The organism is Mycobacterium sp. 1164985.4, from assembly GCF_001668575.1.
Taxonomy (GTDB): Bacteria; Actinomycetota; Actinomycetes; order Mycobacteriales; family Mycobacteriaceae; genus Mycobacterium.
The window spans coordinates 1-45,210 of record NZ_LZMD01000027.1; the positions used below are offsets into that span (position 1 = coordinate 1).

The following is a 45,210-nucleotide window of genomic DNA, read 5'->3' on the forward strand; positions in this document are numbered from 1 at the left end:
AGGCGGGCGGGCAGGCTCGGCGACGGCTTCCAGCCGCTCGGCGTCGGCGGGGCCCAACTGGCCGAACTGGTCGCCGTGATGCGCGAGGAGGCCGAGCGGTGTGGGCGCGATCCCGACGCGCTGGAGCTCTCGCTCGGACACCTCGTCACCAAGGTCGACGGCGACCGGGCGGCCAAGCTCGAGGCGCTCGGCGCCGACCGGCTGATCCTGGCCATGCCTCCGACGACCGCTCTCGACGAAGCCCGCGACGCGCTGTCGGCGTGCGCGCAGCGGCTGGGGCTGGCGTCGTGATGCTGCGCACCGCCGACCGGCTGGCCTTGGCCGACCTCGTGCACATCTACGCCTCCGCGGTCGATGACCGCCGGTTCGACGACGTCGCCGAGCTGTTCACCGAGAACGCCGAACTGCGGCTACCCGAGCCTCCGCGATCGTTGGAGCCCGTGCGCAACCACCACGGCCGCGACGGTGTCCGTGCGGCGATGGCCTCGCTGGCCGCCGTGACCAGGACCGAACATGCGATCGTCGGCGAGGTGTACGCCGCGGCCGACGAACGCGATTATGCGCTCGGCCGGATCACCTGCATCGCCCATCACTGGACGATCAGCGACGGTCAACCCTCGGATCTCGTATGGCACCTGCGCTACGACGACGAATATCTGCGCACGCGGGCGGGCTGGCGCATCCACGGCCGCGCGCTGACCATCAATGCGATCGAGACTCGGCCAGTTCGTCGTCTGCGATTACCTCCATCAGACGGTCCACCAGGATCCGCTGACCCTTCAACAGCTTGGACCGAGCCTGTGCCGCGGAAAACCAACCGGCCCGGTCGATTTCGGGAAACTCCTTGATCGTGCCGGAATGCTTCGGCCACTCCAGGGTGAACGTGTTGGAGAACGTGCCGTCGAGGTCGAGGTCGCCGCGCACCGCGAACGCGGTGATGATCTTGCCGCTGGGCTGCTTGACGGGCGCGAACTCGATGCGCGGACCGCTCGGCGGCGGCTTACCCAGCTCCTCTTCGAATTCTCGGCACGCGACGGTCCACGGGTCTTCGCCCTCGTCGTACTCGCCCTTGGGGATCGACCACGCTCCCTCGTCCTTGTGCGCCCAGAACGGCCCGCCGGGGTGGCCGATGAGAACCTCGACCACCCCGCCGGTCACCCGGTAGACCAACAGCCCCGCGCTGAGCTTCGGCACTCCCCCATCCTCTCCATCCGCGGGCGGTCACCCGCGGAACGAGAAAACATCAGTACTTGCGGTCACCCTCGCTGCTGTCGAAGAAGTCCCAGTCCCCGTCGTCGTTCTTGACCTCCATGCGCCACCCGAGTTCGGGCTCGGCTTTCTGGTCGACGAACCAGGCGTGGGCGTCGTCAGCGCTCTCGATGTCCTTGGAGTCGACGACCTCGCCTTTGGGATTCAACACGCGATACGTAGCCATGCCGCTACAGTTCCCCGGATCACCGGGTTTGAATCAGCCCGGTTTAGGCATCGGAATGCCCTCGCTCGCCGAGAACTGGGCGTCTTCCTGCGACGACAGGCCGAACGAGACCACCGACCGGTCGAAGGCCAGATCGGTCAGGTACGCCAGGGCCACCGCCCAGCGGTTGACGAAGCGCGGGATCGCGTACACGTGGTAGGCGCGGGTCACGACCTTGGCGGGGAAGCCCGACAGCTGGATGTTGAGCGGATTCGCCACGGCCTTGCGCGGGCCGAGATCGACCACCAACCCCATGTTGCGGTGCTTGTACCGCTTCGGCTTGCCGATGCCGAGGCTCGCCGCGACGTTGCGCGCCAACACCTTTCCCTGCCGGGTGGCGTGCTGTGCGGTCGGCGGGGTGATCTTGCCTGGCTGGGTGACGTCGGGCACCGCGGCGGCGTCACCGGCGGCGAAGACACCGGGATGCCCCGGTACCTCGAGCTCGGTGTTCACCTTCAGCCGGCCCCGCTCGGTCGGCAGGCCCAACTTCTCGATCAGCGGCGCACCCGTCACCCCGGCCACCCATGCCACGGTGTGGGTTCGGACCAGCGAATCATCGCTGAGCACAACGTGTTCGGGGTGCACCTCCTTGAGCGTGACCCCGAGCCGCACATCGATGCCGCGGGCCTTGAGCACGCGCTGGGCGGCGGCACCCAGCTTCTCCCCGACCTCGGGCATCACCTGCTCGGCGAGGTCGAGCAGTAGGAACTTCACCTCGCTCGGGTCGAAGCCCATCTGCTTGGCGGCCGAATCGGCCAGCGCCCGCAGCTGCACCGCGAGCTCCGTCCCCGAGTAGGACGCGCCGACCACGACGATCGTGCGCCGCGCCTGGCGCCGCCCAGGGTCGTCGTCGACATCGGCCAGTTCGAGCTGCTCGAGTAGGTGGTCGCGCAGGTACAGCGCCTCGGCCGTCGACTTGAGGCCTCGGGCGTGCTCGGCGAGGCCGGGCACATCGAACAGCCGGGTGACCGAACCCGGCGTCAGCACCAGCCGGTCCCACGGCAGCGCTCGCGACCGTTCCTCGGGGTCGGTGTAGGTGACGGTGCGCTGGGCGAAGTCGACCTCGTCGACGCGGCCGCGGATCGCCTGCACCCCGCGCAACGCGTTGGCCAGCGGAATCGCGACGAAACGGGCATCGACCAGACCGCCCGCGACGTCCGGCAGCAGCGGGGTGTACAGCATGTAGTCGACGGGCGAGATGATCGAGATCTCGACGTCGGAGCCTTGTCTGCGGAACTTTCGGGCCAGTGTGCGCGCGCATTCGAATCCGGTGAACCCGCTGCCGACGATTACCACGGAGGTCATGAGCCCGACTGTACGGAACCGGCCCGGACGGGAATGCTGGAGGCATGTCGCGCCCGGAACCCCTGCGCCGATTCGATCCCTTCAGGCCCATCGACATGCTGACGGCGTTGTGGTCGTCGGCGGCGGTGACGCCGGTCAGCACCGGGGCGGCCGCGGCGTACCGCACGCTGTTCATGACGGTCCGCCGCCTCGTGGTCGGCAGGCGCCTCAGCGTCAGGCTCGACGAGGGCGACCTGCGGCTGACGGTCACCGAGTTCGACTCGCGCCTCGACGTCCGGGGGTTGTCGGTCGGCCAACTCAACGACGTGCGGCTGGCGGCCCGCGACATCCGGTGGAACGGTGCGCAGTTCGACCACGCGACCGCGGTGCTGCACAACGTCCACATCCGGCCCACCGCTCCCCCGGTCCTGGTCGCCGCGCCGGTCGAGCTGACGCTGGAGGTGCCGGCGCCTGTGCTCGACGACGTGTTCCGCTGGGCGGCGCCCAGACTCTCGGGCGCGATCGGCGCCGATGGTGTCGCACGACTGAGGCTGGCGCGCCGCCCCGGCGCCGGCCATGTCGAGGTCGACGCCCGCTTGGACGGGTCGACGCTCTGGCTGAAGCCGCGCTGCCTCACCTTCGGTCGCACGCGGTGCCCGCTGCCGGCCCGTACTCCCGCCTATCCGGTCCGCCTGCCCGAACTACCGCACGGCGTGCGACTCACCGAAATCAGTTTCGCGCCAGGGGTTGTCAGGCTGTCGGCGTCGGTGGCGGAGTGGCGGATGGACCTTCCCCTCACGCGGCTCGAGGACATCCTCGGTCAGTTGAGTGCGGTGGGCCGCCCGCTACAGTTGAACCGGTTGGGCCGCTTGCTCTGACGTTCCGCTGCGAGCGAACAACTCTGTGCCGCTTGAAAACTGCCAACCATGAGCAACTTCCTGCCAGGGAATTAAAACGGTAGGTCGGCCGTTGCCCGTGATGAGCCGACGCGAATGCGTTCGAAGCTGAAATGGCCTCTCGGAAAACGCATTAAACGGCTCGAGGACAGCAGAAAGAGGCACGGATATGAGAAGGACACCTATCGCGGCCGTCGCGAGCGGACTGGCCGCCGCCCTGATCGGGCTGGCCGCACCTGTTGCCGCCGCACCGACGGGGCCGTCGAACGCGCAGGACACCATCAACCAGCTGAGGTCCGAGGGTTACACCGTCATTGTGACCCAGGTCGGCACCGCCCCGCTCAGCGAGGCCCAGGTGGTCGCGGTCCGCAAGGGCCCCAGCCATACCAAAATCGACGCGGGCTCGCCGGTGATCGGCAGCAGCCACAACTACACCACCTATGAGGAACGCACGGTCTACGTAGACGTCAAGTAGCCGGTCCTGCGACAGGCACGAGAGGGGCACCCGCGCCGGGTGCCCCTCTTCGCGTATGGGCACAATCCTCGCTGTGGCCGAACTCGCCCGCTATCAGGACGGGCCCGCGTGCGTCGTCATCTCGTCGGACGGCGCCGATCTGGTGTTTCGCACCGACTATCACCAGGGCGGTCGGTCGAACGTCACCGAATCGCGCATGCGGGTCGCGGATTTCGTCACCCGCGGCGAAGGTCCATGGCCCTGGTACGACCTGGGCCCGCGACGCACCGGCGCACTGCAGGTGCTGGCCGCACTGGGCGTCGAACCTCCCGCATGGACCGAGGCGTTGCGCCCGGACGTCCTGGACCTGTTCCGCCGGGCCCAGCGCGGCGACTCGGCGGTGATCGAACTGCTCGCGATGGGCGCGGACCCCGATCCGGTGGACGCGTGCGGCGCGTCTCCGCTGTGGTATGCGGTGCGCTCGCCGGGTTCGGGTATCGCGGTGGCGCTGATCGATGCGGGCGCGGACGCGGGCCGCCGCATCGACCTGTCGGCGCGTGGCGAGCGCTACACCACGATCCTGCACGAGATCGTGCGGGAGGGCCGCACCGTGGCGCTGAACCACGCCTTGGTCAACGGCGCGCCTCCGATGCTGATCGACTCCGACGGTGCGACGCCGATGCACGTCGTCGGCGGCGACGGCGACAACGTCAACCCGGAGATCGTGCGCGCCCTGGCGCGGGCCGGTGCGGCGGTCGACGCCGCGATGCCTGACGGCACCCAACCCGTCGACCGGGCCACGCGCCTCCTGCTGCCACGCACCGTCGCGGCGCTCGTCGAGCTCGGCGCCGACCCCGCGCGCGGCCTGGACACCCTGCTGACGTGGTGGGTCACGGCGGCGGTGAGGTTCGACGCACACAAGGCCGGCGCCGCCGCCGAGGTCGCCGAGGTGTTGCGCGCCGGCGGCGCCCGGGTGACCGAACGACACCGGGAACTCGCGGCGAGCGCCGGCGCCGAACAGGTGATCGCGGCCCTGCGTCATTAGAGTGCGGAAGCGTGGTTCGCTACACCCGCTACGTCGCGATCGGCGACAGCCAGACCGAGGGGCTCTGGGACGTCGACGATTCCGGTGAACTCGTCGGATTCGCCGACCGCCTCGCCGCGATGCTCGACACCCACCACCCTGGCCTGGCGTACGCCAACCTCGCGGTGCGGGGACGGCGGATTCGCGACGTGCTCGACGACCAGTTGCCGCAGGCGTTGGCCATGCGGCCGGACCTCGTCACCGTGTGCATCGGGATGAACGACGTCACCCGTCCGGGGCGGCACTTCCCGCAGGCGCTCGCGGAATTGGAGGAGCTGTACGACAGGCTCGCCGACTCGGGCGCCACCGTCGTGACGACCACCTTTCCGGACCTGGCCCGGATCCTGCCGATCGGGCGGGTGATCGCCGGCCGGGTGGAGCGGATCAACGCCGCGATCCGGGCGGCGACCGACCGGCACGGATTCCGGCTGGTCGACCTGTTCGCGGCGCCGTCGATGACCGATGTGGACACCTGGAGCGACGACCGCGTGCACGGTTCGCCCAAGGGACATGTTCTGTTCGCGGCCGCCGCGGCCGAGGCGCTGGGATTTCCCGGAAGCAACCGCGACTGGACGCTGTCGTCGGATTCTGCGCGTCGGCCCCCGCTGCGGTCGCAGGCCTACGCCCAGCTGCTGTGGACGCAGAACATGCTGCTGCCGTGGCTCTGGCGGCATCTTCGGGGCCGCTCGACCGGAGACGGCCTCGGACCGAAACGCCCGCGGTTGCAGAGTGTGGCGGCCTAGATACCGAGGAACGGCAGCGGGATCGGTGACCGTCCGTCGGCGATCGAGGACACCATCGCGGGGCAGAACATCGAGATCGCGATGCCGGTGAACATGGTCGCCGGTCCCAGGGACATACCGCCCATGTCGGCGACCTTGGCGGCGACGTCGGCGGCGTTCTGGCCCGGGTCGGCCAACATCGGGCACACCTGCTGACCGACGGCGGCCGCGCTGCTCGGATCGCTCATGACGACCCCGGCCTCGGTCACCGCGTTGAGGAACGCGTCGTCGACGGGGTCTGCCTGGGCGGGCGCGGCGACGACGGCCGCCGCGGCGAGGAGTCCGGTGGTCAGCGCGAGCGCCGACACGGGTTTGCTAAGCACCCGGGAATCCTACGCTGCGGGCCCCTCAGACGCCCGTCCAGGCGGTGTCGATGGTGGACCCGACGTCGATGACCTTGGCCTTCTGCGAGGCCGGACTGTCGATCTCCCCCGCAACGTGCGCGGCGATGAACCGCCGGATCTCGGCGTCGATGCCGCCGAGGATGCGGACCAACTCGCCGCGCAGCGATTTCGACGTCACATGGATGGAGATATCGGAGGCCCGCGGCTTCTCGACGTCGAGAATCAGCAGCAGCGGTTCGGCGGCCCGTGCGGTGGCGCGCAGGGCGATCTCGCCGAACACCATGAACTTCGGCTTGTCGATGCGCAGATCGACCATCATGTCGATCTCCAGCGGGATGCGGATGGCGAAAGTGATCATCGGCCCGACGTGGCGGGTCAGGCGCGGTTTCTGGATCCGAACCCTGGCGGTGACCTTCGCGATCTTGCCCGGGCCCTGAGCGATGGGCCCCATCTCGAACTCGTCACCCGCGATGTCGGCGATGGCATCACCGACGCGGTCCTCGGTCACGGCGACCTCGAAGAATCTGCGACCGAATTCCTCGTAGGTGATCTCGGTGATCTCGTCGTCGGCAGGCATGGTGCTCATACCGTCTCACGTGCCCTCTGCGCGCCGCACGCGACGCGACTGCCGCGACCGAATCGAGACACCTCGTGTAAGCCTCTCGCGATGTTTCCGCGACCGTTCCGCGATCCCGTGTGCGGCCGATCAGCGACCGTCGTTGCTGCGCGCCTCGGCCCCGCTCTCCTCCGCGTCGATCGCGTCGTCGGAGGACGTCTCGCCCACGTAGGTGCCGTCGTCGCCGCCGCCGTCCTTGCCGGCCCGGGAGGCCGCGACGTGGTCGTCGTCGGTGACGCCCTCTTCGCTGTCGTCGTCATCACGCGGAGTCATGCGGCCGGATTACCCGCGGCGGGTGTGGCCAAACGGGTGCTCGACGGTCGACGGGCCGGGACCACCTTGAGCGCCAGCAGCCCGAGCAGCGCGACGACCAGGGCGGGCACCCCGTACAGCACCACCCCCATGGCCAGCGTCGAGGCCGAGCCGCTCATCGCGGCGGCCACCACAAAGACCGAGAACACCCAGCTGACGATCATGGCGATGCCCATGACCACGACCGCGACGGCCACGCTGCGGGCTGGCCCGTAGTGCCGGTAGCCGGTGACGATCAGCACCGCGACGGTCGGTACCCCCATGATCGCGGCGGCCGTCCATGTCCCGTCGAGTGTCGCGAGGTGGCCCATGGCGGGCAGGATCAGGCAGGACGCCAGGACCGCGGCCACCACTACACCCGCGGTCGCGATCTCGCGTGAATCAGTGTGTCGCATAGTTGCCGGGTTGCCCCCGCTCGTTGGGGCGAAACGTTTCGGTGGTTCAGCCCCCGGTCGCGGCGTAGTAGCGGATTCGCCTGATCGCGAACGGCTTCGCCGCAACATCGGCGATGAGTACATCGCGCGCGCCTGCGGCTTCGACGCCGCAGACCAGGCTGTGGCCGGCGGCGATCAGTTTGCGCGAACGGGCGCCGGTCAGCCGGGACAGCAGTTCGGTGCTGGCCATCGGGGCATGGTCACCGGCGGTGATCCTCGTGCCGCCACTCAACCAGCGACGCACCCCGACCTCGTCACCGGTGTGGGCGGCGGCGAGGAACTCGTCGAAGCGTCGCTTGCCGGCCGGGCCGACCCCGCGAAAGCCGCCGAGGAAGCCGAGCGCACCGACCACCCCCTGGTTGATCAGCAGTCCCCGAGACAGCTGGAGCCCGGCGGGTACCGCGCGGACTCCACCCTTGAGAAACTGCCCGACCATGGTCGGAAGCTCCCAATAAGCCGACAGCTCAGCGATTTTCAGCTCTCCCGCATCATCCTCGAGGTGGTAGCGCAGATAGGTCGGGATCCGCAGGGTCAGCCCCGCCGCCATCTGCACTTCGAGTTCCAGATCGCGGATCACGGTGGCGCCGACGACGATGTCGACGTCACGATGGAAGGCGATGTCGCGCGGGCCGACGAACGTGTCGTAGAAGCGCATGAGCGCGGTGGTGCCGCGGTGCGGTTGCGAACCGACCGGGTCTTCGACGACGCCGTCGAAGGTGAAGGCACCCACCCAGGCGTCGCGGTCGTGCACCGCGACGGCGGCCGGGGACCGCTCGACCGCGGCCAGCGCGTCCGCCGGTGAGATGGCCATACAGGTTGCCTACCACCTCGCGATCGCTTCAGTCGACTACTTCCCCACCGGCGGGCACACTGGATTTATTGCCCCGCAGAGGTGTGCCGGGCGCCGAGGAGGAACAGCATGAGCAGCAATGGCCCGTTCGGGTTCGACCCGGAGGAATTCGACCGCGTCGTCCGCGAGGCGGGTGAGGGGTTGCGCGATGCGCTCGACGGCCTCGGCAGGTTCTTCAGCACCTCGGGAGAGCGCGCCGGGTGGGCCAACCTGGTCGACGAGTTCACCCGCTCGTCGCGGCCGCGGCGCGAACCGGAGACCACGGGGGAGACCGGTGACGGGGTGTGGGCGATCTACACGGTGGACGCCGACGGCGGTGCCCACATCGAGCAGGTCTATCCGACGGAGCTGGACGCGCTGCGGGCGAACAAGAACAACACCGACCCTTCGCGCAAGGTGCGGTTCCTGCCGTACGGCATCGCGGTCAGCGTGCTCGACGCAAACCACACGGATCCGGCCCCGGACCCCCCGGCGTCCGACGAGGGTTAGTTCTCGAAGCGGCGTCGGATACCCGCGAGCATCTCGCGATGCGCGCTCGTCGCCTCGCGGACGGTGAATGCCGCCAAGGGGCGAGGGGCGTCGACCGTGATGTGTTCGGTCACTCGAGTGCCGGCGTCGGTCGCAACGAACTCGACTCTCGTGCGCAGGCGCACGCCGGGGAATTGCCGCGCCTCCGCCGTCACGTCTCCGGCCGGAGGAACGCTCAAGCGCGCCCGGTACGCCGTGCGCATCGTGAACGGCCCCATCCGGATTCGGTCGACGATTCGGTAATCCTGTTGATAGCCCTGCACGTACGGCGTGCGGCCCGCTGACCGCACCGATACGACGAGCGGGTGTATCGCGGAGAGGTTGTCGAAGTCGACGTAGAAGGCGCGGACGTCTGCGGGCGGTGCGGGTATGTCCTCGGACAGGCTCCGGTGCGTGGAGGACATCAGCCAGGTGGGCCGATCACGTTGCACCGCTTCACCGTTCGTTGGCAGGCTGGGCCTCCAGGACTCGCTGGACATCGGGTTTCATCTGTAGTAGCTGCTGGCCCGCGTAACCCCAGCTGTGGATGCCTTCGGGGAAGTTGAAGACACCGTTGCTTCCGCCGGCGGCGATGTAGGCGTCGACGAAGGCCCGGTTGGAGTCGATCGCGAAACCCTCGAGAAAGCCCAGCCCGGCGATGGGTGCGTCGGGGCTGGCGAGCGCGGGGTTGGTGAGTGTGCCGTTGCCGCAGTAGATCCAGACGCGGGTGCCGTTGGCGGCGAGCCGGCCTGCCTGCACGGTGGGGTCGTTGCGGGCCCATGCCGGATCGCCGGGCGGTCCCCACATCGCGGTGGGGTCGAAGCCGCCGTTCCACATCTGAGCCACCCTGACCTGGCCCGGTCCGTTCGGCGCCGACAGGTTCAGGAAGCCCGAAAGCGATCCGGCGTAGCTGAACAGCTGTGGGTGGTAGGCCGCCAATATCAACGCCGCCGAACCGCCCATCGAGAAGCCCACCACCGCGTTTCGCGTCGGCCGTACCCCCTTGTTGGCGGCCAGCCATGCCGGCAGCTCCTGGCCCAGGAAGGTCTCCCACTTGTAGGTGTAGGTCCCGCCGTTGCCGACCGCCGGTGCATACCAGTCGGAGTAGAAGCTCGACTTGCCGCCGACGGGCATCACCACGGAGATGCCCGAGCCGTTGTACCAGTCGAAGGCCTGGGTGTTGATGTCCCACCCGTTGAGATCGTCGCCGGCCTCCATGCTGTCGAGCAGATAAAGCGCGGGTGAGTCGGTACCGGCGGAGAGGAATTCGACGCGCACGGTGCGGTTCATCGCCGCCGACGGCACTTCCAGCTGTTCAATGGGCAGGTTCGGGCTCGAAAAGGCCTGTGCGACAGGGCTTGACCCTCCCCCGACCAGCGCGGGCAGCAGCGCGGCGGCCGCGGTGGCGGCGCCCCATCGCGTCATCCGTTTCCACGACGGCCATTTGATACGCGACATCGGCGACCTCCCTCGTCCCTGACCGGACGATACGCCCCGAAACCGCCTCACCAGCGGTTTTCGCAACAATGCACCCAGCGGAGGTCGAGGGGCGGAGGTCCTGCGGACCACATCGAGTCTGCGGGCGTTCGATCGCGCGCCCATTTCAGAGGTCTTCTTTGTTATGTTTGCACTAATAGCGACCTTAGCGGGCACGCGGTGTGGCCATGACGTGGCTCGCGGGCCGAATTGGTTCGTCGACGAGGAGGCACCGTCGTGAGATCGCTGACGTACGAACGGCTTTTCATCGGTGGTCAATGGGAGTCGCCGGCCACCGAGGAACGTATCGCGGTCATATCGCCGCATACCGAAGAGCAGATCGGCGTGACTCCGGGGGCCGCACCCGAGGACGTCGACCGTGCCGTTGCGGCCGCGCGAAAGGCGTTCGACGAGGGCCCGTGGCCGCGAATGAGCGTCGAAGAGCGCATGGACAAGATCGACAAGCTCGCGGCGGTCTACGCCGCCGAGACCGACGAGATGGCCGACCTCATCACCGCCGAGATGGGCTCGCCGCGCAGCTTCAGCAGGTTGGGGCAGGCGACCGGTGCGCTCGCCCAGATGCATCTGATCTCGGCCACCGCGCGGGACTTTCCCTGGATCGAGCGGCGGCCCGGCCTGTTCGGTGACGTCCAGATCCGGCGTGCCCCGGTCGGTGTCGTCGGCGCGATCGTGCCGTGGAACGTCCCCCAGTTCCTGATCATGCCCAAGATGATTCCCGCGCTCATCGCGGGCTGCACCGTCGTGGTGAAGCCAGCGCCCGAGACACCCATCGACGCGATGTGGCTGGCGGAGATGATCGAAGAGGTCGATCTGCCCGAGGGCGTCGTCTCCATCCTCCCGGGCGGCCGCGACACCGGTGAGCGACTTGTACGCCACCCGGGTGTGGACAAGATCTCCTTCACCGGCTCGTCGGCCACCGGACGGCACATCGCCGCCGTGTGCGGGGAGCAGCTCAAACGCGTCAGCCTCGAGTTGGGCGGTAAGTCGGCGGCCATCATCCTCGACGACGCCGACATCGAGCGCACCGTAGGGCATCTGAAGACCGCCAGCCTGATGAACAACGGACAGGCGTGCGTCGCGCAGACGCGGATCCTGGTGAGCGACCGCCGCCACGACGAGGTGGTGGATGCTCTGGCCGCGATGATGTCGGGCCTTCAGGTCGGCGATCCGGCCGACGAGGCCACCGACATCGGCCCACTGGTGGCGCAGCGCCAGCAACAGCGGGTGCAGGGCTACATCGAGGCCGGACTGGCCGACGGGGCGCGAAAGGTGCTGGGCGGCACGGACAAACCGTTCGACCGCGGATGGTATGTCCAGCCGACGCTGTTCGCCGACGCGACCAACGACATGCGCATCGCCCGTGAGGAGATCTTCGGGCCCGTGCTGACCGTGCTCAAATACTCCGACGAGCGCGACGCGATCCGCATCGCCAACGACAGCGAGTACGGATTGGCGGGCTCGGTCTGGACGGCCGACGTGGCGCACGGTCTGGAGGTGGCCGCCGAGATCCGCACCGGCACCTACGGAATCAACATGTACACCCTCGACACGACGATGCCGTTCGGCGGGTTCAAGCAGTCCGGCATCGGTCGCGAGTTCGGCACCGAGGGACTCTCCGAGTACGTCGAGTTGCAGACGACCGTCAGCGCGGACAGGCTGCCGGACTTAACCTGACAGATCGAGCGTGACCTCGGCGGGGCAGCACAGCTCACCGCGCTGATTCGACACCGCGACCGTCAGATCCACCAGGCGGCCGTCGCGCTTGGCCACGACGCGGCCGCGGCCCACCATCGAATCGCCGGCGTAGATCGATCCGAGAAGGGTGATCTTGCGCCGCACCACGCGTGCGCACGGGCCGGCCCAGTCCGTGGCGACGCGGTCGACGAATCCGGCCACGTGCATGGTGTTGACGAAGATCGTCGGATGCCCGTGTTGGCGGGCGTAACGCGGATCGTAATGTGCGGGAAAGTAATCCCACGTAGCGCCTGCATTCATCACGACGCGTTCATAGTCGATGTCGTCCACCACCTCGGGCAGGTCCGTCGGCACCGTGACCTGCTCCCAACGCAGGCGCGGGGCCGCCCTCACCCCTGCTCCCCGGGAGTGAACCGGAACAAGGTGTTGCGGTTGACCGCGACCAGGGTTCCGTCGTCGCGGCGGAATTCGTCGCACGTCTCGACGAAGTGTCCGACCCCGAGGCGGGTGCGTTTCTGCGGGGAGACCGAAGCGACTTCCTCAACGACGTTCAATCGGTCACCTTCGACGATGGTGCAGGGGAATTCGGCCTCATTGGCGGCGTTGATGAACGTCGTTCCGGGCAGCGGCACGCGCAACGCAATCGCGGCGACGGGCGGTTGACCGTTCGGCTGCCACGGTGGTGGGATCAGCCAACCCATCAGCAGTCCCGGTGGCGCGAGCAAACCACCCCACTGGTGTCGGGCGAAGTCCTCGTCCCAGTAGGACGGATTCGAGTCGTGGACCACGGCGGCAAAGTGCCGGATGCGGGAGGCGCTCACCGCGGTGCCCGCGTATCTCGGCTCCGTGCGTGTGCCCACCATCTGCAGCGCGTCGGCGTATGTGCCGTACGCGACCTCGAAGCGGACGGGTCCGGTCACCCCGGTAGCGCGCTCTCACGAGGAACCGCATCCCAGGCCAGTCGGCGGGAGGCGAAGTACCAACCCCCACGCTCGTAGACAAGACGGTCCGTGTAGCTGCCCGCGGCCTCGAGTTGGTTGTCGCGTAACAGCAGCGCGACGCAGTGCTGCGTCGCGTCGACGCCGTCGACGGCGATGTCGTGATCGACGGTCACCAACCGGCGCCCGTCGCCGCCGTGAAAGGCGTCGGCGAGATTGGTGAACGACGTCTCGCCCTCGGTGTATGTCGCTCCGGAATGCCGGAACGTGGCGAGCCAACCGGCCAGGTCGCCACTCGTGAACAACCGGTTGTGCCTGGCGCCGAGGTTGAGGATCGCCGCCCGCCCGGCCAGTCCGTCGAGCACATACTGCTCTTGGTAGCTCAAAGGCATCGTGACTCCTTCACCGATTCAGCAGGTAGCCGTTGGCTTCTCGATCCCACGACGCGGAGCTCAGGCCGCGCTGGCGCAGGAGGTCTTTGCGAATCCGCCCGATGACGGTCTTCGGGATCTCGTCGAGCACCTCGAGATACCGCGGCACACAGAAGTACGGCATGCGTGCGGCGCAGAAGTCGAGCAGCTCGCAGAAGTCGATCGTCGCACCGGGGCGCAGGGTCACCACGACGAGGATGTCGTCCTCACCCAGCTCGCTGGGCACCGCGACCGCGGCGGCCTCGGCGACCGCCGGGTGTTGTGCGACGGTCTGCTCGACCTCCACCGACGACACGTTCTCTCCGCGCCTGCGCAACGAGTCCTTGGCGCGGTCGACAAAGGTCAGGTTCTGGTCGTGGTCGAGGAAACCCAGGTCTCCGGTCCGGAACCACTCCGGGTGGGGGTCGATCGGCAGCCCGCGGTGCCCAGGCGCGGACGACACATACCCCTCGCTCATGACATGCGCAGTCCGCGGCCGGCACGCGATCTCACCTGTCACACCAGCGGCCACGGGACGACCGTCCCCGTCGACGATGCGCACCTCGAAGGCCGGGTTGACTTGTCCTGACGTACCCGGCACGCCGTCGTCCGAAACCGCCTTGTAGGCGATCGGGAACGCCTCGGTCAGTCCGTACATCGTCACCACGCGGCAGCGGTACCGCTCCTCGATCGCGCGGTACAGCTCGGCCGGAATGGGTGCGGCGGAGACGAATCGGATACCGAGCCGGCCGTCGCGGTGTGTCGGAGGCAGGTTCCACAACATCGACACCATCGCGCCAGCGCCGACGAACCCCGCTGCGCCACAAGCACTTAACTCGTTCCACACGTCTGCGGGGTGGAATGCGCTCGCCAGCACGCTGGTCCCGCCGACGAGCATCGGCGCCAGGACCGTCGGCGCCGCGCTGAGGTGGAACAACGGCATCGCCGTCCAGATCACGTCGCCCAGGCCGTACGCCCACGCCGACGCCGCGGTGGCCGCCGCGACGAACAGGTAGTGCCACGTCGTCGCGACCGCCTTCGAAGGACCGGTGGTGCCGGAGGTGAAGAACAGCGCGCCGACCTCGTCGGCGTCGGTGTCCACCGACGGGACAGTGCGGGGCTGCGCGGCGCTCAGATCCGCGGCAACCGAATCATCGAGCAGGAGGGTCGCCGCCGGAGAGTCGAGCCGCTCGGCGACCTCGGTCAGCCGCTCGCGCCTCTCATCGTCGGTCACCACGAGCTTCGCCCGCGACACGTTGAGCGCGCCGGCCAGAAAGTCGCCCTTGTTGGCCGCGTTGACCGCCGCGCTCACCGCGCCGAGGCGGGCTGCGCCGAGCCAGAAATACACCCATTGGGCGCACGTGCCCGCGAACAGCACCACCGTGTCGCCCCGGCCGATGCCGCGGTCGGCCAGCATCGCCGCGGCTGCGCAGGACCGGTCGCGCATCTCGGCGAAGGTGATCGGCGTGCCGTCGATCACCAGCATGGTGCGGTCGCCGAACTGTCCAGCACGTCGATCGAGAACCGATGCGACCGTGAAGCGCTCGACGCCGAACGTGGCCGGCTCGACGCGCCACGGTCGATCCTGCGGCATCAAGCGTCCGCGGCGGAGGGATCGGGCTCGCCGGCGGCGGTGTAGCCGAAGTTGGTCGGCGCCGGTTCGGCGCCGGGATAGAAGCGGTGTGCCCAGCGTCGCAGCGCGGCGTAGTCACGGGCCTCCTCCGGCGCGAGGTTGGGCTTCTCCAGGTATTTCATGTTCTCCCAGGTGAAGAAGTCCTGCTTGATGACCTCCTGCTGCAACTGCAAGAACTTCGCGGCCCGGCCGGTCGGCTTGTCACCGCGGTCGCCGGGTTCGCGGATCGACGCCTGGGTGTAGAAGTAGTCGGTGTAGTCCTCGTCGACCGGCGTCTGGCCCGTCACCTGAACGGTGGCGACCAACTCCGAGGGGAAGCGCACCACGCCGAGGCCCAGCGAGTAATTGTCGTAGATGATCTTCGCGTCGACGGGCCCGTTGGGGGTGAGCCACGTCTTCGCCCGTCCGCCACCGAAATTCGCGTTCACCGTCGCGTGCAGGTGGTAACCCGACACTTCGAACGACGCCGTGTTGGCCGGGTTCGCGGCCTTGTGCACATACTGCACGTGGTACGGGTCCGCCGCGTTCTCGATGATCATCTGAGCGTGCACCTTGACCCGGTTGACCATCCGGGTGTGCGGGTGCAGCGGGTAGTACTCGTCTGTCTCGAGTTCGGGCAGCACCGGCGGCTGCCAGTACGGGGCGCGCCCGTGCCGCTCATGCCAGACCAGGATGAAGCCGTACCACTCGGTGCTGGGGTACCGCTTGATCCGCACGTTCTGTTTGCAGCCGATCTTGCTGTACGGGATCAGGGCGTTGGTGCCCTCGCCGGTCCAGTGCCAACCGTGCCACGGGCAGACGATGTGCTCACCCTCGACAGTGCCGCCGACGCCCATGTTCGCGCCCAGGTGTTGACAATAGGCGTCGAGCACGTTGACCCGGCCCGACCGGGTCCGGAAGATCACCAATTCCTCGCCGAAGTAGTGGGCCCGCTTGACCTGACCCGCGTCCAGTTCGGAGGAGAACCCGACGATGAACCAACCCGTCGGGAAGCGGTACTTCGACAGGCTGATACCGCCGGGCCCGAACTCGCGCTCCGACGGATCGAGGCCGGGATCGTCGACCATGTCCGTCATCGCAACTCCGTTCGCGCACGCACCAGCCGACGTCAGCGGCGCTGTCCGTTGCCTATTTTTACTATTTTAGGCATTCTGGGTCAAGAACGGCGAAAGGGAACCACATGCCGACGACGACTCCGGTCGACCTCTCGGATCCGGCGTTGTGGCAGAACGGCTTTCCCGACGAACTGTTCGCCCAGCTGCGCCGGGAGCGTCCGATCTTCCGGCACGGCCTCACCGACCGGGTCGCGGCGACGCTCAAACACGACTTCTGGGTGACCACCAAGGTCCCCCACGCGCACTGGATACACCGCGACACCGAATCGTTCACCGCCGCCGAGGGTCCCCTGATCCAAGGCGTGGGCGCGGTGGGTTCGTTCCCGACGATCATCAACATGGACCCGCCCGATCTCCTTAAGCGGCGCCGGGTGATGTCGCATGCGTTCACTCCGAAGGCGATCGCGAAGCTCGAACACGACATTCGCCGGCGCGCCGCGGCGATGATCGACCACCTCCTCGAGTCCGGCGGGGGCGACTGGATCGAAGACGTCGCCGACGCGTTGCCCATGTCGGTGATCGGGGACATCGTCGGGATACCCGAACAGGACAGGCCGGAGATCTTCGACACCTTCGATCTCATCCTGCAGGCGAACTCGGCGGGGTCGGGCGGGGAAGCCGAACACAGACATCTCGAACTGTTCGGCAAGATCTTCACCTATGCCGCAGAGCTGACCGCCGAGAAACGCCTGCATCCCGCCGACGACATCTGGAGCACGCTGGCCACCGCGGTCGTCACCGACGAGAACGGTGAGCAACTGTCGATTCCCGCCGCCGAACTCGACATCTTCTTCTTCGTCATCGCCTTCGCGGGTAGCGACACGACGAAGAACGCTCTGGCGTACGGGATTCGGGCGTTCGTCGACAATCCGGCGCAGATCGAGCGCTATCGCACCGATCCGTCCGTGCGTCAGACGGCGGTCGAGGAGGTGCTGCGGTGGTCGACGCCGGTGGCGTTCTGGAGCCGGGTCACCAAGGCCGACGTCGAGATCGACGGCGTCACGATCCCGCGCGGTGAGCGCGTGGTGTCGATGCTGCGGTCGGCCAACCGCGACGAGGACGTGTTCACCGACCCGTTCACGTTCGACATCGGCCGCACGGACAACCCTCACGTGGCGTTCGGCGGTGGCGGACCACACCACTGTCTCGGGGCGATGCTCGCGCGCGCGGAGATCCGCGCCGTGCTCGACGAGGTGTTGTGCCGCGCGCAAGACATCGAGCTCGGTCCCGTCGAGGTCGCCTACCCGAACCTGACGAACAACATGACGATCTTCCACGCGATGCCGATCTCGTTGCGCGGCCGCTGAGTTCTAGAGCCCCTTCGGTCGGGATCCGATGACGCCCTGGTTTTCGAGCCGGTCCAGGTCACTCTCGGTCAGCCCGCACATTGTGGTGAGAACCTCGGCATTGTGCTCACCCAGCGTCGGGGGCGGGCGTCTCAGCCAGCGCGGGCTGCCGGGCAGCCGGGCGAACGGCGGGCACGGATAGAGGTTCTGCCCCGTGCTCGAATGGTCCAGACGTTCGAAGAACCCGCGGTGTCGTAGTTGCGGGTTCGAGGTGACGAGCGAGGGCGACACCACCACCGCGGCGGGCACACCGGCTCGTGTCAGCTCGTCGGCGGCGGCCCGGGCGTCGCGAGTGGCGAGCCAACCCTCGATGGAGGCACCGCCGGTGACATCGGCCAGTGCCGCACGCTCGGCCTCGGTGTGCGCGGCCACCGCAACCCAATCGTCCTCCCCCGCACAGCGATAGACGTCCTGCAAGACGTCCCCGCGCCCCCGGTTCCCGCGGCGCTCCATCACCCGCCCGAACACCTCGTATTCGATGGTCTGGACGGCCGTGACGTTCAACACCGCCTCGATCATCGGGACCTCGACGAGTTGCCCTCGACCCGTGCGGTCGGTGCACTCGAGTGCCGCGAGCGTCGCGAAGGCGGCATGCGCGCCGGCGAGGGGATCGCAGGCACCGCGCGGGGTGATAGGCGGGCCGTCGGGTAACCCGGTCACCCAGGCCAGCCCGGCAATCTGCTCCATGGTCGGAGCGAAACCGACGCGGTCGCGCCAGGGGCCGGTCAATCCGAACGCCGGCATCCGGACCACGACCAGGCGCGGGTTGAGATCGAGCAGAGCCCGCGCACCCAGGCCGAATTGCTCCATCACCCGCGGGGAGAAGTTCTCCACTACGACGTCGGCCTTTTCGATCAGGCGGCGCACCAGCCGAAGTCCTTCGTCGGATTGCAGGTCGAGAGTCACCGAGCGCTTGTTGGTGTTCATCGCGTGGAACACCCAGCCGTACTCCCACCAGTCCTCGACGTCCTTTCGCATCCCGCCCGAGTACCGGATGCCGTCGGGACGCTGGATCGATTCGACCTTGATGACGTCGGCGCCGAACGCGGCCAGCGAATGGGTGGCCGCGGGGCCCGCCCAGAACGCGGTGAAGTCGACGACGCGGACGCCCGCGAGCGGCATGTCCCCGGTCGTATCCCGATTCGAGGTGAATGGCCGTGGCGCCCAGAGCGACTCGCCGTCGGCCTCGCCGACCGCGGGCGCGGTGCGCACCGGGGCAGGACGCGCCTGCGACATCAGCCATGGAGGCCGCGGCTGGCGGAAGTCGGCCGGATTGTCGACGTAGACGCCGCGCTCGCGAAGGTGATCCATCGACGGGATCGTCGCGCCGTTGCCCAGCGGCGCCAGCGGCAGCCGAAACAGTTGTCCGAGTTCGACGATCTCGGCGACGCTCCGCTCCCGCATCCACGGGTCGATGCGTTCGCGAATCCAGTCCCGGTAGTCCCACCGGCCGATCTGGAACTGCAACTGCGGAACGTCGGTCAACTCCTGGCAGTCGACCATCGCGGCGAAGTCCAGCCACTGCTGCCCCGTCACCATGCTGATACCGACGTAACCGTCCTTGGCCGGTTCGATCGACGGCACCTCCACCGATCGCCGCACCGGCGGGACTCGCAGCAGCGCCGAATGCAGCCACTCCCCGCTCTGCATCAGCGTGATCGCCTCGAGCATCGACATGTCGAGATGGCCGCCGGAACCGCCGTTGAGCACGCGCCGCCGCAGGGCCAGTGCACCGTAGGCGGCCCACACCCCGCCCATGTACTCCCCCAGCTCCCCGCCGATGGATATGGGCGGGCCCGCGGGATCGCCGCGGAAACCGGTCAGCCCCGAGTCGGCCTGCAGCGTGAATTCGGTGGCGGGCCGCTGCGACCATGGCCCGCTCCAACCGAAGTCCGAGATCGAGACGACGATGCACCCGGGCGCGGCCGCCAGCAGGCCGGAAGGGTCGACGCCGTGCCGCCGGGCGGTGGACTGGTCGGCCGTCACGACGACGATGTCGGCAGCTCGCAATAGATCATCGGAAATGCTTGTGACACTGCGTTTTCCCGCATTGAGATAGCTGAACAGGGGCGCGTCGGCGCCCGCGTCGAGTTCACCCCCGGTGGCCGTGAACTCGCGCAGGATGTCACCGTCGGGGGGTTCCACCTTGATCACTTGGGCGCCCGCGTCGGTCAGCAGCTTGCCGCAGTAGGCTCCGGCGATACGGTCGCTGATCTCGACGACTCGCACATCGTGCAACGGGGTGGGCACCGAACCACTCGCACCGTCGCCCACGCACACCTCCCGCTTTCGCTGCCATCTTAGTAATTATTGGCAGAAACGAGGCCGCTGGTGGCGGTGCTATCACTGTTAATATTGCTAAGACATGACAACACTGGGAATCGGCCCCGAGGCACGTCGCCGGCTGGGGGCGCGCCGCACGGCCGAGATCGTGGCCGACGAACTGCGCCGCCAGATCATCGAAGGTGAACTCAACGACGGTGATTTGCTGCCCCGCCAGGAAGTGCTCGTCGAGCAGTTCAACGTCAGCCTGGTGTCGTTACGAGAAGCGTTGCGAATCCTCGAAACCGAGGGGTTGGTCTCGGTGCGGCGGGGTAACCGCGGCGGCGCCGTCGTCCATGCGCCCGCGAAGGCCAACGCCGCCTACATGCTCGGTCTGTTGCTGCAGAGCGACTATGTCCCGCTGGCCGACCTGGGAACCGCACTGCAGGAACTCGATCCGATGTGCGCGGCACTGGCCGCGCGCCGACCGGATCGCGCGAAGACGCTCGTTCCCAAGCTGCGAGAGTTCAACGCCGCGATGGAGAAACACATCGAGGATGGCGCGCGGTTCACCGAGATCGGTGGGCAGTTTCATGATGAGATCGTCCGCGGCTGCGGCAACCACACCATGGTCGCGGTGGTGGGCGCCCTGGAAACGCTGTGGACCGGCCACCTGAACTGGTGGGCCAACGAAACCGCAGCCAAAGGCGAGTACCCGTCGACCAAGCGGCGCCGGATCGCGCTGAGCGTGCACACGAAGATCACCGACGCCATCGAGGCCGGGGACAGCGAACGCGCTCGCAAACTGGCCGCCCGCCACGTCGCCGACACACAGACTTACTTGTTGGCAGGTGAGCCCGAACAGCGGATCGTCGCCCTGTCGCCACAGGCGCTGGCGCAGCGCAAGCGTTGAGAGGCGCGATGTGCGAACGGCTTTGATCACCGGCGGCAGCGGCGGCATCGGCATGGCGTGCGGCCGCAAGCTCGCCGGGCTCGGCTACGACGTGGTGTTGACGGCACGCCGGGAGGCGCCGCTGCGGGCGGCCGCCGAAGAGATGGGTGCGCGCTACGTCGTCGCCGACGCGAGCGTCCCGTCGGGCTTCGAACCCGCCGTCGAGGCCGCGGGCAGCGTCGACCTGCTCGTGCACGCCTCGGGCATCCTCGGTGGAACCTACGCCCGCAAGCAGACTTTCGAGCAGTGGCGCGCGACCATGTCGGCGAATCTGGACTCCTGCTTCGTGGTGACGTCGGCCGCCCTGCCGCGGATGCGGGCCGGTTCCCGATTCGTGTTCATCTCCTCGTCGGCCGCGCACGAGCCGATGCGGGCCCGCACCGCCTATTCGGCGGCGAAGGCGGGGATGAACGCGTTCGCCGGCGCACTGGCGCAGGAGGTCGACCGCGACGGGATCAACGTACACGTCGTCACACCCGGGCCGGTCGAGACCGAGATGCTGCAAGACGTTCCGTTCGAGATGTACACGATCCGCGCTGCCGATGTCGCCGACGCGGTGGCATGGCTCGACACCGTCGACCCGTCCGTCGATCTGCCGGAGATCCGGTTGCACGCGATCACCAGGGGGCCGTCCGCACGTCCGCCGATCGTGCCGCTCGAAGCCCAACGTCGCGCGAAAGCGCCTAGAGCGCTTTGACCGTCGACGGCAGGCCGTACAGAGCGGTGGCGTTGCCCCGCATGATCCGCTCGCGCTGATCCGCGGGAAACCGGCGGATCGCCCACTGCGGCGAGTCATAACTCCAGTGTGGATAGTCGGTCGAGAACATCAGGTTGTCGCCGAGGTCCATCATCTCGAGGTACTCGCGGTAGACACCGACATGGACCTCCTCCACCGGCTGCGTGGTGAAGCGCACGTGTTCGCGAACGTAGTCCGACGGTCGGCGCTTCACGTGCGGCAGGTCAAATCGGCGTTGTTCCCAAATGCGGTCCATTCGCCACATCACCGGCATCGCCCATGTGAAGCCGCCTTCGACGAAAACCACGCGAAGGTCCGGATGGCGGTCGAACGCTCCGTCGAAGACCATGCTCATCAGATGCGATACGTACAGCAACGGCCACGACGCGAAGAAGTCGTGCCAGTGTGCCGGGTTGCCGACCGGATAGATCGGGATCAGCTCGAATGGCGTCTGCCCCATCAAGTGCGTGGCGACCGGCAACCCGTGGCGCGCCGCTGTCTCGTAGAGCGGGTCGAAATGCGGGCTGCCGAACGGAATTCCGCGGGTCTGCGGCGTGATCAACACCTCGGCCAGGTAAGGATGCCCGGCCCAGCGTTCGATCTCGGTGGCGGCCGCGTACGGGTCCTGCGCGGTGACGCTGATGGCCCCGCGCCAACGGCCGTGCCAGTTGGCCTGGCCCAGCCACACATCTGCCAGCCAGTCGTTGTAGGTGGCCTTCAGGATGTGTTCGGCCTGCGGTAGTTGCGCGTCGCACATCGGTTCCAGCACAGCGATACTCACGCCCGCGTCTACCAACAGCTGCTTGGCGGCGAACTCGGGGTCACTGCCCGGCACCCCTCCGCCGGGTGGTTTGGCGTCGACGCGTAGCGAGTTGGTCTTGAACGAATCGGGAGTGTCGTAGAAGTGCGGCACCGGTGACACGGCGTTGCCCGTCGGCCAGACCGTGTCTCGCCACGCCACCGGGGCGTAGTTTTTGAGCTCGTCGACCGAGACGGGCATCGGGTGCACGTCGGTGTCGACGATCGTGACCGCGATGTCCGCGGCGGAATCCTGTCGGGCCGACTCGACGGTTGTCACGAAGCGCTCACCTCCATCGGAGCATCCAGCGCGTACAGTTCGCTGGCGTTGCGCCACAACACCTTCTCGGACTGTCGGTCGTTCAACCCGCGCACCGCGTCCGCCGGTGTCGTCGTGGACCAGTGCGGATAGCCCGACCCGTACATCACCAGATCCGCCTTGTCGGTGAAGTCCATCCACCGCTCGGCGTGGCCCGCGTCGGTCGGACCGTCGAGTGCCGACGTGCAGAACCGCACATGGTCGCGCAGGTACTCGCTGGGATAGCGGTCCACCCACGGTGTCTGGTCGCGCATCGACATCCAGAATGTGTCGAGCCGCCACATCAGCGGCGTCAGGATGTCGTAACCACCATCGGCGAACACGAACCTCAGCCCGGCGTGCCTGCCGAATGTGCCCTCGATGATCAGCGTGGCAAGATGCACGAAACCGTTGAGCGGCATGAACGATGCGTAACCGGGATAGGTGTGGGCGTGCCCCGCGAACGTCGGCGCGTGGTCGACGCCGTTGCCGCCGTTGACATGTACCGCGACCGGAAGTCCGTGCGCTGCGGCGGACTCCCAGATCGGCTCGAACATCGGCTTGCCATAGGGCTCGCGCGATTGCAGCGGCACACCGACCTGAACCATCTTCGGATGGTTCGCCAACCGTTCGATTTCGGCGACCGCGCCCCTGACGTCCTCGGGGTTGACCCGGATGGTGCCACGGAACCGGTCGGTGCTGTCGGGTTCGAGCCAGCGGTCGAGCAGCCAGTCGTTGACAGCGGCGCAGATACGGCTGTTGAGCAGGTAGTCGGCGATGTTGCCTCTGGTCAACGGATTGAGGACGGCGTAGTCCGCCCCGCCCTCGTCGAACAGGTGACGCGCCACGATATCGGGATCGGACCCCGGGTAGCCGTCGCTGTACAGGTCCGCCCGGTAATCGCCTCCCGGCGCCTGATACCACTGCTGCTCGACGTCGGGGACGGCGCGGAGCTTGTGCGGGTCGGCCAGGTAGCGCCGGATCTCGGCGTTGTTCCGGAAGTGGGGCTGCACGGATGCGTCGATGACGGTCATGCGGTCAGGTACACCTGTCCGTCGGCGATCTCGACCTCATAGGTGCGTACCCGCTTGCTGGGATCGGCGAGGTTGACACCGGTCGGGATGTCGAATTCCCATTGATGCCAGGGGCATCGGACGATGCGACCGGTACGCACATGACGAACCCGATCCGGAAGTTCGGGTGCGTACTCGGTGGTGCCCCGAACGTACCCCGCGCACAGCGGGGCGCCCTCGTGTGCGCAGTAGTTGGCGATCGCGTACACGGACCCGTCGATGTTGTACACGCCCACGCCGAACTTGCCCGCCTGCACCAATTTCATGCTGCCCGGCGGCAGGTCCTCGATGGCACACACCGGTCGGCGCCGCATCACGTCACGTCCCCTCGGTTGCCTTGACCTAGATTACCTAAAATAGTAAAGATAGGCGGGAAGAGCGCGAACCCCGCTGCCGGGAGGCAAGGTGACGATCAGCACCGGTTCGAAGAGCCAGACGGCTCCTGACGTCTCGTCCGATCCGTACGGCTTCTTCGCCCACATGCGCAGCACCGACCCCGTGTGGCGCGGCACCATCATGGACACTTCGCAGATGCCGCCGGAGTTGCTTCCGCCGGAGGAATGGACGCTGTTCGACTACGACAGCGTGTTCGCCGCGTTCCGGGACTGCGACGTCTACGGCTCGCAGGTCTACCACCGCACGATCGAGATGGTGTTCGGGCCGACGATCCTCGGCATGCACGGCAAGCAGCACCACGACCACCGCGGCCTGATCTCCAACGCGTTCCGCCAGAGCGCGTTGGCGCATTGGGAACCGGAGGTGATCGTTCCGATCTGCGATCGGCTGGTCGACGAGTTCCTCGACGACGGTGAGGTCGATCTGGTCAAGGCCATGACGTTCGAGTTCCCCACCCGCGTCACGGCGGCGCTGTTGGGGCTCCCGCAGGAGGACCTCGATCTGTTCCGCCGCTTGTCGTTCGAACTGATATCCATCACCGACGACATCGAGGCGGGCCTGACCGCCTCGGTCGGACTCGGCGAGTATTTCCAGGCCCAGATCGACCAGCGGCGCCGCCGGATGACCGACGACATCATCGGCGACCTGGTCGACGCCGAGATCGACGGTGAGAAGCTGACCGACGAGGCGATCATCTCGTTTCTGCGACTGCTGCTTCCGGCCGGGTTGGAGACCACGTACCGGTCGTCGGGCAACCTGCTGTACCTGCTGTTGACCCACCCCGAGCAGCTCGCCGCGGTCGAGCGCGACCGCGAACTCATACCCGCCGCGATCGAGGAGGGCCTGCGGTTCGAGACACCGTTGGTGGCGGTCCCGCGGTGCACGACCCGCGACGTGGAGGTTCACGGCATCGGAATCCCGGAGGGCGCGCAGGTCAACCTATGCATCGGCTCGGCTAACCGTGACGAAAAGCGTTGGGAGAATGCCGATGTCTTCGACATCCATCGACCGAGGCGTGCGCACACCTCGTTCGCGGGCGGCCTGCACAGTTGCCTGGGCATGCACCTGGCCCGCGTGGAGACCCGGGTGATGTTGACCAGTTTGTTCGATCGCGCAACCGATTTCGAGTTACAGGTCGACGACGACACCCGGCTCGCCGGTCTGCCGTTCCGCTCCCCCATCCATCTGCCGGTCACCTTCTGCCCGACGCGATGAGGAGTCGCGCGGCAATCCTGCACGACGTCGGCGGCCCCTGGTCGGTCGAGGAGTTCGAGCTCGATTGGCCGCGCGCCGGCGAGGTGCTCGTCGAGATGGCCGCTGCCGGGCTGTGCCACTCCGACGATCACATCCTCAAGGGCGACATGTCCGTCTCCAACGACGTCGCCCGCCAGTACGGTCTGACGCCGATGTTCCCCACGATCGGTGGGCATGAGGGTTCCGGCATCGTCATCGAGATTGGCGCCGGGGTGGGCGAATTCGCGGTCGGCGATCACGTCGTGCTCTCGTTCGTGGCGGTGTGCGGACGGTGCCGGTGGTGTGCCTCAGGCGTGGAGTACCTGTGCGACGAGGGGGCCGGGACGATGGTGCCCGGCATGCCGACCGACGGCACGTTCCGCCACCACACGCTCGACGGTCGTCCGCTCGGTCATCTGTCGAAAGTGGGCGCCTTCGCCCGGCACACCGTGGTGTCGGCGCATTCGCTGGTCAAGATCGACCCGCACCTGCCGCTGGTCCCCAGCGCGCTGCTCTCGTGCGCCGTCCCGACCGGCTACGGGTCGGCGGCGAACCGCGCCAACGTGCGCGGTGGGGACACCGTCGTGGTGGTCGGGGCGGGCGGCATCGGAACCGCGGCGATCCAGGGCGCGCGCATCAACGGCGCGGCACAGATCGTGGCCGTCGACCCGGTCGAGTTCAAACAGAAGGCCGCGCTGCGGTTCGGCGCCACACACAGCGTCTCGACGCTCACCGAAGCGCTGGACCTCGTTCGGGACCTCACCGCCGGCGTGATGGCGGACAGCGTGGTCGCGGCGCCGTCTTTGATCGCGGGTGAGGACGTCAACGCCTACCTGAAGCTGACGCGTAAGGGCGGCACCTGCGTGCTGACCGGGATGACGGCTCAGACAACGCGATCGGTGAAGATCGCGCTACAGGACTTCGTCCTCTGGAACAAGAACCTCGTCGGCACCGTGTTCGGTTCGTGCAACCCGCGTGCCGACATCGAACGGCTGGCAACCCTCTACACGTCCGGCCGCCTCCAACTCGACGAGATGATCACCCGTAGATATCGTCTCGACGAGATCAACGCCGCATACGAGGATCTGCTGAACGGCCAGATCATCCGGGGCGTCATCGATTACGCGCTCGGCTGACGCGCCGCCTTCACCGCGGCGCGGCCGCTAGTACTGACCGAGCGGTCGGCACACGTTGGTGATCGGATTCCAGTACTCGCCGGGCGCGCACGCCAACGGCGCGGTCGCCACGGGCCCCCGGCACACGTTGTCGACCGGATCCCACCACTGTCCGTTCGGACAGTTGATGGGTTGGGCGGCACCGGATGCCGCAGCGGCGATCGAGAACGCGGCTAGCGGGGCGGCGGTGGCGGCGACGATCATGGCACGCGAAATGATCCTGCTCATGCGTCGAGCTTGCCCCAAATGGGGCCGTCGCAAACGGGTTTTTCTAGGACACCACAACGTCGAGGCGCTCCCAGCCACGTACCGTCGACGTCGGAGCCAGGCGCGCGGTCTCGGCGTCGATGTCCCACTCCGGCCAGCGGTTCAGCAGCTCATCGAGCGCGACGCGCCCCTCCAGCCGGGCGAGGTTGGCGCCCAGGCAGTAGTGCACACCTTTTCCGAAGGTGATGTGGCTGATGTTGTCACGGTGAATATCGAACACGTCGGGGTTGTCATAGCGCCGCGGATCGCGATTGGCCGCACCGAACATCAGCAACATCGCGCTGCCGGCGGGCACGGTGCGACCATGGGCCTCGAAATTCCGTGCGACCAAACGCGCCACGTTGTGACCGGTCGGCTCGTACCGCAGCGTCTCGTCGACGACGCGCTGTAGCAACGACCGGTCTTCGACGACCTCGCGGCGCTGATCCGGGTGCTCGGCGAGCACCTTGGCCAACCAGCCGATGAGGCGGCCTGTCGTTTCGTTACCGGCGCCGGCGACGACCTGTGTGTAGTGCAGGACCTCCTTGCGTGTCAGCTTGCGGGTCACTCCGTTCTCGTCCTCGAACTCGACGTTGAGAAGGGCGGTCATCAGGTCGTCGGAGGGGTTCTTCGCGCGCCAGTCAACGTATTCGGCGTAGATGCTGCCGTCGGCGATCTTGTCCGCGCGCACGACCTTCATCGGTGAGCCGGGCTTGGTGCGAAGGCTCGCGTCGTTGGCGTCGCGCACCGACACCTGCTCGGATTCCGGTATGCCCAGCAGCATTCCGATGACGCGCATAGGCATCATCGACGCGAGCTCGGCGATGATGTCGAAGCGGTCGGTGCCCACCAGTGGATCGAGGCAGTTCACGCAGTACTGACGGATCTGGCCCTCGAGCGCCGCCATCCGGCGGGGCGTGAACACCCGCGACATGAGGCCGCGCAACATCGTGTGAACCGGTGGATCCTCCATCATCATCACGCCCTTGGGCATGTCGAACTGCGACTGGATGAGCTCGAGGATGTCGCCGCGGCTGTTGGAGAAGGTCTGCCAGTCGAGCAGCGCCCGCTCAACGTCCTCGTGGCGTGACAACGCCCAGAAGTCGTAGGCCTCGTTGTAGTAGAGCGGCGCTTCTTCCCGCAGCCGGGCGTACGTGGGATAAGGGTCCGCGACGATGTCCACCCGGTACGGGTCGTAGTAGACCGCGCTGCCGTGGGCCTTCTCATCAACTGCGGTCATCGGATCTCCCCTGCTTCAGGAGGCTCGGGCTGCGCCATCGTCGCAGCTCCCCTCGCTTGTTGGGCGATCGCCCAACATCTAAGCTGGCGCCATGTCTAGCAGCCCGGTCGGCGAGCGGTCAAGGGGTGGACGCGAGTCGGCCGCACGCTCCGCCCTGATCGAGGCGACCGCGCAGGTCATGCTGGAAGAGGGCTACGCCGCGGCCACGTCGCGGCGGGTCGCGGCGCGGGCGGGCGTGAAGCCTGCACTCGTGCACTACTACTTCCCGAGCATGGACGATTTGTTCCTGGCGGTGCTGCGCGAAGGCGCCGAGGCCAACCTCGTTCGCCAGAGCGAAGCGGCGGAGGCCGACGAACCACTGCACGCGCTGTGGCGACTCAACAGCACGCATGGAGCCCGGTTGTTCATGGAGTTCATGGCCTTGGCGAACCACCGCAAAGCCATTCGCAGTGAGATCGCGGCCTACGCGGAGAGGTTCGGCGGCGTCGAGGAAAGGGTGGTGGCCGCGGCGATGAAGGCGCACGGCGCGGACGTGGAGGCGTTTCCGCCCGTCGTAATGTCTATGATCGTGACGAGCCTGGCCCGTATCGTCCTGCTCGAACGCGGGCTCGGCATAACCCGAGGTCACGCCGAGGCGGAGGCGTTCATCGAACGCTATCTGGACCGCTTCGAGATCAAGCCATCGTGACCTGGATCACCCCGTGTCGACACGGGTGACCAGCAGCACTCTGACTTGAGTTAACCTAGGGCTCAATGAGAACTTATATGGGCTAAGTGACGCACGGATCCATGCACAGCGACGAATACGACATGAGGGCGGATATGGGCTGCATCGGGCGGGGACGGTAATGCTCCGACGCGCAAGGAAGATCTGGCTGCCGATCGTCATCATCGTCGTGGTGGCGATCGCCGGTTTCACGGTCAGCCGCATCCGCACCTTCTTCGGGGCCGAAGGCATCATCGTCACCCCCCGAGTCTTCGCGGAAGACCCCGAGCCCTTCGACCCCAAGGTCGTCAAGTACGAGATCTTCGGCACCGGCACGTATGCGGACATCAACTATCTCGACCTCGACGCGAGGCCCCAACGGATCGACGGCGCATCGCTGCCGTGGACGCTCACGCTACAGACCACAGCGCCGTCGGCCGCACCCAACATCGTGGCGCAAGGCGACGGTCAGAGCATCACCTGCCGGATCACCGTCGATGACGAGATCAAGGACGAAAGAACCTCCACCGGCGTGAACGCCCAAACCTTCTGCTTCGTGAAATCCGCATGACCTCACCGACGAACGAGGCTCCCACGGACGCCTTCCCTCCCGTTCGGCACGGCAAGCGGCCCTTCATCCCCCGCGTGATCCGCGCCTTCGCGGTGCCGATCATCCTCGGCTGGATCGCGATCATCGCGGTCGTCAATGTGGCTGTGCCGCAACTGGAAACGGTCGGACAGATGCGCGCGGTCTCGATGAGCCCGGACTTCGCGCCGTCGATGATCGCGATGAAGCGCGTGGGGCACGTCTTCGAGGAGTACGACTCCGACAGTTCGGCGATGATCGTCATCGAGGGCGAAGAGCCCCTCGGTGAGGACACCCGCGCCTTCTACGGCGAAATGGTCTCCAAGCTGGAGGCCGACAAGAAGCACGTCCAAAGCGTCCAGGACTTCTGGAGCGATCCACTGACGGCCTCCGGCGCGCAGAGCAGCGACGGTAAAGCCGCCTACGTGCAGGTCTACCTGTCCGGTAACCAGGGCGAGGCGCTGGCCAACGAGTCGGTCGAAGCGGTCCAGAAACTCGTTGCCGGCATGCAGCCACCGCCCGGCGTCAAGGTCTACGTGACCGGCCCGGCGGCGCTCGCGGCCGATCAGCACATCGCCGGTGACCGCAGCATGCGGATGATCGAGGCGCTCACGTTCACCGTGATCATCACGATGCTGCTGCTCGTATACCGCTCGATCATCACGGTGTTGCTGACGCTGGTGATGGTCGTCTTGCAGCTGTCCGCCGCCCGCGGGGTCGTCGCGTTCCTCGGCTACCACGAGATCATCGGCCTCTCGACGTTCGCGACGAACCTCCTGGTGACGTTGGCGATCGCCGCGGGAACCGACTACGCGATCTTCTTGACGGGGCGCTATCAAGAGGCCCGCGGACTCGGCGAAGACCGGGAAACCGCGTACTACACGATGTTCCACGGCACGGCGCACGTGGTGCTGGGCTCGGGCCTGACGATCGCCGGCGCGCTGTTCTGTCTGAGCTTCACCCGGCTGCCCTATTTCCAGACCATGGGTGTGCCGCTGGCCATCGGCATGGTGACCTCGGTGTTTGCCGCCCTGACGCTGGGGCCGGCGATCATCAGCTTCGCGAGCCGGTTCGGCAAGATTCTCGAACCCAAGCGGGCGATGCGGGTGCGCGGCTGGCGCAAGCTCGGCGCTGCGGTGGTGCGCTGGCCCGGACCGATTCTGGTCGCGACGGTGGCCCTGTCGCTGGTGGGCCTGCTGGCGCTGCCCGGTTACCGCACCAACTACAACGACCGGAACTACCTGCCCGCCGACCTGCCGGCCAACCAGGGGTACGCGGCCGCCGACCGGCACTTCTCACAGGCCCGGATGAACCCCGAGCTGCTGATGATCGAAAGCGATCACGACCTGCGGAACTCCGCGGACTTCCTGGTCATCGACAAGATCGCCAAGCAGGTCTTCCGGGTGCCCGGGATCTCGCGCGTGCAGGCGATCACCCGGCCCGACGGTAAGCCCATCGAGCACACCTCGATTCCGTTCCAGATCAGCATGCAGGGCACCACCCAGCAAATGAACCAGAAGTATCTGCAGGACCGGATGGCCGACATGCTGGTGCAGGCTGACGAGATGGCCAAGACCATCGCCAACATGGAGCGGATGTCCAAGCTCACCGAGGAAATGGCCGCGACCACGCACAGCATGGTCACGAAGATGAAGGACATGACCGTCGACGTGGCCGAGCTGCGTGACAACATCGCCAACTTCGACGACTTCTTCCGGCCCATCCGCAACTACTTCTACTGGGAACCGCACTGCTTCAACATCCCGATCTGCTGGGCGTTCCGATCGGTGTTCGACACCCTCGACGGCATCAACACGATGACCGACGACATCCAGAACCTGCTGCCCGACATGGAGCGGCTGGACAAGCTGATGCCGCAGATGGTCACGCTCATGCCGCCGATGATTGAAACGATGAAGACGATGCGGACGATGATGTTGACGATGTACTCGTCGCAGAAGGGCATGCAGGACCAGATGGCAGCCATGCAGGAGAACTCCACTGCCATGGGTGATGCCTTCGACGCGTCGATGAACGACGACTCGTTCTACCTCCCGCCGGAAGTCTTCGACAACGAAGAGTTCAAGAAGGGCATGGAGAACTTCATCTCCCCGGACGGCAAATCGGTGCGGTTCATCGTCGCCCACGACGGCGACCCGATGACCCCCGAGGGCATCGCGCGGATCGACTCGATCAAGCAGGCCGCCAAGGAGGCCATCAAGGGCACTCCGCTGGAGGGCTCCAAGATCTACCTCGCCGGTACCGCCGCGGTGTACAAGGACATGTCGGACGGCAACAGCTATGACCTGATGATCGCGGCGATCCTCGCGCTCGCGCTTATTTTCACGATCATGCTGCTGTTGACCCGCGCCGTGGTGGCCGCCGCGGTAATCGTCGGCACGGTGGTGATCTCGCTCGGCGCGTCGTTCGGCCTGTCGATCCTGATCTGGCAGCACATCATCGGCGTTGAGTTGCACTGGATGGTCATGGCGATGGCCATCATCATCCTGTTGGCCGTCGGCGCGGACTACAACCTGCTGCTCGTGTCGCGGCTCAAGGAAGAGCTGCATGCGGGCATCAGAACCGGGATCATCCGGGCGATGGGCGGTAGCGGTTCCGTTGTCACCTCAGCTGGGCTGGTCTTCGCGTTCACGATGATGTCGATGGCTGTCAGCGAATTGACAGTCATCGGACAAGTCGGAACAACCATCGGACTGGGCCTGTTGTTCGATACTCTTGTGATCCGGGCATTCATGACGCCGTCCATAGCGGCGCTCATGGGTAAGTGGTTCTGGTGGCCACAGCGGGTGCGAGAACGTCCAGTGCCTGTACCGTGGCCGAAACCGAGGGAACTGACGCTGTCAGGGGGGGAAGGAGCACAGTCATGAAACGACTGATTGTTGGAGTAGCCGCCGCGGCCGCCGCGCTCGTGGTGGCGGCGCCCGCCCAGGCGCAGGACATCGACACCGATTTCACCAACGAGCTGCACACGTACGGGATCTACGGGCAGAAGGACTACAACGCCTGGATGGGGAAGATCACGTGCAAGCGGATACGCAAGGGTGTCGACCGGGACGTCTACGCCTCGGCGCAGTTCGTTCAGAATCAGCTGGCGCGCGGCCAGAACAGCACTGAGCAGTCGTGGAAGTTCCTCGCGGGTGCGCTGCGCTTCTACTGCCCCGACCGTCTGCCGATTCTCGACCAAGCCCGTGACCACAGCTAAAGCTAGGAGCCGAAAAGTGTTTCGTAAAGCGACGATTGCGTTGGCATCACTGGGCTGTGCGGCGATGCTGTTCCCGGCCACCGCTGGCGCGGACGCCACGGACGACTATCCGATCCCCAACCGGATCATGCGGACTCCGTGCACGGTCGACCAGTACATGGCCGCCGTCCGCGATCAGGACCCGTTCTACTTCGAGCGCTACATGATCGACTACCACAACCGGCCCGCCGATGTGCAAAAGGGCGCCCGCGACCGGATCTACTGGTTCTTCTCGCTGGACTACGCCGGCCGTCGCCAGTATTCGGAGAACACCGCAACCAACGTGTTCTACGAGCAGATGGCCACCCGCTGGGGCAACTGGGCCAAGTTGTTCTTCAACAACAAGGGTGTCGTCGCGCACGCGACCGACGTGTGCATGAACTACCCACCGAGCCAGCCCGAAATCTGGAACTGGACCGCCACGCCGTAGTCAGGCTCAGGGCAGCCCGTCGAACAGCGGGCTCAAGGCCAGCTGAACCGCGGCGCCCGGCATCTCGAAGAGCCCGGTGCAACCAGGCGACTCACGGTTGAGTTCCGTTTGCCGCCGCGCGATCCGTGAACGGCGTGTCACGTCTGGACGCCTCGGCGCGACATAGTTGTATGAATGCCTTCGCCACGCTCGCCGTGCTTCTGTCCGCGACAACCATGCTGTCGCGCCGACCGTCATCCCCAGCGCCGCAGCGGCGCCGTGCCCGGACGTCGAAGTCGTATTCGCTCGCGGAACCACCGAGCCCGCGGGCGTCGGCGGCATCGGACAGGCCTTCGTCGACTCAATGCGCGGTCGCCTCGGCGACCGGTCCGTCGGCGTCTACGCCGTCAACTACCCCGCCAGTCGCGACTTTGCGGTGAGCACGCGTGCGGGCGCCGACGACACCCGCGCCCACGTGCAATCGATGGCGGCCGATTGCCCCGCCACGAAGATGGTGCTCGGCGGCTACTCCCAGGGGGCCGCGGTCATCGACGTCGCCACCGGTGCCATGGCGCCCACCGTCGCTCCGCACGTCGCCGCGGTCGCGTTGTTCGGCGGGCCGCGCAGCAGCTTCGCCGATCGGCTCTCGCCGGGGCGGCTGCCCTCGGTCGGGCCCGACTACGCGGCCAAGACCATCGATCTGTGTGTCCCGAACGACCCGATCTGTTTCGAGGGCGGCCGCGATATGGGCGCCCACGTCGCGTACGTCCAGACGGGATTGGTTAACCAAGCTGCGGAGTTCGCTGCGGGCCGGATCTGACTACCGGTCAGGGTGCCTCATCTGGTAGTAACTAAGGCGGTCCTAACACCGTAGGGAGGAGCTCCGCCGAGGTGAATTCCTGGTGAGCGCTTCCACCGCGCAATCAACCGATCAGGCTGCGCCGCCCGCGCGGTCTGCGCTCGCCAAGTGGATTCGGCGGCTGTCCGTCCCCATCGTCATCGCCTGGATCGCGCTCATCGCGCTGCTCAATGTGACGGTGCCTCAGCTCGAGGTCGTCGGCCAGATGCGGTCGGTGTCGATGAGCCCGAAGGACGCTCCGTCGGTGATCGCGATGCAGCGCGTCGGCAAGGTCTTCGAGGAGTTCGAGTCCGACAGCTCGGCGATGATCGTCCTCGAAGGCGACCAGCCGTTGGGCGACGACGCCCGGGCGTACTACAACGAGCTCGTCAAGAAGCTCGAAGCCGACGACCACCACGTCGAGCACGTCCAGGACTTCTGGGGCGACCCGCTGACGGAGGCAGCGGCCGTCAGCGCCGACGGCAAAGCCGTGTATGTCCAGGCGTACCTGGCCGGCAACATGGGCGAGGCGCTGTCCAACGAATCCGTCGAGGCGGTCAAGGACATCGTCGACAGCCTCGCCCCTCCGCCGGGGGTGAAGGTCTTCGTCACCGGCGGTTCGGCACTGGTCGCCGACCAGCAGATCGCCAGCGACCGCAGCATCCGCATCATCGAATACGCCACGTTCGCCGTCATCATCACGATGCTGCTGTTGGTCTACCGGTCGGTCGCGACCATGCTGATCACGCTGGTGATGGTCTTTTTGGCGTTGGCGGCCACCCGCGGCGTCGTCGCCTTCCTGGGCTATCACGACCTGATCGGCCTGTCGACGTTCGCGACGAACCTCCTTGTCACGCTGGCCATCGCCGCGTCGACCGACTACGCGATCTTCCTCATCGGGCGCTATCAGGAGGCGCGCACTCTCGGCGAGGACCGGGAGACGGCCTTCCACACCATGTTCCGCGGCACCGCCCACGTGGTGCTGGGCTCGGGCATGACGATCGCCGGCGCGACGTTCTGCCTGTCGTTCACTCGGCTGCCCTACTTCCAGTCGTTGGGTGTGCCCCTGGCGGTGGGGATGACCACGGCAGTGTTGGTCGCCCTGACGCTCGGACCGGCGATCATCACGATCGTGAGCCGGTTCGGGCTGCTGGAACCCAAGCGCGCCATGCGCATTCGCGGTTGGCGGAAGATCGGCGCGGTCATCGTCCGCTGGCCTGGACCGGTGTTGATCGCGACGGTCGCGCTGTCGCTCATCGGCTTGCTCACCCTGCCGGGGTACCGGCCCAACTACAACGACCGGCTGTATCTACCGGCCGATCTCCCGGCGAACCAGGGTTTCGCGGCCGCCGAACGGCACTTCTCCCCCGCCACCATGAACCCCGAGTTGCTGCTGATCGAAAGCGACCACGACCTGCGCAACTCCGCCGATTTCCTGGTGATCGACAAGATCGCCAAGGCGGTCTTCCGGGTGCCGGGCATCTCGCGGGTCCAGGCCATCACCCGGCCCAACGGGAAGCCGATCGAATTCAGCACGATCCCCGCGCAGATGAGCCTGGGCAGCGTCAACCAGGACTTGAACCGCAAGTACACGCAGGACCGGATGGCCGACATGCTGGTGCAGGCCGACGAGATGCAGAAGACCATCGACACCATGACGCGGATGATGTCGTTGATGGGTGAGATGAACGCCACCACGCACAGCATGGTCGAGAAGACCAAGACCATGGCCGTCGACACCGCCGAACTACGGGATCACATCGCCGATCTCGACGACTTCCTGCGTCCGATGCGGAACTACTTCTATTGGGAACCGCACTGTTTCAACATTCCGGTTTGCTGGTCGCTGCGGTCGATCTTCGACGTCATCGACGGCACCAACAAGCTGACCGACAAGGTTCAGGACCTGGTCCCGGACCTGGAACGACTCGACGCGCTGATGCCGCAACTTCTGGCGTTGATGCCCGAGCAGATCGAGTCGATGCGGACGATGCGCACGATGATGCTGACCATGCACGCATCGCAGGGCGGCCTGCAGGATCAGCAGGCCGCGCTGAGCGAGAACCAGTCGGCGATGGGCGATGCCTTCAACGACTCGTGGAACGACGACACGTTCTACCTGCCGCCGGAGATCTTCGACAACGAGGAATTCAAGCGCGGTATGGAGAACTTCATCTCGCCCAACGGTCACGCCGTACGAATGATCGTCCAGCACGAAGGTGACCCGCTCAGCGCCGACGGCATCGAACGCATCGACGCGATCAAGAAGGCCGCCAAGGAGGCCATCAAGGGCACTCCGTTGGAGGGGTCGACGATCTACGTCGGCGGGACGGCCGCGGCGTTCAAGGATATGCAGGAGGGCAACAACTACGACCTGATGATCGCGGGCATCCTCGCGTTGGCGCTGATCTTCACGATCATGCTGATCATCACCCGCAGTGTCGTGGCGGCCGCGGTCATCGTCGGCACCGTCGTGCTGTCCCTCGGCGCGTCGTTCGGCCTGTCAATCCTGGTGTGGCAGCACATCCTCGGCATTGAGTTGCAGTTCATGGTGATGGCCATGGCGGTGATCATCCTGTTGGCGGTCGGCGCGGACTACAACCTGCTCCTGGTCGCCCGGTTGAAGGAGGAGCTGCCCGCAGGCATCAACACCGCCATCATCCGGGCCATGGGCGGTTCGGGATCGGTGGTGACGGCGGCGGGGCTGGTCTTCGCCTTCACGATGATCTCGATGGTGGTCAGCGAGTTGACCGTGGTGGCGCAGATGGGCACGACGATCGGCATGGGCCTGTTGTTCGACACGTTGGTGATCCGCGCGTTCATGACGCCGTCGATCGCCGCACTGCTCGGCCGTTGGTTCTGGTGGCCGCAACTGGTGCGCACCCGGCCTAAGCCCGTGCCATGGCCCGCGCCGAAGCAGCCGACGCCGTAAAGCAGCCCAGCATCGTCCAACCCATCGCCCCGGTGAGGCCGTTCTTGGCCAGCAGCACCAGCGTCACACCCGCCGCCACGATCAGCACGCCGGCGACGGCCGACCGCGTACCGGTGGCCCCGACGGGCGCGTCCCACCACGCGAGGCGGCGGTGCTCGAGCGGCGACAGCAGCCGGAACAAGGCGAACATGACCACGGCGAACACCGCCGCCCGCAGCGCCAGCAGCGCCCAAAAGTGCGGTGCGTCAACGTCATACGCATCAAGACCGACCGCATGTAACGAGAACGCGGCGATGGCGATCGCCACGATGTGCCACAGGTACAGCGTCATCGCTCCCCCGTTGCCGACCGCCACCACGTACCAGACCCGCGGTCGCTGAGCCCACCGCTGGATCGGCCCGGCGCACGCGACGAACGCCGCCGACATCCACGTGCAGTGCAGCGCGAGGAGCAGCGTGGGAGGAGAGACGTTCGACAGGTGCTCGGTACCGGTGACGACCAACGAGATCTCGTACGGCCCGACCACAGCCGCAACGATCTGTGCAGCGAGCGCCGCCGCGGCCGTCAAGAGCGCCGCGCGACGGTTGATCAACCGTCGCGCATAGCCCACACCGAACACCACCGGGATGAGCCAGACAGTGACGAAGTTCGCGACCCCGGCCATCGGGGTGCCCACGGCGATGCGGGTGGCGTCGACCGCTGCGGCCGCGGCCAGCAGCCCGACGACCGTGACGGCGACGCCGCGGCCCGTCGAGAGCCGGGTCAGGGCGGGAACGAACGCGAGCACCACCAGGTAGACGCCGAGGAACCACAGCAGCGCAACGGATTCGCGGCCGAGATCCGCGGCGGAGTCGGCGCCGAGGGTCACCCGCACCGCGAGCAGCCCGACCGTCCACGCCGCGAGATACCAGAAGACCGGCCGGCACAACCGCTGCGCGCGGGCGACCAGCCAGGTCCCCCACGACTTGCCCGCATGCCAGCCGTACGCACCGGCGGCCCCTCCGGCGAAGAAGAACAACGGCATGACCTGCACGACCCACGTCACCGGGGCCAGAGCGGGAATCTCGCCGAGGATGTTGCCGATCCGCACGCCGCCGGCGTCGATGGTGGCCAGCAGCAGCGCACAATGCCCGAACATGACCACGAGGAGCGCGCCGAGGCGGGCGACGTCGACGGCGCGGTCGCGCGTCGACGGGGTGTCGGCGGCCACTTCGTCTGCGCCGGCCCGGGGTTTGGTGAGCGACATGCGTTCAGGATGCCCTGGCAGTCGTGCGGGGAGCTTGAGTAGTACTACGCGATGCGGCCGGAGTCGGCTCCCAGCAGCGCGAGGTACGCGTTCTCACGCTCGGTGAATGCAGGTGAGGTGATGGCTCCGAAGGCGGCGGTGTCGTCGGCGAACCGCGCCGGTGCGTCCGGCAGCGCATCGGGACCTTCAAGGCGGAAGCAGCTCGGCGCAAGGGGCCCGAACAGCAGGGCTCGCGTGAATTCCGGCCAGTTCGCGACCGCCGGTTCGACGCCCGCGGCGCGAGCGAATGTCAACGCCACGAGATTCATCCGCGTCTTCTGCGGCAGGCCCCGGCGCGAGCGGTACGCCTCGATCGCATGGCGTTGGTCGTCACCGCTCGGAGCGCGGATCGTGCCGCCCCATGTGTAGGCGATCCAGCGGGCCTGCAACTCGAGCGGCACGAAGTAGCCACCGGACTGGTCCCACATCCCCACGAACGCCAGGCCGGGAAGGTCGGGATGGAAGGTGTGGCGGTCGGTGTCGAAGTGCACGGCGTCCACGTCGAGCGCTGACCGAATTTCGTTGTCCAAGAACGGCATCGACAACTTGAATCCGGTGCCGAAGAGAATGCCGTCGAACTGCTCAGCGTGCCCGTCGGCGAACGTCACGTTCGTACCGTCGACCGAGCTCATCCACGGCCGCACCTCGATCCTGCCCTCGGCGACGAGGGGCAGGTAGTGCTGGCTGAGCGTGATGCCGGCGGCGAACAGTAACGGATCGGGCGCCGGGGCGCCGTACTGCTGCGGGGTTCCGCCGGCGTCGACCACGATTTCCCTGAGCTGACGGTCGATCTCGGCGACGGGCAGTATCTCGTCGGCCAACGCCCCGTACCGGGTGAAGATGCGGTGGTCGGACGGAACACCCGCGGCGAACTTCGGTAGGACGTAACGCTGACGGCGCTGAGTGACCATGACTTCGACGCCGTGTTGGGCCAATTCGGAGGCGATCTCCAAAGCGCTGACGGCGCAGCCCGCAACAAGCACACGCTTACCGCAGTAGTCGGCGGGACCGCGGTAGTGGAAAGTCGGTCGTGCTCCAGCGGACCCGGTGAAGGTGGACAGACCGTCGACGGACGGGATTGCGGGCGACTGAAAGCGTCCGGTGGCGACGACAACCCGCTCGTATCGCTGCTCGGCGCCGGCGGCGCGCACGAGCCAGCAGCCGTTGCCGCGGCGAACGCTCGTCACCGGGGTGAGGAACCGGATCCGTCGGGTCAAGTCGAACATCTCGGCGTAGCGGTGCAGGTAGGCAAGGATTTCGCGGCCAGGCGGGAAGACGGCACCCTCGCCGGGGTCGAGGTCACTGAAGGCGGTCAGGATGCGGCTGGTGTTGGTGTGCATGTCCGGCCAGACGCCGCTGTGGCCGGGCTCGCCCGTCCACTGACCGCCGGATTGGGTGCCCCGCTCGTAGATGGTGGGTTCGAGTCCCTGGGCGGTCAGCCAGCGCGCCACGACGAGCCCGCCGGGGCCCGCGCCGATGACCGCGACGTCACCGGACATCGTGCGACGCCCTCGACGGCGCCGAAGTCGGCATGCGGGGAATGTACTGCGGATAGGTGCCTCGACCGCATTGAATCGGCCCGCCACCGTTGGATGGCGGGCCGATCGTTGGGAGGGGTTCAGGGCAGCCGGGCGAGCACCGGCAGCTTGGTGACGGGTAACGAGGGGCGGACGTTGGCTCCGCCGCGTGCCGGCGCGGTGGTGATCGTGATCTTGCCGCCACGGCAGGAGACGATCTTGCCGTCGACGAAGACGTCCTGGCCGTCGTCGATCGGAATGGGATAGCCGTCGGAATCGGTGTAGGTGCAGCCACCGCCGCCGGGGGTGGGCTCGTTGTCAACGGCGTAGGCGGTCGCCGGTGCGAAGACGAAGACGGCGAGGGCGCCGATGAGGGTGGCGGCGTACTGGATGCGGGTTGTACGGCGGGTGGTGGTGGTCATGTCGGGTGTTCCTCTCGGGGGCGGTGCGGGGGTGTCGAGAGAAATGATTGCGATTCGACCAGGGGCTATGTAATCGCCACGAGGCCAGATTCCGCGCATGTACGGAGAGGTTTTCCTATCCGTGAGGTAAGGGTCCCTGCTGGTAGCCCGGGTGGTTCGAGATCTGCAAGCTTGACAGTCAGCGGGCGTGGGTATTACCGCCAAAAGGCTCATAGGGGAGGCGACAACGATGTCAGAGCAGCAAGAGCACGAGTCCGGCCAGTGGAACGTCGCGGCGAAGGACAACCTCGTCTACGTCGAGCGAGCGAATGACAGCGGAGAGTTGCTGTTCGGCGACTCGCTCGAACCTCACGAGGCGCGCCAACTCGCACGGGCGCTGACCAAGTTCGCCGACAAGCTCGACGAAAGCGCGCAGGCCAAAGATGGGAAGGAGTCGTCCGACTCCGACTCAGAAGATGAGGATGACGACGAGTCCAAAGATTCCGACTCCGACTCAGAAGATGAGGAGGAGTCCAAGGATTCCGACTCGTCTGACGAGGATGACGATGACGGTGATGACTCCGACGACTCAGACGACTCCTCATCCTGACCGGTCAGGCGAGCAGGCTCAATCCTGTTGACGGGCAACGATTCCGGCCCCTCACTGAGCGCTCACTCAGTCGGTGGGTGCCGCTGTGGTAACGGTGCGCGGCCGGGCGCGGCCATGAATCGTTACCAGATGCAGCGTCCATCGTTATCAGAAACACCGAATAACCTCTTCCGGTCGGTGGCCACTCTGCTGCACGATTACTTCACGCGCAGCGATGCCGGTGACATCGCCCCGCGAGAGATCGGTTGGACAGGGCTGCCATGGGGAGGGTTACATGCGCCAACCAGTGACGGCATTCGGTTCCGCGATGGTCTGTTTTCTGATCGCCGGGTGCGCCAGCTCGGTCGGCAACGCGGTCACGCCCACGCCCACCCAAACCCTGATACCGCGGCCCCTCGTAGAGCGCGAGCTCGATGAGTTGCTCCTGAGCCCCGGCGAGCTGAACGTCGCGATGGGGTCACAAACTTTGGCGGTCACCAGCGCTGCGAGTGCGATGTCGGACAACAGCGCCACGATGGAGCCACGCGAGTGCCTCGGCATCGACGGCGCGGCGGAGGCGCCGGTGTATGCCGAGAGCGGGTTCCAGGCGGAGCGGGATCAGAGCCTGAACGACGGCGACAAGTTCGCCCACTACGTCAAGCAGGCCGTCGTGCTGTACCCGCTCGTGAAGAAGGCGCGCGCCTTCTTCGACGCCTCCGCGGAGCAGTGGCCGACCTGTCACGAGTACACCCACCTGCAGAGCGGGACGAAGTGGACCGTCGGCCCGATCAATAATGACGACGACGTGCTGAGTACCGTCGCGACGCTCCAGGAAGCCGCCGCACCGGGATGGGCGTGCGGACACGCGATCGCGCTGGAGAACAACGTCATCATCGACGTCAACACCTGCAGTCCCAATCCGGGCGACTCGGCCGTGCGCATCGCCAAACAGATCGCCGAGAAGGTGACCGCTCGCTGGTGAGCGCGTCTCCCGGGTTCAGGTGGCCGGCCGCTTGCCTTCCGGCAGCCGGCAACCGGTGAAGCCGGAGATCACCAAGTTGCCTTTGTAGGCGACCTTGACAGACAGGCCGGCCGGGCCCGTGAACCACACGTCGTGATGTCCCGGGCTGTCCTGCATGACCTGTTCATCGGTGGCGCCGAGCCGTGCCGCGGACTGCCGCGCGGTCTCCAGGACCGCCGCCCACTGGCCGTCCGAGAGCTGGGCCGAGGCGACGGCATCGGGCAGGAACAGACGCTTGCCGTCGGTGTTCTGCAACGATCCCTCGCAATTACCCCGGGTCTCACCGTGCAGGGACTGCCAGGTGAGGCCCGCCTGTTGAGCGGACGCGGCGGCCTTGATCTCGTCGATGACCCCCTGCACTTGAGCCTGGGTCTCCTCCAGGGATGGCAGCGCGTTGAGTTGGTCGCGCGTCTCGACTGACGAGGTCTGCGAGGGGGCGGGGTCTCGGTCTGACACGTCGCATCCTGTCGCTAGTAGTAGAAGGGTCGTCGTCACCACGCTGATTCCAGCGCCCCATGACCGGTGCATGTCGTTCCGCCTCACTTCTGCCGGATGGCGTCGTCTTGTAGGCCCGCGACCACCGCGGCGATGTTGTAGTTGGTCGTGCGTGGCGTGCCGTCGTCGCCGAACCGCGGATACTCGCTATGACCCTGTGCCGCACCGAGGTTGAGTGTCCCGCCGCTGCCGTCGGGGACGCTCACCGCGCCAGTCTCGAGGTGCGTGAAGCTCGGATTGGCGGCCGGGTCCGGACCGAACTGCCCGGCACCAGTGAGTTCCATTGTCCGAAGCGTTGATTCGGCAAGTGTCTCCAGCGGCTCAGGTAACAGGGGCGTGGCCGCGTGCAGCCACGGAGCGTCGAAGACATGCCGGATGGGGTCGTCCGGTGCCTGCATGGTGAAGACGTGGCCGTCGGGAAGCTGCAGCTCACCGGGAGTGGTCGCCATGATGCCCGGCGAACCGTAGAAGATCGCATCGGTCACGCCGTGGTCGCCGGGCTGTTGCAGCGCGAGTCCGGTGGTTAACGACCCGTACGAATGGCCGATCGCGGTCAGTTGCGCCGGCACACCCTGGTGGCTGGCGGTGAGACCGTCGTAGAAACCGGCGAGATCCCTGGCACCGGCCTGTGCGAGCTGGCCGTGGCTGACGTCCCAGGCGCCGGTCAGCGATGCGCCCGTGTCGTCGAATCCGGGGATTTGGGGCGTGTCGTATCCGATCCAGGCGATCGTCGCCACCGAATCGAGTTCGTGGCCGGGCGTGAGGCTGAGCTGTCGATAGGTTTCACGTTGGAGGTTGACCGCCTCTTCCGTCATCCCCACCAGGCTGTCGTGCACGTTCGTGTTGAGCCCGGGCGCGGTCACCGCGACCTTGTCGGCGGTATCCGGGTCGCCGATTGCCACGGCCGCGTGGACCATTTCTCCGCTCCTGGTATCGAGTAGGAGCAGCTTGCGGCCCGGTTCGTCGACGGCCCGGTCGACGGCGGCCAGATCCGGGAGCGTGTCGGAGCCGGCTCGCGCTGCGTCGTAACGGCGTTGCCACGCTTCGTATCTCAGCCGCTCATCGAAGATCGCGCCGGGTTTGTTAAGTGGGGGGATGTTCTGTCCAGCTGCCCAGTCGGGGTGTTCGGTGCGCAGTGTGTCCGCGGCGGTCTGCGCCGCCTGAGCCTGCTTCAACTCATCGGCGAGCGCCAGTCGGTTGAAGTAGTCGCGGTCGACCGCGGGCATCCCGTCGCGGTTGCCGATCGTGTGGTCGCGCCGATACAGCAGATCCTTCTGCTCGGGGGTGAGCCGCTGCCAGAAGTCGTGGAACTGCTTTGGATCGTCGGACAGCGGTGTCGCCAGCGGATCGGGAATCGGTGGCTGGTCGGCCGGCGCTTCGCCGGAGACTGTTATGGCGCGGGCCAGGTCGGAGTCCGCCGTTGCGGCAGCGGCCAACAACTCGGTGACCCGGACTTCGAGGTCGGCCTGCTGTAGGGCGTAGATCGGGTCGCCGACCATGTCCGGATGCACTGGCGTCACCTCGCCGGTGGCCGTGTCGATCGCGAAACCGAGGCGTTGCGCATCGTCCTTGAGTCGTTGCAGGCCGGCCTTGATGCGCTCAATCTCATCGGCGGCCGTTCCGGTGGCCGACGACAGGCGCGCCATCTCCAGGCCGTGGCCGGCGAGATACGCGGAGAGCTTGTCGAGCGAGGCGCGCGCCGCATCGCCGCCGGACCCCTGCCAGGCGTCGACCATTGGCAGCTTGGTCAACCCCGAACGAACCTCGTCGGCGCTCACGCCGCGCTTGGCCAGCGCCGATGACACTTCTCGTACCGCGCCCGCATCCCATCGTTCGACGTCGGCGAGGGTCAGCGTCATCAGAGCTGGTCGTTGAGCGCCGCCGCGCCCTCCGCATCGCGGATCTGATACTCGGAGGCGGCCGATCGGAACGCCGCGCCGTGCGCAGCGATGTCGTCCGCCATCTTCTCGGTGGCCTCGCGCCACTCCGCGAACTTCGCTTGCAGGGCCGATGCCGAAGTGCCGACCCAGCCGACGTGGGCCTCCTCGATCGCGCTGTTGGCCGCGCCGTGCGCGGCCAGAAGGTCCGAATGGTGCATGTCCATGTGATCGGCGGACATGTGGAGATCGATCGGATCGACCTCGAGATCCTTCGGCATCGCACCCTCCGTCGCCGAGCCGCCGATAGCGGCGTGTGACCCAACTCTTGATCAAGGGTAAGTACACGCGAGCCTGGCTCAGGCGGGAGGTTCTAGGTGGCCGCTGGGGCGCGACCTCGAGTGACGACGTCAATCGGCTGTCGGGCTGACAGTGTCTGATTTCACGACATAGTGGGCGGCTGTCTCGCGACATAGTTGGCACCTCTGCCAGCGTGGGAGGCCGACCATGTCGAAAGCGCAACTCATCATCACCGCGGTGGTGCTGGAGGGACGCAGCAAAAGCGAAGTCGCCCGCGATTATGAGGTGTCGCGCACCTGGGTCCAGCAACTATGTAAGCGGTATCGGACCGAAGGAGCGGGGGCGTTCGAGCCGCACTCGCGGCGTCCACACCACAGTCCCCAGGTGGTCGAGGCCCAGTGCGAAGAGCGCATCATCTGGTTGCGCAAGACCCTTGACAAGCAAGGCTTCGACGCCGGTGCTGCCACCATCGCCAGCCATCTTGCCCGCGACCCAGAGGCCACAAAAGTCCCTGCGGTGTCGACGATTTGGCGCATCCTCAAACGGCGCGGATTCGTCACACCCCAACCGCACAAGCGGCCCCGCTCGTCGTGGCAACGCTTCCAAGCCGAACAGCCCAACAAGCTATGGCAAGCCGATGTCACCCACTGGCGCCTAGCCGACAACAGCCCGGCAGAAATCCTCGACATACTCGACGACCACTCCCGTGTAGCCCTGGCCAGCACCGCTCGCCCCGTCACCACTGGCCCCGACGTCGTCGACACCTTCACCACAGCCATCACCCAATGGGGCATGAACTACCCCAGGTTTTGTTCCGATCTTCATAGGAGGATTGGAAGCTATGCCCCGTCAGTATTCGCCGGAGTTTCGGCAGCGTGCGTTGCGGTTGTTGGACACCATGATGGATGGCGC

Annotated in this window: 48 protein-coding genes and 2 pseudogenes; 23 read left to right on the forward strand and 27 right to left on the reverse strand. The window is 66.8% G+C overall.

Annotated features, from left to right (window positions below):
- Positions 1-291 (forward strand): annotated as a pseudogene (locus A5650_RS03460) (LLM class F420-dependent oxidoreductase); the annotation flags it as partial.
- A pseudogene (locus A5650_RS27260) lies at positions 291-632 on the forward strand (nuclear transport factor 2 family protein); the annotation flags it as partial. The pseudogenes A5650_RS03460 and A5650_RS27260, both read left to right, overlap by 1 nt.
- Before the next feature lie 70 nt (positions 633-702).
- Here the strand turns inward: A5650_RS27260 and A5650_RS03470 are convergent.
- The 3 genes from A5650_RS03470 to A5650_RS03480 are packed head-to-tail and all read right to left on the reverse strand — an operon-like array spanning position 703 to position 2,779.
- Positions 703-1,194 carry an NUDIX hydrolase gene (locus A5650_RS03470; RefSeq protein ID WP_067286319.1) on the reverse strand — a complete coding sequence of 164 codons (492 nt, stop codon included), beginning with the start codon at positions 1,192-1,194 and terminating at the stop codon, positions 703-705.
- 49 nt (positions 1,195-1,243) lie between these two features.
- Positions 1,244-1,435, reverse strand: coding sequence for a hypothetical protein (locus tag A5650_RS03475; protein WP_067084514.1), 192 nt, complete (start codon positions 1,433-1,435; stop codon positions 1,244-1,246).
- Between the two features lie 33 nt (positions 1,436-1,468).
- The gene (locus tag A5650_RS03480; protein WP_067286321.1) at positions 1,469-2,779 is read right to left on the reverse strand and encodes an NAD(P)/FAD-dependent oxidoreductase; all 1,311 of its coding nucleotides are present in this window, start codon (positions 2,777-2,779) and stop codon (positions 1,469-1,471) included.
- A 44-nt stretch (positions 2,780-2,823) separates the two neighbouring features.
- On the opposite strand from A5650_RS03480, the gene A5650_RS03485 reads away from it, so the two are divergent.
- The 4 genes from A5650_RS03485 (at position 2,824) to A5650_RS03500 (ending at position 5,935) form a co-directional block, all read left to right on the forward strand.
- Complete coding sequence (locus A5650_RS03485; RefSeq protein WP_067286323.1) at positions 2,824-3,636, forward strand: hypothetical protein; 813 nt, start codon at positions 2,824-2,826, stop codon at positions 3,634-3,636.
- Positions 3,637-3,823: 187 nt separating this feature from the next.
- Positions 3,824-4,129, forward strand: a complete 306-nt coding sequence (locus A5650_RS03490) for a hypothetical protein (RefSeq protein ID WP_067286325.1) — start codon at positions 3,824-3,826, stop codon at positions 4,127-4,129.
- Positions 4,130-4,202: 73 nt separating this feature from the next.
- Positions 4,203-5,153, forward strand: coding sequence for an ankyrin repeat domain-containing protein (locus tag A5650_RS03495; RefSeq protein ID WP_067286411.1), 951 nt, complete (start codon positions 4,203-4,205; stop codon positions 5,151-5,153).
- Between the two features lie 11 nt (positions 5,154-5,164).
- Positions 5,165-5,935 carry an SGNH/GDSL hydrolase family protein gene (locus tag A5650_RS03500; RefSeq protein ID WP_067286328.1) on the forward strand — a complete coding sequence of 257 codons (771 nt, stop codon included), beginning with the start codon at positions 5,165-5,167 and terminating at the stop codon, positions 5,933-5,935.
- On the opposite strand, the gene A5650_RS03505 is transcribed toward A5650_RS03500, so the two are convergent.
- The 5 genes from A5650_RS03505 to A5650_RS03525 form a co-directional block, all read right to left on the reverse strand.
- Positions 5,932-6,297, reverse strand: a complete 366-nt coding sequence (locus A5650_RS03505; RefSeq protein ID WP_067286330.1) for a DUF732 domain-containing protein — start codon at positions 6,295-6,297, stop codon at positions 5,932-5,934. The two genes, A5650_RS03500 and A5650_RS03505, sit on opposite strands and share 4 nt — an antisense overlap.
- Positions 6,298-6,322: 25 nt before the next feature.
- The gene (locus A5650_RS03510; protein WP_197500586.1) at positions 6,323-6,904 is read right to left on the reverse strand and encodes a hypothetical protein; all 582 of its coding nucleotides are present in this window, start codon (positions 6,902-6,904) and stop codon (positions 6,323-6,325) included.
- Between the two features lie 120 nt (positions 6,905-7,024).
- Positions 7,025-7,207, reverse strand: coding sequence for a hypothetical protein (locus A5650_RS03515; RefSeq protein ID WP_067286333.1), 183 nt, complete (start codon positions 7,205-7,207; stop codon positions 7,025-7,027).
- Positions 7,204-7,641, reverse strand: coding sequence for a hypothetical protein (locus tag A5650_RS03520; protein WP_067286335.1), 438 nt, complete (start codon positions 7,639-7,641; stop codon positions 7,204-7,206). The genes A5650_RS03515 and A5650_RS03520 overlap by 4 nt, the downstream gene beginning before the upstream one ends.
- Before the next feature lie 46 nt (positions 7,642-7,687).
- A complete protein-coding gene (locus tag A5650_RS03525) occupies positions 7,688-8,491 on the reverse strand; it encodes a nuclear transport factor 2 family protein (RefSeq protein WP_067286338.1) in 804 nt (267 codons plus the stop codon).
- A 108-nt stretch (positions 8,492-8,599) separates the two neighbouring features.
- Here A5650_RS03525 and A5650_RS03530 point away from each other — a divergent pair, with 108 nt between their 5' ends.
- A complete protein-coding gene (locus A5650_RS03530; RefSeq protein ID WP_067286340.1) occupies positions 8,600-9,019 on the forward strand; it encodes an Rv0313 family protein in 420 nt (139 codons plus the stop codon).
- Here the strand turns inward: A5650_RS03530 and A5650_RS03535 are convergent.
- Positions 9,016-9,462: an SRPBCC family protein gene (locus tag A5650_RS03535; protein WP_067286342.1), complete on the reverse strand. Its 447-nt coding sequence runs from the start codon at positions 9,460-9,462 to the stop codon at positions 9,016-9,018. The two genes, A5650_RS03530 and A5650_RS03535, sit on opposite strands and share 4 nt — an antisense overlap.
- Before the next feature lie 31 nt (positions 9,463-9,493).
- Complete coding sequence (locus tag A5650_RS03540) at positions 9,494-10,495, reverse strand: esterase family protein (protein WP_067286345.1); 1,002 nt, start codon at positions 10,493-10,495, stop codon at positions 9,494-9,496.
- A gap of 255 nt (positions 10,496-10,750) precedes the next feature.
- On the opposite strand from A5650_RS03540, the gene A5650_RS03545 reads away from it, so the two are divergent.
- Positions 10,751-12,208, forward strand: a complete 1,458-nt coding sequence (locus A5650_RS03545) for an aldehyde dehydrogenase (RefSeq protein ID WP_067286348.1) — start codon at positions 10,751-10,753, stop codon at positions 12,206-12,208.
- Here the strand turns inward: A5650_RS03545 and A5650_RS03550 are convergent.
- The 5 genes from A5650_RS03550 to A5650_RS03570 are packed head-to-tail and all read right to left on the reverse strand — an operon-like array spanning position 12,200 to position 16,286.
- Positions 12,200-12,622: a MaoC/PaaZ C-terminal domain-containing protein gene (locus A5650_RS03550; RefSeq protein ID WP_231992520.1), complete on the reverse strand. Its 423-nt coding sequence runs from the start codon at positions 12,620-12,622 to the stop codon at positions 12,200-12,202. The genes A5650_RS03545 and A5650_RS03550 overlap by 9 nt on opposite strands.
- A complete protein-coding gene (locus A5650_RS03555; RefSeq protein WP_067286415.1) occupies positions 12,619-13,092 on the reverse strand; it encodes an FAS1-like dehydratase domain-containing protein in 474 nt (157 codons plus the stop codon). The genes A5650_RS03550 and A5650_RS03555 overlap by 4 nt, the downstream gene beginning before the upstream one ends.
- Positions 13,093-13,145: 53 nt before the next feature.
- Positions 13,146-13,559, reverse strand: coding sequence for a nuclear transport factor 2 family protein (locus A5650_RS03560; protein ID WP_067286350.1), 414 nt, complete (start codon positions 13,557-13,559; stop codon positions 13,146-13,148).
- A 10-nt stretch (positions 13,560-13,569) separates the two neighbouring features.
- On the reverse strand, positions 13,570-15,171 hold the full coding sequence (locus tag A5650_RS03565; RefSeq protein WP_067286352.1) for an AMP-binding protein: 1,602 nt from the start codon (positions 15,169-15,171) through the stop codon (positions 13,570-13,572).
- Complete coding sequence (locus A5650_RS03570) at positions 15,171-16,286, reverse strand: aromatic ring-hydroxylating oxygenase subunit alpha (RefSeq protein WP_067286354.1); 1,116 nt, start codon at positions 16,284-16,286, stop codon at positions 15,171-15,173. The genes A5650_RS03565 and A5650_RS03570 overlap by 1 nt, the downstream gene beginning before the upstream one ends.
- Before the next feature lie 104 nt (positions 16,287-16,390).
- Between A5650_RS03570 and A5650_RS03575 the strand changes: the two genes are divergently transcribed.
- Positions 16,391-17,632 carry a cytochrome P450 gene (locus tag A5650_RS03575; protein WP_067286357.1) on the forward strand — a complete coding sequence of 414 codons (1,242 nt, stop codon included), beginning with the start codon at positions 16,391-16,393 and terminating at the stop codon, positions 17,630-17,632.
- A gap of 3 nt (positions 17,633-17,635) precedes the next feature.
- Here the strand turns inward: A5650_RS03575 and A5650_RS03580 are convergent, their stop codons facing one another.
- Positions 17,636-19,945 carry a CaiB/BaiF CoA-transferase family protein gene (locus A5650_RS03580; protein WP_067286359.1) on the reverse strand — a complete coding sequence of 770 codons (2,310 nt, stop codon included), beginning with the start codon at positions 19,943-19,945 and terminating at the stop codon, positions 17,636-17,638.
- 91 nt (positions 19,946-20,036) lie between these two features.
- Here A5650_RS03580 and A5650_RS03585 point away from each other — a divergent pair, with 91 nt between their 5' ends.
- The gene (locus A5650_RS03585) at positions 20,037-20,846 is read left to right on the forward strand and encodes a FadR/GntR family transcriptional regulator (protein ID WP_067286361.1); all 810 of its coding nucleotides are present in this window, start codon (positions 20,037-20,039) and stop codon (positions 20,844-20,846) included.
- 10 nt (positions 20,847-20,856) lie between these two features.
- Positions 20,857-21,582 (forward strand): SDR family NAD(P)-dependent oxidoreductase, encoded by a 726-nt coding sequence (locus A5650_RS03590; protein ID WP_067286364.1) that lies wholly within the window; start codon positions 20,857-20,859, stop codon positions 21,580-21,582.
- On the opposite strand, the gene A5650_RS03595 is transcribed toward A5650_RS03590, so the two are convergent.
- From A5650_RS03595 to A5650_RS03605, 3 genes are read right to left on the reverse strand one after another with little or no spacing between them, the layout of a single operon-like run.
- Positions 21,569-22,699, reverse strand: coding sequence for an amidohydrolase family protein (locus tag A5650_RS03595; RefSeq protein ID WP_067286366.1), 1,131 nt, complete (start codon positions 22,697-22,699; stop codon positions 21,569-21,571). The two genes, A5650_RS03590 and A5650_RS03595, sit on opposite strands and share 14 nt — an antisense overlap.
- Positions 22,696-23,751, reverse strand: coding sequence for an amidohydrolase family protein (locus A5650_RS03600; RefSeq protein ID WP_067286369.1), 1,056 nt, complete (start codon positions 23,749-23,751; stop codon positions 22,696-22,698). Before A5650_RS03600 ends, A5650_RS03595 begins: the two co-directional genes overlap by 4 nt.
- Positions 23,748-24,104 carry a Rieske (2Fe-2S) protein gene (locus tag A5650_RS03605; RefSeq protein WP_067286371.1) on the reverse strand — a complete coding sequence of 119 codons (357 nt, stop codon included), beginning with the start codon at positions 24,102-24,104 and terminating at the stop codon, positions 23,748-23,750. Before A5650_RS03605 ends, A5650_RS03600 begins: the two co-directional genes overlap by 4 nt.
- A gap of 166 nt (positions 24,105-24,270) precedes the next feature.
- Here A5650_RS03605 and A5650_RS03610 point away from each other — a divergent pair, with 166 nt between their 5' ends.
- Together A5650_RS03610 and A5650_RS03615 are read left to right on the forward strand one after the other, a co-directional pair.
- Positions 24,271-25,401, forward strand: a complete 1,131-nt coding sequence (locus tag A5650_RS03610) for a cytochrome P450 (protein WP_082950594.1) — start codon at positions 24,271-24,273, stop codon at positions 25,399-25,401.
- Positions 25,398-26,555, forward strand: coding sequence for an NDMA-dependent alcohol dehydrogenase (locus tag A5650_RS03615; protein WP_067286376.1), 1,158 nt, complete (start codon positions 25,398-25,400; stop codon positions 26,553-26,555). The genes A5650_RS03610 and A5650_RS03615 overlap by 4 nt, the downstream gene beginning before the upstream one ends.
- 27 nt (positions 26,556-26,582) lie before the next feature.
- On the opposite strand, the gene A5650_RS03620 is transcribed toward A5650_RS03615, so the two are convergent.
- Together A5650_RS03620 and A5650_RS03625 are read right to left on the reverse strand one after the other, a co-directional pair.
- The gene (locus A5650_RS03620) at positions 26,583-26,822 is read right to left on the reverse strand and encodes a hypothetical protein (protein ID WP_067286378.1); all 240 of its coding nucleotides are present in this window, start codon (positions 26,820-26,822) and stop codon (positions 26,583-26,585) included.
- Positions 26,823-26,865: 43 nt separating this feature from the next.
- Complete coding sequence (locus tag A5650_RS03625) at positions 26,866-28,080, reverse strand: cytochrome P450 (protein WP_067286380.1); 1,215 nt, start codon at positions 28,078-28,080, stop codon at positions 26,866-26,868.
- A 178-nt stretch (positions 28,081-28,258) separates the two neighbouring features.
- Between A5650_RS03625 and A5650_RS03630 the strand changes: the two genes are divergently transcribed.
- From A5650_RS03630 to A5650_RS03660, 7 genes are all read left to right on the forward strand, one after another.
- A complete protein-coding gene (locus tag A5650_RS03630; RefSeq protein WP_067286417.1) occupies positions 28,259-28,768 on the forward strand; it encodes a TetR/AcrR family transcriptional regulator in 510 nt (169 codons plus the stop codon).
- 160 nt (positions 28,769-28,928) lie between these two features.
- On the forward strand, positions 28,929-29,357 hold the full coding sequence (locus A5650_RS03635; RefSeq protein ID WP_067286383.1) for an MmpS family transport accessory protein: 429 nt from the start codon (positions 28,929-28,931) through the stop codon (positions 29,355-29,357).
- Positions 29,354-32,260 carry an MMPL/RND family transporter gene (locus tag A5650_RS03640; protein WP_067286385.1) on the forward strand — a complete coding sequence of 969 codons (2,907 nt, stop codon included), beginning with the start codon at positions 29,354-29,356 and terminating at the stop codon, positions 32,258-32,260. The genes A5650_RS03635 and A5650_RS03640 overlap by 4 nt, the downstream gene beginning before the upstream one ends.
- On the forward strand, positions 32,257-32,595 hold the full coding sequence (locus A5650_RS03645) for a DUF732 domain-containing protein (RefSeq protein WP_067286387.1): 339 nt from the start codon (positions 32,257-32,259) through the stop codon (positions 32,593-32,595). Before A5650_RS03640 ends, A5650_RS03645 begins: the two co-directional genes overlap by 4 nt.
- A 64-nt stretch (positions 32,596-32,659) precedes the next feature.
- A complete protein-coding gene (locus A5650_RS03650; protein WP_082950591.1) occupies positions 32,660-33,064 on the forward strand; it encodes a DUF5078 domain-containing protein in 405 nt (134 codons plus the stop codon).
- A gap of 166 nt (positions 33,065-33,230) precedes the next feature.
- Positions 33,231-33,863 carry a cutinase family protein gene (locus tag A5650_RS03655; protein ID WP_067286391.1) on the forward strand — a complete coding sequence of 211 codons (633 nt, stop codon included), beginning with the start codon at positions 33,231-33,233 and terminating at the stop codon, positions 33,861-33,863.
- 151 nt (positions 33,864-34,014) lie between these two features.
- Positions 34,015-36,813, forward strand: a complete 2,799-nt coding sequence (locus A5650_RS03660) for an MMPL/RND family transporter (RefSeq protein ID WP_502687040.1) — start codon at positions 34,015-34,017, stop codon at positions 36,811-36,813.
- Here the strand turns inward: A5650_RS03660 and A5650_RS03665 are convergent.
- The 3 genes from A5650_RS03665 to A5650_RS03675 all read right to left on the reverse strand — a co-directional run bounded on the left by A5650_RS03665 (position 36,770) and on the right by A5650_RS03675 (position 40,037).
- Complete coding sequence (locus tag A5650_RS03665; RefSeq protein ID WP_067286395.1) at positions 36,770-38,059, reverse strand: acyltransferase family protein; 1,290 nt, start codon at positions 38,057-38,059, stop codon at positions 36,770-36,772. The two genes, A5650_RS03660 and A5650_RS03665, sit on opposite strands and share 44 nt — an antisense overlap.
- 44 nt (positions 38,060-38,103) lie before the next feature.
- On the reverse strand, positions 38,104-39,597 hold the full coding sequence (locus tag A5650_RS03670; RefSeq protein WP_067286397.1) for a flavin-containing monooxygenase: 1,494 nt from the start codon (positions 39,595-39,597) through the stop codon (positions 38,104-38,106).
- Positions 39,598-39,716: 119 nt separating this feature from the next.
- The gene (locus A5650_RS03675) at positions 39,717-40,037 is read right to left on the reverse strand and encodes a hypothetical protein (protein WP_067286399.1); all 321 of its coding nucleotides are present in this window, start codon (positions 40,035-40,037) and stop codon (positions 39,717-39,719) included.
- A 229-nt stretch (positions 40,038-40,266) separates the two neighbouring features.
- Between A5650_RS03675 and A5650_RS03680 the strand changes: the two genes are divergently transcribed.
- Together A5650_RS03680 and A5650_RS03685 are read left to right on the forward strand one after the other, a co-directional pair.
- Positions 40,267-40,626 (forward strand): hypothetical protein, encoded by a 360-nt coding sequence (locus tag A5650_RS03680; RefSeq protein ID WP_067286401.1) that lies wholly within the window; start codon positions 40,267-40,269, stop codon positions 40,624-40,626.
- A 274-nt stretch (positions 40,627-40,900) separates the two neighbouring features.
- On the forward strand, positions 40,901-41,587 hold the full coding sequence (locus A5650_RS03685) for a sensor domain-containing protein (protein ID WP_067286403.1): 687 nt from the start codon (positions 40,901-40,903) through the stop codon (positions 41,585-41,587).
- Between the two features lie 15 nt (positions 41,588-41,602).
- Here A5650_RS03685 and A5650_RS03690 read toward each other — a convergent pair whose 3' ends face one another.
- From A5650_RS03690 to A5650_RS03700, 3 genes are all read right to left on the reverse strand, one after another.
- A complete protein-coding gene (locus A5650_RS03690) occupies positions 41,603-42,082 on the reverse strand; it encodes an LppA family lipoprotein (RefSeq protein ID WP_067286405.1) in 480 nt (159 codons plus the stop codon).
- Positions 42,083-42,165: 83 nt separating this feature from the next.
- Entirely contained in the window at positions 42,166-43,980 is a 1,815-nt protein-coding gene (locus A5650_RS03695) for an alpha/beta hydrolase (protein WP_067286407.1), read from the reverse strand.
- Complete coding sequence (locus tag A5650_RS03700) at positions 43,980-44,279, reverse strand: WXG100 family type VII secretion target (protein WP_067286409.1); 300 nt, start codon at positions 44,277-44,279, stop codon at positions 43,980-43,982. Before A5650_RS03700 ends, A5650_RS03695 begins: the two co-directional genes overlap by 1 nt.
- Positions 44,280-44,505: 226 nt before the next feature.
- Here A5650_RS03700 and A5650_RS03705 point away from each other — a divergent pair.
- A partial coding sequence (locus tag A5650_RS03705; protein ID WP_156743994.1) for a helix-turn-helix domain-containing protein occupies positions 44,506-45,210 on the forward strand: 705 nt, incomplete at its 3' end.

Excerpts from the sequence above, each read along its gene's own strand:
- A5650_RS03475 (WP_067084514.1), bottom strand. The coding sequence starts at position 1,435 with ATGGCTACGTATCGCGTGTTGAATCCCAAAGGCGAGGTCGTCGACTCC.
- A5650_RS03480 (WP_067286321.1), bottom strand. The coding sequence starts at position 2,779 with ATGACCTCCGTGGTAATCGTCGGCAGCGGGTTCACCGGATTCGAATGC.
- A5650_RS03485 (WP_067286323.1), top strand. The coding sequence starts at position 2,824 with ATGTCGCGCCCGGAACCCCTGCGCCGATTCGATCCCTTCAGGCCCATC.
- A5650_RS03490 (WP_067286325.1), top strand. The coding sequence starts at position 3,824 with ATGAGAAGGACACCTATCGCGGCCGTCGCGAGCGGACTGGCCGCCGCC.
- A5650_RS03510 (WP_197500586.1), bottom strand. The coding sequence starts at position 6,904 with ATGAGCACCATGCCTGCCGACGACGAGATCACCGAGATCACCTACGAG.
- A5650_RS03515 (WP_067286333.1), bottom strand. The coding sequence starts at position 7,207 with ATGACTCCGCGTGATGACGACGACAGCGAAGAGGGCGTCACCGACGAC.
- A5650_RS03520 (WP_067286335.1), bottom strand. The coding sequence starts at position 7,641 with ATGCGACACACTGATTCACGCGAGATCGCGACCGCGGGTGTAGTGGTG.
- A5650_RS03525 (WP_067286338.1), bottom strand. The coding sequence starts at position 8,491 with ATGGCCATCTCACCGGCGGACGCGCTGGCCGCGGTCGAGCGGTCCCCG.
- A5650_RS03530 (WP_067286340.1), top strand. The coding sequence starts at position 8,600 with ATGAGCAGCAATGGCCCGTTCGGGTTCGACCCGGAGGAATTCGACCGC.
- A5650_RS03535 (WP_067286342.1), bottom strand. The coding sequence starts at position 9,462 with ATGTCCTCCACGCACCGGAGCCTGTCCGAGGACATACCCGCACCGCCC.
- A5650_RS03540 (WP_067286345.1), bottom strand. The coding sequence starts at position 10,495 with ATGTCGCGTATCAAATGGCCGTCGTGGAAACGGATGACGCGATGGGGC.
- A5650_RS03555 (WP_067286415.1), bottom strand. The coding sequence starts at position 13,092 with ATGGTGGGCACACGCACGGAGCCGAGATACGCGGGCACCGCGGTGAGC.
- A5650_RS03560 (WP_067286350.1), bottom strand. The coding sequence starts at position 13,559 with ATGCCTTTGAGCTACCAAGAGCAGTATGTGCTCGACGGACTGGCCGGG.
- A5650_RS03565 (WP_067286352.1), bottom strand. The coding sequence starts at position 15,171 with ATGCCGCAGGATCGACCGTGGCGCGTCGAGCCGGCCACGTTCGGCGTC.
- A5650_RS03570 (WP_067286354.1), bottom strand. The coding sequence starts at position 16,286 with ATGACGGACATGGTCGACGATCCCGGCCTCGATCCGTCGGAGCGCGAG.
- A5650_RS03575 (WP_067286357.1), top strand. The coding sequence starts at position 16,391 with ATGCCGACGACGACTCCGGTCGACCTCTCGGATCCGGCGTTGTGGCAG.
- A5650_RS03585 (WP_067286361.1), top strand. The coding sequence starts at position 20,037 with ATGACAACACTGGGAATCGGCCCCGAGGCACGTCGCCGGCTGGGGGCG.
- A5650_RS03600 (WP_067286369.1), bottom strand. The coding sequence starts at position 23,751 with ATGACCGTCATCGACGCATCCGTGCAGCCCCACTTCCGGAACAACGCC.
- A5650_RS03605 (WP_067286371.1), bottom strand. The coding sequence starts at position 24,104 with ATGCGGCGCCGACCGGTGTGTGCCATCGAGGACCTGCCGCCGGGCAGC.
- A5650_RS03610 (WP_082950594.1), top strand. The coding sequence starts at position 24,271 with ATGCGCAGCACCGACCCCGTGTGGCGCGGCACCATCATGGACACTTCG.
- A5650_RS03615 (WP_067286376.1), top strand. The coding sequence starts at position 25,398 with ATGAGGAGTCGCGCGGCAATCCTGCACGACGTCGGCGGCCCCTGGTCG.
- A5650_RS03620 (WP_067286378.1), bottom strand. The coding sequence starts at position 26,822 with ATGAGCAGGATCATTTCGCGTGCCATGATCGTCGCCGCCACCGCCGCC.
- A5650_RS03625 (WP_067286380.1), bottom strand. The coding sequence starts at position 28,080 with ATGACCGCAGTTGATGAGAAGGCCCACGGCAGCGCGGTCTACTACGAC.
- A5650_RS03630 (WP_067286417.1), top strand. The coding sequence starts at position 28,259 with ATGCTGGAAGAGGGCTACGCCGCGGCCACGTCGCGGCGGGTCGCGGCG.
- A5650_RS03635 (WP_067286383.1), top strand. The coding sequence starts at position 28,929 with ATGCTCCGACGCGCAAGGAAGATCTGGCTGCCGATCGTCATCATCGTC.
- A5650_RS03640 (WP_067286385.1), top strand. The coding sequence starts at position 29,354 with ATGACCTCACCGACGAACGAGGCTCCCACGGACGCCTTCCCTCCCGTT.
- A5650_RS03645 (WP_067286387.1), top strand. The coding sequence starts at position 32,257 with ATGAAACGACTGATTGTTGGAGTAGCCGCCGCGGCCGCCGCGCTCGTG.
- A5650_RS03650 (WP_082950591.1), top strand. The coding sequence starts at position 32,660 with ATGCTGTTCCCGGCCACCGCTGGCGCGGACGCCACGGACGACTATCCG.
- A5650_RS03665 (WP_067286395.1), bottom strand. The coding sequence starts at position 38,059 with ATGTCGCTCACCAAACCCCGGGCCGGCGCAGACGAAGTGGCCGCCGAC.
- A5650_RS03670 (WP_067286397.1), bottom strand. The coding sequence starts at position 39,597 with ATGTCCGGTGACGTCGCGGTCATCGGCGCGGGCCCCGGCGGGCTCGTC.
- A5650_RS03675 (WP_067286399.1), bottom strand. The coding sequence starts at position 40,037 with ATGACCACCACCACCCGCCGTACAACCCGCATCCAGTACGCCGCCACC.
- A5650_RS03680 (WP_067286401.1), top strand. The coding sequence starts at position 40,267 with ATGTCAGAGCAGCAAGAGCACGAGTCCGGCCAGTGGAACGTCGCGGCG.
- A5650_RS03685 (WP_067286403.1), top strand. The coding sequence starts at position 40,901 with ATGCGCCAACCAGTGACGGCATTCGGTTCCGCGATGGTCTGTTTTCTG.
- A5650_RS03695 (WP_067286407.1), bottom strand. The coding sequence starts at position 43,980 with ATGACGCTGACCCTCGCCGACGTCGAACGATGGGATGCGGGCGCGGTA.
- A5650_RS03700 (WP_067286409.1), bottom strand. The coding sequence starts at position 44,279 with ATGCCGAAGGATCTCGAGGTCGATCCGATCGATCTCCACATGTCCGCC.